At 36.3% G+C, this 52,458-nt stretch carries 51 protein-coding genes (1 of these 51 cut by a window edge); 26 read left to right on the forward strand and 25 right to left on the reverse strand.

The genetic code is table 11. The features are described 5' to 3' along the window. The 16 genes from DD829_RS09665 to DD829_RS09740 all read right to left on the reverse strand — a co-directional run. Nucleotides 1-485: the 5' portion of a hypothetical protein gene (locus DD829_RS09665; RefSeq protein WP_228408158.1), read on the reverse strand. 85 nt of this gene lie to the left of the window's left edge; the window shows 485 of its 570 coding nt (coding positions 1-485); it begins with the start codon at nucleotides 483-485; its stop codon lies beyond the left edge, outside the window. A 31-nt stretch (nucleotides 486-516) separates the two neighbouring features. After that, complete coding sequence (locus DD829_RS09670) at nucleotides 517-1,143, reverse strand: LolA family protein (protein ID WP_108410538.1); 627 nt, start codon at nucleotides 1,141-1,143, stop codon at nucleotides 517-519. Nucleotides 1,144-1,249: 106 nt separating this feature from the next. Continuing rightward, on the reverse strand, nucleotides 1,250-1,993 hold the full coding sequence (locus tag DD829_RS09675) for a polysaccharide deacetylase family protein (RefSeq protein WP_108410539.1): 744 nt from the start codon (nucleotides 1,991-1,993) through the stop codon (nucleotides 1,250-1,252). A gap of 534 nt (nucleotides 1,994-2,527) precedes the next feature. Further along, nucleotides 2,528-3,589, reverse strand: a complete 1,062-nt coding sequence (locus DD829_RS09680) for a beta-ketoacyl synthase N-terminal-like domain-containing protein (protein WP_108410475.1) — start codon at nucleotides 3,587-3,589, stop codon at nucleotides 2,528-2,530. Then, the gene (locus DD829_RS09685) at nucleotides 3,586-4,785 is read right to left on the reverse strand and encodes a beta-ketoacyl-[acyl-carrier-protein] synthase family protein (protein ID WP_087708354.1); all 1,200 of its coding nucleotides are present in this window, start codon (nucleotides 4,783-4,785) and stop codon (nucleotides 3,586-3,588) included. The genes DD829_RS09680 and DD829_RS09685 overlap by 4 nt, the downstream gene beginning before the upstream one ends. A gap of 81 nt (nucleotides 4,786-4,866) precedes the next feature. Continuing rightward, the gene (locus DD829_RS09690; protein ID WP_076396292.1) at nucleotides 4,867-5,124 is read right to left on the reverse strand and encodes a phosphopantetheine-binding protein; all 258 of its coding nucleotides are present in this window, start codon (nucleotides 5,122-5,124) and stop codon (nucleotides 4,867-4,869) included. Nucleotides 5,125-5,234: 110 nt separating this feature from the next. Further along, nucleotides 5,235-5,774, reverse strand: coding sequence for a 3-oxoacyl-ACP synthase (locus tag DD829_RS09695; protein WP_087708356.1), 540 nt, complete (start codon nucleotides 5,772-5,774; stop codon nucleotides 5,235-5,237). An 18-nt stretch (nucleotides 5,775-5,792) separates the two neighbouring features. After that, nucleotides 5,793-6,116 carry a type II toxin-antitoxin system RelE/ParE family toxin gene (locus tag DD829_RS09700; RefSeq protein WP_228408159.1) on the reverse strand — a complete coding sequence of 108 codons (324 nt, stop codon included), beginning with the start codon at nucleotides 6,114-6,116 and terminating at the stop codon, nucleotides 5,793-5,795. Continuing rightward, entirely contained in the window at nucleotides 6,077-6,328 is a 252-nt protein-coding gene (locus DD829_RS09705) for an addiction module family protein (protein WP_108410474.1), read from the reverse strand. Before DD829_RS09705 ends, DD829_RS09700 begins: the two co-directional genes overlap by 40 nt. Before the next feature lie 38 nt (nucleotides 6,329-6,366). Further along, the gene (locus tag DD829_RS09710; RefSeq protein WP_108410473.1) at nucleotides 6,367-7,539 is read right to left on the reverse strand and encodes a beta-ketoacyl synthase N-terminal-like domain-containing protein; all 1,173 of its coding nucleotides are present in this window, start codon (nucleotides 7,537-7,539) and stop codon (nucleotides 6,367-6,369) included. Then, on the reverse strand, nucleotides 7,539-7,961 hold the full coding sequence (locus DD829_RS09715; protein WP_108410476.1) for an acyl-CoA thioesterase: 423 nt from the start codon (nucleotides 7,959-7,961) through the stop codon (nucleotides 7,539-7,541). The genes DD829_RS09710 and DD829_RS09715 overlap by 1 nt, the downstream gene beginning before the upstream one ends. Before the next feature lie 155 nt (nucleotides 7,962-8,116). Next, nucleotides 8,117-8,497: a GxxExxY protein gene (locus DD829_RS09720; RefSeq protein WP_108411164.1), complete on the reverse strand. Its 381-nt coding sequence runs from the start codon at nucleotides 8,495-8,497 to the stop codon at nucleotides 8,117-8,119. A 313-nt stretch (nucleotides 8,498-8,810) separates the two neighbouring features. Continuing rightward, complete coding sequence (locus DD829_RS09725) at nucleotides 8,811-10,079, reverse strand: ABC transporter permease (protein ID WP_116547697.1); 1,269 nt, start codon at nucleotides 10,077-10,079, stop codon at nucleotides 8,811-8,813. Beyond that, nucleotides 10,066-10,821 (reverse strand): ABC transporter ATP-binding protein, encoded by a 756-nt coding sequence (locus tag DD829_RS09730; protein ID WP_108410586.1) that lies wholly within the window; start codon nucleotides 10,819-10,821, stop codon nucleotides 10,066-10,068. Before DD829_RS09730 ends, DD829_RS09725 begins: the two co-directional genes overlap by 14 nt. A 1-nt stretch (nucleotide 10,822) precedes the next feature. After that, nucleotides 10,823-11,818, reverse strand: coding sequence for a BtrH N-terminal domain-containing protein (locus DD829_RS09735; RefSeq protein ID WP_108410580.1), 996 nt, complete (start codon nucleotides 11,816-11,818; stop codon nucleotides 10,823-10,825). A gap of 109 nt (nucleotides 11,819-11,927) precedes the next feature. Beyond that, complete coding sequence (locus tag DD829_RS09740; protein ID WP_108410581.1) at nucleotides 11,928-12,329, reverse strand: hypothetical protein; 402 nt, start codon at nucleotides 12,327-12,329, stop codon at nucleotides 11,928-11,930. Between the two features lie 213 nt (nucleotides 12,330-12,542). On the opposite strand from DD829_RS09740, the gene DD829_RS09745 reads away from it, so the two are divergent. Then, nucleotides 12,543-13,355, forward strand: coding sequence for a peptidoglycan-binding protein (locus DD829_RS09745; protein WP_108410582.1), 813 nt, complete (start codon nucleotides 12,543-12,545; stop codon nucleotides 13,353-13,355). A gap of 56 nt (nucleotides 13,356-13,411) precedes the next feature. On the opposite strand, the gene DD829_RS09750 is transcribed toward DD829_RS09745, so the two are convergent. The 5 genes from DD829_RS09750 to DD829_RS09770 form a co-directional block, all read right to left on the reverse strand. Continuing rightward, the gene (locus DD829_RS09750; RefSeq protein ID WP_076396314.1) at nucleotides 13,412-13,855 is read right to left on the reverse strand and encodes an ABC transporter permease; all 444 of its coding nucleotides are present in this window, start codon (nucleotides 13,853-13,855) and stop codon (nucleotides 13,412-13,414) included. A 72-nt stretch (nucleotides 13,856-13,927) separates the two neighbouring features. Continuing rightward, on the reverse strand, nucleotides 13,928-14,359 hold the full coding sequence (locus DD829_RS09755; RefSeq protein WP_108410583.1) for a hypothetical protein: 432 nt from the start codon (nucleotides 14,357-14,359) through the stop codon (nucleotides 13,928-13,930). After that, the gene (locus DD829_RS09760) at nucleotides 14,359-15,498 is read right to left on the reverse strand and encodes a beta-ketoacyl-ACP synthase III (RefSeq protein ID WP_076396318.1); all 1,140 of its coding nucleotides are present in this window, start codon (nucleotides 15,496-15,498) and stop codon (nucleotides 14,359-14,361) included. Before DD829_RS09760 ends, DD829_RS09755 begins: the two co-directional genes overlap by 1 nt. Before the next feature lies 1 nt (nucleotide 15,499). Continuing rightward, entirely contained in the window at nucleotides 15,500-16,414 is a 915-nt protein-coding gene (locus DD829_RS09765) for a hypothetical protein (RefSeq protein WP_108410584.1), read from the reverse strand. 40 nt (nucleotides 16,415-16,454) lie between these two features. Further along, nucleotides 16,455-20,060 (reverse strand): MMPL family transporter, encoded by a 3,606-nt coding sequence (locus DD829_RS09770; protein WP_228408160.1) that lies wholly within the window; start codon nucleotides 20,058-20,060, stop codon nucleotides 16,455-16,457. A gap of 244 nt (nucleotides 20,061-20,304) precedes the next feature. Here DD829_RS09770 and DD829_RS09775 point away from each other — a divergent pair, with 244 nt between their 5' ends. The 12 genes from DD829_RS09775 to DD829_RS09830 all read left to right on the forward strand — a co-directional run bounded on the left by DD829_RS09775 (nucleotide 20,305) and on the right by DD829_RS09830 (nucleotide 35,269). Continuing rightward, nucleotides 20,305-21,312: a hypothetical protein gene (locus DD829_RS09775; RefSeq protein WP_108410317.1), complete on the forward strand. Its 1,008-nt coding sequence runs from the start codon at nucleotides 20,305-20,307 to the stop codon at nucleotides 21,310-21,312. Further along, a complete protein-coding gene (locus DD829_RS09780; RefSeq protein WP_076396324.1) occupies nucleotides 21,309-22,448 on the forward strand; it encodes an EpsG family protein in 1,140 nt (379 codons plus the stop codon). Before DD829_RS09775 ends, DD829_RS09780 begins: the two co-directional genes overlap by 4 nt. Before the next feature lie 314 nt (nucleotides 22,449-22,762). Then, nucleotides 22,763-26,233: a T9SS type A sorting domain-containing protein gene (locus DD829_RS09785; protein WP_108410316.1), complete on the forward strand. Its 3,471-nt coding sequence runs from the start codon at nucleotides 22,763-22,765 to the stop codon at nucleotides 26,231-26,233. A 137-nt stretch (nucleotides 26,234-26,370) separates the two neighbouring features. After that, complete coding sequence (locus DD829_RS09790) at nucleotides 26,371-27,519, forward strand: hypothetical protein (RefSeq protein ID WP_108410315.1); 1,149 nt, start codon at nucleotides 26,371-26,373, stop codon at nucleotides 27,517-27,519. A gap of 51 nt (nucleotides 27,520-27,570) precedes the next feature. Further along, nucleotides 27,571-30,147: a type I DNA topoisomerase gene (gene topA / locus DD829_RS09795; protein ID WP_108410314.1), complete on the forward strand. Its 2,577-nt coding sequence runs from the start codon at nucleotides 27,571-27,573 to the stop codon at nucleotides 30,145-30,147. Nucleotides 30,148-30,313: 166 nt separating this feature from the next. Next, nucleotides 30,314-30,907: a Crp/Fnr family transcriptional regulator gene (locus DD829_RS09800; RefSeq protein WP_108410313.1), complete on the forward strand. Its 594-nt coding sequence runs from the start codon at nucleotides 30,314-30,316 to the stop codon at nucleotides 30,905-30,907. A 66-nt stretch (nucleotides 30,908-30,973) separates the two neighbouring features. Continuing rightward, nucleotides 30,974-31,552 (forward strand): NAD(P)H-dependent oxidoreductase, encoded by a 579-nt coding sequence (locus tag DD829_RS09805; RefSeq protein ID WP_108410318.1) that lies wholly within the window; start codon nucleotides 30,974-30,976, stop codon nucleotides 31,550-31,552. 71 nt (nucleotides 31,553-31,623) lie between these two features. Next, nucleotides 31,624-32,322, forward strand: a complete 699-nt coding sequence (locus DD829_RS09810) for a type 1 glutamine amidotransferase domain-containing protein (RefSeq protein WP_108410312.1) — start codon at nucleotides 31,624-31,626, stop codon at nucleotides 32,320-32,322. Between the two features lie 9 nt (nucleotides 32,323-32,331). Continuing rightward, entirely contained in the window at nucleotides 32,332-33,276 is a 945-nt protein-coding gene (locus tag DD829_RS09815) for an aldo/keto reductase (protein ID WP_108410311.1), read from the forward strand. 121 nt (nucleotides 33,277-33,397) lie between these two features. Then, nucleotides 33,398-33,661 carry a hypothetical protein gene (locus DD829_RS09820; RefSeq protein WP_108410310.1) on the forward strand — a complete coding sequence of 88 codons (264 nt, stop codon included), beginning with the start codon at nucleotides 33,398-33,400 and terminating at the stop codon, nucleotides 33,659-33,661. Nucleotides 33,662-33,801: 140 nt separating this feature from the next. Beyond that, nucleotides 33,802-34,179, forward strand: coding sequence for a cyclophilin-like fold protein (locus DD829_RS09825; RefSeq protein ID WP_108410309.1), 378 nt, complete (start codon nucleotides 33,802-33,804; stop codon nucleotides 34,177-34,179). Further along, nucleotides 34,169-35,269 (forward strand): alpha/beta hydrolase, encoded by a 1,101-nt coding sequence (locus tag DD829_RS09830; RefSeq protein ID WP_108410308.1) that lies wholly within the window; start codon nucleotides 34,169-34,171, stop codon nucleotides 35,267-35,269. The genes DD829_RS09825 and DD829_RS09830 overlap by 11 nt, the downstream gene beginning before the upstream one ends. Before the next feature lie 94 nt (nucleotides 35,270-35,363). Here DD829_RS09830 and DD829_RS09835 read toward each other — a convergent pair whose 3' ends face one another. From DD829_RS09835 to DD829_RS09845, 3 genes are all read right to left on the reverse strand, one after another. Beyond that, nucleotides 35,364-36,179 carry a hypothetical protein gene (locus DD829_RS09835; RefSeq protein ID WP_123906841.1) on the reverse strand — a complete coding sequence of 272 codons (816 nt, stop codon included), beginning with the start codon at nucleotides 36,177-36,179 and terminating at the stop codon, nucleotides 35,364-35,366. Between the two features lie 209 nt (nucleotides 36,180-36,388). Continuing rightward, nucleotides 36,389-37,120 (reverse strand): hypothetical protein, encoded by a 732-nt coding sequence (locus tag DD829_RS09840; protein WP_108411371.1) that lies wholly within the window; start codon nucleotides 37,118-37,120, stop codon nucleotides 36,389-36,391. A gap of 22 nt (nucleotides 37,121-37,142) precedes the next feature. Continuing rightward, nucleotides 37,143-37,526, reverse strand: a complete 384-nt coding sequence (locus DD829_RS09845; RefSeq protein ID WP_108411370.1) for a hypothetical protein — start codon at nucleotides 37,524-37,526, stop codon at nucleotides 37,143-37,145. A gap of 168 nt (nucleotides 37,527-37,694) precedes the next feature. Here DD829_RS09845 and DD829_RS09850 point away from each other — a divergent pair, with 168 nt between their 5' ends. The 13 genes from DD829_RS09850 to DD829_RS09910 all read left to right on the forward strand — a co-directional run bounded on the left by DD829_RS09850 (nucleotide 37,695) and on the right by DD829_RS09910 (nucleotide 52,036). Continuing rightward, nucleotides 37,695-38,765 (forward strand): formimidoylglutamase, encoded by a 1,071-nt coding sequence (locus DD829_RS09850; RefSeq protein ID WP_108411494.1) that lies wholly within the window; start codon nucleotides 37,695-37,697, stop codon nucleotides 38,763-38,765. A gap of 3 nt (nucleotides 38,766-38,768) precedes the next feature. Then, nucleotides 38,769-39,770: a glycosyltransferase family 2 protein gene (locus tag DD829_RS09855; protein WP_108411493.1), complete on the forward strand. Its 1,002-nt coding sequence runs from the start codon at nucleotides 38,769-38,771 to the stop codon at nucleotides 39,768-39,770. A gap of 89 nt (nucleotides 39,771-39,859) precedes the next feature. After that, a complete protein-coding gene (locus tag DD829_RS09860; protein ID WP_076396635.1) occupies nucleotides 39,860-40,987 on the forward strand; it encodes a glycosyltransferase family 4 protein in 1,128 nt (375 codons plus the stop codon). Between the two features lie 33 nt (nucleotides 40,988-41,020). Then, nucleotides 41,021-41,890, forward strand: coding sequence for a polysaccharide biosynthesis/export family protein (locus DD829_RS09865; RefSeq protein WP_076396659.1), 870 nt, complete (start codon nucleotides 41,021-41,023; stop codon nucleotides 41,888-41,890). A 4-nt stretch (nucleotides 41,891-41,894) separates the two neighbouring features. Beyond that, nucleotides 41,895-44,378, forward strand: coding sequence for an exopolysaccharide transport family protein (locus tag DD829_RS09870; RefSeq protein ID WP_108410512.1), 2,484 nt, complete (start codon nucleotides 41,895-41,897; stop codon nucleotides 44,376-44,378). Between the two features lie 213 nt (nucleotides 44,379-44,591). After that, nucleotides 44,592-45,485, forward strand: coding sequence for a DUF6089 family protein (locus DD829_RS09875; protein ID WP_076396639.1), 894 nt, complete (start codon nucleotides 44,592-44,594; stop codon nucleotides 45,483-45,485). A 1-nt stretch (nucleotide 45,486) separates the two neighbouring features. Further along, nucleotides 45,487-46,236, forward strand: coding sequence for an isoprenyl transferase (locus DD829_RS09880; protein ID WP_108408827.1), 750 nt, complete (start codon nucleotides 45,487-45,489; stop codon nucleotides 46,234-46,236). 28 nt (nucleotides 46,237-46,264) lie between these two features. Continuing rightward, nucleotides 46,265-48,802, forward strand: coding sequence for an outer membrane protein assembly factor BamA (bamA, locus tag DD829_RS09885; RefSeq protein WP_108408826.1), 2,538 nt, complete (start codon nucleotides 46,265-46,267; stop codon nucleotides 48,800-48,802). 8 nt (nucleotides 48,803-48,810) lie between these two features. Further along, the gene (locus DD829_RS09890) at nucleotides 48,811-49,356 is read left to right on the forward strand and encodes an OmpH family outer membrane protein (protein ID WP_087708479.1); all 546 of its coding nucleotides are present in this window, start codon (nucleotides 48,811-48,813) and stop codon (nucleotides 49,354-49,356) included. A 61-nt stretch (nucleotides 49,357-49,417) separates the two neighbouring features. Beyond that, nucleotides 49,418-49,921, forward strand: coding sequence for an OmpH family outer membrane protein (locus DD829_RS09895; RefSeq protein ID WP_108408825.1), 504 nt, complete (start codon nucleotides 49,418-49,420; stop codon nucleotides 49,919-49,921). A 72-nt stretch (nucleotides 49,922-49,993) separates the two neighbouring features. Next, nucleotides 49,994-50,479, forward strand: a complete 486-nt coding sequence (locus DD829_RS09900; protein ID WP_087708421.1) for an acyl-CoA thioesterase — start codon at nucleotides 49,994-49,996, stop codon at nucleotides 50,477-50,479. Beyond that, nucleotides 50,479-51,339, forward strand: coding sequence for a dTDP-4-dehydrorhamnose reductase (rfbD, locus tag DD829_RS09905; protein ID WP_108408828.1), 861 nt, complete (start codon nucleotides 50,479-50,481; stop codon nucleotides 51,337-51,339). Before DD829_RS09900 ends, rfbD begins: the two co-directional genes overlap by 1 nt. A gap of 10 nt (nucleotides 51,340-51,349) precedes the next feature. Continuing rightward, nucleotides 51,350-52,036, forward strand: a complete 687-nt coding sequence (locus tag DD829_RS09910) for a hypothetical protein (RefSeq protein ID WP_108408824.1) — start codon at nucleotides 51,350-51,352, stop codon at nucleotides 52,034-52,036. A 22-nt stretch (nucleotides 52,037-52,058) separates the two neighbouring features. On the opposite strand, the gene DD829_RS23535 is transcribed toward DD829_RS09910, so the two are convergent. Beyond that, entirely contained in the window at nucleotides 52,059-52,223 is a 165-nt protein-coding gene (locus DD829_RS23535) for a hypothetical protein (RefSeq protein ID WP_165796538.1), read from the reverse strand. Nucleotides 52,224-52,458: the final 235 nt, after the last annotated feature.

Below are 52,458 nucleotides of genomic sequence, written 5' to 3' on the forward strand. Positions count from 1 at the left end.
TTTTTTGCATCAAATGTAAAATCGATCTTTTCCTTATTATTTTTGGTGTAAATGATTTGTTTTAACAGATTATTTTCTTTGTTAAAAAATAAATAATACCCTTTATTATCCATTTTAGAAAAGTAAATTCTGGAATTTTCGTTTTCAAAACTTTCTGTTACCGGATATTTCTGCTTCAGAAGCTGCTGAAAATCGTTTCTTAAAAAATTAATCACGATTTTTTTATCCAGATCAGGAAGAACATAATTCAGCTTGAAATCATCCTCAGAAATCTCAAAATCAATCAGTTTATTCCCAAAATCAGAAGTCAGAACCACACGATGGGTCGTTTCGCTGATTTTTTTGATAATTAAAATTCCGCTCACATGATTTTTATAAATATCCATCTGACATTTATACACATAATCTTCTTTGGATGAAAAATATAAATTTTCCACTGTTTTTTCAGAAGACGGAATCGGTTTTGCATCAGTAAGCTTATACATTTTGCACGAAACAAACAGTATGAAAATCAGGCTATAAGCTAAATTCCGAAGCTGCAACAGGCGCATTGATCTTGGTGTTTTTGAAAATAATATTCGTGGTGTCTCCCGAAGCTTCCGTCATATTAACCTGAGAAACAGTAGATTGATTTTTAGGAAAATGCAGCTCGATCTGCTTGATATATTTTAAAAGCTGAGCCGATTTCGGAGTAAATTTGGCGATATTCGAAGTCGTGTTCTTTAGGTAAGAAACAGAGAATTCAGGATCGTTGAACATCTGTCCGTTTGAGCTTCCGACAATAAGTTTGTTGATTTTTTCAAACGTTTTGCTTTTTGCATCCACCGAAGATTTTTTACCCTGATCGTTAATCAATATTTTGTTGTCTTTAAAAACAATGCTGTATTGATAGGGTTTTGTGTACTTCCAACTCAGCATATTTGGCGTTTTCAGAGACATTCTTCCATAGGTGACAATGTTTTTATCCAAAAAATCCATTTTTTTAGTCTGGGTAAAATCTGCCTGTAATGTTTTTATTTCCTTGGTTTCCGAAGAAACTTTGGTTACAAACGCTTTCGCTTCCGCTCCCGACATTGCCGTATTCTGCGCAAAGAAGAAGCCTGAAATTAGTAAAAATGCTCCAAGAGCTATATTTTTAATCATTGTTTAACGTTTTTAAATTTAACCACAAGGATGACAAGGGTTTCACAAACACTATTAAAGAATATTTATTAATAATTCTTGTCTTCCTGGTGAAATCCTTGTGGACTTAGTGGTTTTCAAATTTATCAATTGTAAAAGTTGAATAATTTTTCTGCTTCAAAAATACTAATAAATCCTCCAAAACATTGTACGTTTTTTGTGAAGTGTCGTGAAGAAGTACAATGCTTCCTTTTTTTAAATTTTTCGTTACTTTCTGGTAGATTTTTTTCTCATCTTCTGTAATCGTATCAAGAGAACGGACGTTCCATCCGATGCTTTTTTTGCCGGTTTTTCTGATGGCTTTGGCAATATTCGGATTGGTAACTCCGAAAGGCGGTCTGTACAAATTGGTTGTTAAATTTCCAGTTTTAAGCATCACTTCATCACATTTCTCAATTTCCTCAACCATTTTTGAAGTCGATAAAAATCCGGTATTGTTAGAATGTGAAAGAGTATGATTTCCAACGGTATGACCATCCGCAATGATTCGTTGAAAAGTTTCAGGATATTTTTCAATCTGTTTTCCGATGCAGAAAAAGGTTGCTTTTACCTCATTTTCTTTTAAAAGATCTAAAAATTTTGGGGTGAATTCAGTCGGACCGTCATCAAAAGTCAGTGCCACTTCTCTGATTTTCGTTCTTTTATGGGTAATGCTGTTGACAAAATATCCCAGTTCAATATCGAAAGAACCCCAGATTACAAGCGCAGAAAACAGCAAAAAACAGAACAGATACACCCAAAAACTTCCGTGAAACGCGTAAATGAAAACGTTGCAGAAAAGATAAAATAGGATAAATAGATAATGCTTCATCTTTATTGTTTTTAAATTTTGGGTTTAAAATATTCACAATCTGTATCCATGCTGTCATTCTGATTGGAGCTAAGCGGAATGAAGAATCTCAAATTAATATTCTTAATGTTTACGCTAAAATAAACCATTAAGTTTTAGTTTAGAAGTTAAGATTATTAAGAGATTTCTCCTTCGTCGAAATGACAATTATGCCGTTTTTCTTTGCTAAATAAAATGCCTCTTCGAACGGAACCTATTTTCAATCAAACCTAACAGGTTTTTAAAACCTGTTAGGTTTTAATCTTTAAGCCTTTCCCAGCAAAACCAGACTGTGATCGTTTCCTTCTAAATGATTGTAAAACAAGATGTTTTACTTCGTTTTTTTATATTCCAAACCTAACAGGTTTCAAAAACCTGTTAGGTTTTAATTTTTAAGCTTTCCCCAACAAAACGGGACTGTGACTGTTTTCTCTTAAATGGTTGTAAATTAAGATGTTTACTTTATTTTTTATGTTCCAAACCTAACAGGTTTTTTAAACCTGTTAGGTTTTAATTTTAAGCCTTTCCCAGCAAAACCAGACTGTGATCATTTCCTCCTAAATGATTGTAAAGCAGAACACTTTTAATTTCTCCTTTTTTCAGATCATTAATCATCATCACTTCCGGAATCTCCTGATTTTTAAGAATATGACAAGCCATAAACGTCGAAAAGCCACTTGCCGTATTAAATTCTCCACTTAAATGTTTATAATACAGAAAAGCCGAATTTTCAAACAAATTCATTGCAATTTTATAATAAAAATCTGATTTTGCATCTCCGCTGAATCCTAAAATTACAGCATCAATTTCGTTATTGGTCAAATTATTTTTAGTTAAAAAATCTTCAATAAACTGTTGAGTCTCTTCCAAATCTAATTTGTTTGCGATCTGAATGTCTTTTAACTGAGCGTAAGAACGCTCTGTTTTATCTTTTCCTAAAACGAAAAAACTGGCACCTTCTCCCCAAATTACGCCTTCCGTTTCAGAATTCAGAAAATCAACGGGTAGATTTTCTTCTTTTTTAATGGTTTTGTTTAATTTGTACAGTTCCATCACTCTTTCGGTCTGTTCGTCTGTGGAGCCGACCAAAACGTTTTCAGCTTCACCGTCATTGATCTGTAATTTTCCATCTAAAAACGAAAATTCCAGAGACGACGAAGTATTCACATAGGTGAAATTGTACGCATGACACTGCAATCCTAAAGCAATTTGTCCTGCGACCGTATTGTGAGTAGACTGAATAAAATAGGTCGGAGTCAGAAACTCTTCATGATTATCCAGCACATTTTTCAGAAACTTTTCAGAATCCAGAGAACAGCCCATTCCTGTTCCTGTGATAATCGCATCTGGATATTCAATTCCTGCTTCTTTTAAAGCGTATTGAGAAGCTACAGAACTCATTTTTACCGTTTTAGACATTCTTCGGATCATTGCCGGAGGAATGAATTCTTTGTAAACAGGTTCAATTGCTTTTAAAACCTGAACTGAATTTTCAGGTTTGAGATTCCGGAAAAAATCTTCATTTAAAGTGTCCTGAGCTGAAATACAGGCTGCACTGTTGATGTAAACGGCACTCATGATTTTGAGAAAATTAAAGTTGAACAATTTCCTCCAAAACCAAACGAATTGGAAAGAACGTGGTTGATGTTTTTCTCTTTAAGCTCCGTTACAGGCGTTAAATCAAATTCTGCCATTTTTGTTTTAAAATTCAGATTCGGGAAAATGATATTATTTTGAATCGCCAAAAGAGAATACACCGCTTCGATTCCCGCCGCCGCAGCAAGCGTATGACCGGTAAACGCTTTTGTAGAACTGAATTCCGGAACGTTGTTTTCCCCAAAAATCCGGATCATCGCAATTCCTTCCGATAAATCGTTATTTGGCGTTGCTGTTCCGTGAACGTTGATATAATCGATATTTTCTTTATCTAAGCCCGAAACTTTTAATGCTTTTTCCATCGCTAAATAAGCTCCCTGTCCGTTTTCCGAAGAAGCAGTTTGGTGATGCGCATCATTGGCATTTCCGTATCCTGAAAGATATCCTAAGACTTTTTTATTTTCTTTTTTTACGACTTCATCAGATTCCAAAACGATGAAAGCGGCAGCTTCACCCAGATTCAGACCTTTTCTGTCGTTGTCGAAAGGCGTATTGTAAGAATCCGTAAGAATCATCAATGTATTGAAACCGTTCAAAGTAAATTTTGAAAGAGAATCTGTTCCGCCGACAATTACACGGTCTAAAACGCCGTTTTTAATCAGTTTTGCCCCCATCATAATCGCGTTTGCCGCCGAGGAACAGGCTGTACTGATGGTGGAAACCATACCTTTTAATCCGAGATAATCAGCGATTAACAAAGACGAATTTCCCGCATCGTGTGAGTCAATGTATTTTTGCTTTTCAGGAAAGTCTTCATAGGAGTAGAAATATTTTTCGGTAACATCCATTCCGCCAACGCTGGTCGAAGAAATCAGTCCCGTTTTATATTCATTGATATCCGAAATTCCGGCACTTTCCACAGCTTCTTTTGCCGCCATCATTCCTAACAGAGCGGTTCTTGTTGCATGATGATCTTCTTTGAGCTGAAGTTTTGCGGCAAGTTCCTCATTAGACAATTTGATTTCGCCTGTTTTGATATTTCCTTTATGACGTGTTTCAAACAAAGTAATGTCCGAAATCCCGTGCTTTCCGGAAGTCAGCGAACTCAGATTTTCCTCCACATTGTTTCCAATGGCGGAAATGATGCCCATTCCTGTTATGGCAATTTTTTGACCCATCTTTTAGTAATGTACCAATGTATCAGTTTAACAGCATAACAATATTGGTACATTGCTAAATTGATACATTGTTAGATTGAATTATTTTGTTCTGTTTTCTTCGATGAATTTTGCCATGGTTTCGATGGACGTAAAAATCTCCTTTCCTTTTTTCGGATCGGCTAATTTTATTCCGTATTCTTTATCCAAAAGAACGATCAGCTCCAGAGCATCAATAGAATCCAAACCAAGACCTCCTCCAAATAAAGGATCTGTGTCTTTAATTTCTTCTACTGCAACGTCTTCTAAATTAAGAACTTCGATGATTTTGTGTTTTAATTCTTCTCTTAAGTTTTCCATAAAATTAATTTGAAAATATGTTAATGAGACAATTTGAAAATGTATTAAATGTTATGCCTTATTGATATGATTTTACATTTTCAAATCAGCGCATTTTCAAATTATCAAATTTATAATGTCAGCAAATATACAAAAGCTTTGTAACTTTCCTGATATAGTTCTACCCAGCCGCACAATACTTTATCTGCCTTTCCGGACTGTAAAAGCTGTGCTGAATAATTGTTTAAAAATTCTTCATCCAATTCATCCAAAACAAAAAAAGCATTTTCGGTCTGCATTTTGTGTCTGATGCTGATTTCACCCACGCAGATATTCGGTAAAGTATACACAAAAACCGCGGGACTCGGAAAGTAATTTTCCTGAGAATTGATGCTTTCCTGATATTTGAAATCCGTGTCTAAACTTGATGATCTGTTTGCAAAAACCAATGCAGTTCTGCTTTGGTCTTCATCCTTGAGAATAATTTCAGAGGCAAGAAAAGCGAGTTTGCTTAAATGATCCATTTTATGAAATTTCGGATAATTCAGCTCTAAACTTTTATAAGCTTCTTTCGCAAAGTCTGAGAAGTTTTCAGTGGGGGTTTCAAAAATAACCTCGTTGTTGAGAACTATTTTTGAATTTTCTATGGTGCAGATGTCTGTTTTCTTCATGAGTAAGTTTCAAAAAGATTAGGGCTTTTTTGTTGGATTTTGATGGGTGTTGAAAACAGCAAAAACAATAATATTATCCCCGATAATTTGATAAATGATAACATAAGGAAACTTCTGAATGTAAGCCTCACGCAAGTTTCCTTTTTTTAAGGGAAAGTGAAATGGATGATTTTGAATTCTTAAAAAATAGGATTCAACTTTTTTTATAAATTTTTCACCAAGCCCGGTTTGTTGATTTTCGTACCAAAGGGCTGCTTCTAACAAATCATTTTCAGCATTCGGAGATAAAGAAAAGTGATAAATCATAATTTTTTCATCAGTCTTTCCTTCACTTCCTCCCATGAAGAAGTTTTAAGTTCGCCACTTAAATACTTTTCGCGTTCTTCCTCAATTCGATCATAAATATAATCAGGAACTTGTGGATAATCTGAAGATTCTAATTCTGAATCTCCCTCTTCAGCATCAATAATTCCTTTGAAAATGCGTAAAATTCTTTCATCGGCAATATCGATGAATTCGTGAATTCTTTTTCTGATGTCTACGGTGGAGTCCATTTTTAAAACTTTAATTTTATAAAATTACAAAATTATTTTCAGCATTTTTCCAAAACAATCGCGGCATTACATCCGCCAAAACCGGAAGCTGTTTTCAGAATATATTTAATTTCTGCGGATTGGTTTTCTTTGATAATATTCAAAGATTGGGAGGTTCCTGTTTCTTTAAAGTTTTTAGATGGAATTAATGTTTTATTCAAGGCACTTTCCATGGAAATGATACTTTCCAGCAATCCCGATGCGCCCAAACAGTGTCCATAATACGCTTTTAAACTATGTAAAGGAATGTTTTGTAAATTCATTCTGTTGAAAGCGATGGCTTCCATTTCATCGTTATAGATCGTCGCCGTTCCGTGTGCAGAGATGAAGTCTATTTTTTCTGCTGAAAGCTGAGCTTCTGTCATTGCGTTGTTGATGCTTGCAAATAATCCGTCTCCTGTTCTCGAAGGTCCGGAAATATGGTTTGCATCATTGATGGCAGAATCTCCCAGAATTTTAAAACTAAAATTTTCGTTTTCATCCGGTGTTGAAGTAATGTATACTGCCGCTGCCGCTTCGCCGATATTGATTCCGTCACGGTTTTTATCGTAAGGCTTACAAATCTCGGTTCCGATTGCCTGAAAAGAATTAAAACCTGAAATCACAAATTCTGAAATTTCGTCTCCGGCAACAACAAAAGCATCTTTATATTTTCCAGCCAGAATCATATTTTTGGCAACGCCAATTGCCATCACTCCCGAAACACAGGCGTTAGAAACAACAATGGGCTTTGTTTGAAACCCGAAAAAATCAGCGATTTTTTGTGCTAAATTGGAAAGAAAAACGCTTTCAGGTAATGTTTTCTGATTTTTTAACAAGCTGATATTTCCTTTTGTGGTAGATAAAATAAAAGCCGTTTCCCCTGAGATTGAGTGTCTTTCAACCAATGGTTTTAAACTCAGCAAAAACATCTTTTCAAGTCTTGTGAAGCTCACGTTGTCATTGGCTAAACGCCGAATCTCCGATTTTTGAGCGGAGTCGAAGAATCTATTGAATTCGTTATCTAATTTCTCAGAATCAATCATCGAAGCATAAAAAGGCTCCTGATTTTCGATGATTTTGTGTAAACCTACGCCGGATTTTCCTTCAACAAGAGCATTCCAGTTTGAAGAAACGTCAAAACCTAAAGGCGTGACGCAGTTATAATCTGTAATATAAACTTCTTTCTTCATCAGAGTCCCATTTTATCTTTCCATGCCTGAAAAAACTCAGGATTATACAAGCATAAATTGTTATCAGAATCCAGAAAAACCTGAATGGTTTCACCTGAACAGACCAATTTATCTTCTTCGTTAAAAAGCTCGTATTTATAGATCAATTTCGCAGAATTTGAATTGACGAAAGTCGTTACAATTCTGAAGGTTTCGCCATATTTTAAAGGCAGAAAATGTTCGCAGGTGCTTTTTACGATTGGGGTAACATAGCCTGCTTTTTGAATATCAAGATACGTTAAACCATGCTGTCTTCCAAAAGCTTCTCTTCCGTCTTCAAAATAAACGATATAATGTCCGTGCCAGACAATTCCCAAAGGATCTGTTTCGTTGAATCTTACGCGGACTTGTTCCGTACAAGTTAAATTTTCTTTAGACTGCATTTTGTTTTCTTTTTTTACCACAAAGGGCACAAAGGTTTTCACAAGGTTCACAAAATAAATTTCTTTTTCTGTGTTAAAAACTTGTGTTTTTCGTGGTGAATAAACCCCTAAGTTCACAAAGTTATACACAATGTTCACAATAAATATTCTAAATTTTATATCGTTCCGTTGATTAATCTTTTAACCCCATTTTTAAATAAAACTGAGTTAAAATTAATCAATAAACCCAATTTACAATTGCTTAATTTTAAATACGTTAAAACTTGAGCAATATGAATTTCATTTAATGATTCTACGGATTTTATTTCAACAACAACTTTTCTCTCAACTAATAAATCAATCCTATAGCCAATGTCAAGTTTTATGTCATCATAAATTAATGGCATTGGTTTCTGTTTTTCTATCAGTAATCCGGATTTCTGTAACTCATAGTACAGACATTCTTCGTATGCGCTTTCTAAAAGTCCGACTCCAAGTTGGCGATGAACTTTTAATCCTGCATCAAAGATAACTTTTGAAACTTCATTTTCATTCATATCATTTTGTGTTTTATAATTATTTTTACCACAAAGGTCACAATAGTTTCCACAAGGGACATAAAATAAATGCTTGAGCCCTTTGTGAAAAACTTTGTGCTCTTAGTGGTTATCCTAAACAGCATTTTGTTTTCTTTCATAAAATAATGAAATCGCGACCATTGCTACATAAAATAAAAAAATCTCATTTTCATTCATATCATTTTGTGTTTTATAATTATTTTTATCACAAAGGTCACAATAGTTTCCACAAGGGACACAAAATAAATGCTTGAGCTCTTTGTGAAAAACTTTGTGCTCTTAGTGGTTAATCTTAAACAGCATTTTGTTTTCTTTCATAAAATAATGAAATAGCGACCATTGCTATATAAAATAAAAACAGGAAAATGATTTCTTTCGCAATTCCTCCAATTCCGCTGTTTCTTAAAATAATGTCGTAATAAGCATTTAATCCCCAATTCATAGGAGAAAATTTGGCGATGGTCTGCATAAATTCAGGCATTAAAAATACGGGAACCCAGATTCCGCCGATTGCAGCCAAAACCACCACGGAAGTCGCACCAAACGGAGCCGACTGTTCCTGAGTATTGGCAACCGTTCCTAAAAGTACACCAAATCCGATGGCTGCCAAACCTGCAAAAATAGTCACGACAATAAGCGGAAACATTTTTCCGGTAACATCAAATTGTGGAAGATCCATATAAGGGAAAAGATAAATTCCCACCGCAACCATCAGTAAAAACTGGATGACACAGATGATGAGATACGTAAATGTTTTTCCTAAAATATGAACGAAATAGGGAGTCGGGCTGATTCTCGCTCTTACACTTGTTCCCTGGCTTTTTTCTTTTACCAGATTAATAGACAGAGGAACCACAATGAAAAATATCGCAAACAGCGCCCAAGCCGGAACATTATGCTGAACGGAATTTGGCATGATGTCTGTTTTTCCTTTTTTCGGAGTGATTTCCTTAAAACTGATTAAATTTTTAGTTTTTCCGAGATCTTCCGTAGTTCCCAACTGATCCTGAAAGGCTTTGTAGATTTTTTTGTTCTCAATCTCAAAAACCATTTTGTTGACGGCAGTCATCACATTGTTTTTGAACCCGATATTGGTTGCCGGATCAAAGTACAGATGAATATCATCAGATTTAACGGGACTTTCCTTCACAGATGTCGAGTCATTTTCAAGTCCAAATGAACTGACGATGGCCTGAACTTTAGATTCTACATTGGAATTGATGTTCTTCGTTAAATTTTTCGGAATAACAATCGCCATCTGATAATCTCCTCCGAAAACTGCTTTTTCGGCAGATTCTTCGGTGAAATTGGTAAGAAGCTCGAAGGTTTTACCATTTTCGAACTCTTTTTTGATGTTTTGTGAAATTTCAGATTTGTCGTTATCAATAAAAATGATCGGAATTTTTGTGCCTTCCAGATTTTTAAAGGTAGAATCCTGAATTAAAGTAATGGTGATAATCAGCAGCAAAGGCATCACAAAAATGATGACAATTCCTCCGATATCTCTTTTCAGCAAAAGAATTTCCTTGATGAAACTCCGCCACAATTTATACAACAACATCTCGTAATTCTTTTCCGGTTAATGATATAAAAACGTCTTCTAAATTTTCTGCATTGGAAACCTTACTGATTAATTCTTCAGGTGTTCCGACAGCATGGATTTTCCCATGATCGATGATGGCAATTTTGGTACAGAATTCTTCCGCTTCCGAAAGGTGATGGGAAGTGTAGATGATGCACGTTCCTTTTTTATTTAAATCCAAAAGATAATCGATAATCGCTTTTTTAGACTGAACATCCACACCAACAGTAGGTTCATCCAGAAATAAAACTTTCGGGTTGTGAAGGGTTCCTGCAATCAGATTACAGCGGCGTTTCATTCCTCCGGAAAATTGTTCCACTTTTTTGTCTGCAAATTTCGACAAACCCATGATTTCCAGAGATTCAGTGATCGAATTCTTTAAATGTTTATGACTCAATCCGTAAAGACTTCCGAAAAACATTAAATTTTCTCTTGCTGTTAAAGTTGGATATAAAGCATATTCCTGCGGAACAATTCCAATGATTTGTCTCAGTCTGAAACCGTTCTTCTGTGGCGAAAGTCCGTCAATTGTAAAATGTCCGGAAGTCGGTTTTATCAATCCGGAAAGCATGGAAATCAACGTTGTCTTTCCGGCACCGTTAGGTCCGAGAATTCCGTAGATTTCGTTTTTGGCAATACTCAGCGAAATATCATTTACAGAAAAGTCTTCTGCATTTTTATATTTTTTGTAGAGATTTTTTATTTCTATGAAATGTTCCACGTTATATTGCTTTTCTAAGTTTTTTATAAAAAGCTTCTTCCAGATCGGCAATGTGAAGCATTGATTTTGATAATTGGTTATAAATATCGCTTTTGGAGTTCCTGTTTTTGTACACTCTTGCAATATCCACCGCAAAATCTCTCCAAAGATCACCGATCGCTGTGATTTCTTTAGAAAGTTCTCGTAATTCGTCATTTTTAAGAATAACAGAGGCTTCCTGCAAAAATGCACCATAAATAAATCTGAATCCGCCACCGCCAGTTCCGATTTCTTCCTGCATTCTGATCAGTTGTCCCAGATAATGATTGGTGGTTTTCGTACCTTTTTTGGCCGCCCATTTCGGGATGCTTTTTGCTACCCATCTCATGGCTTTTACACCAATGATTGGAACCGGAGCCAACATATTTTTACAGGTATCTTTGATTCCTTTTTTGATCGCCTCTTCCAGATTTACATGATCCGGAATGTAAGTAGGGTAGTACATATGACCTTTAGGCGGAAGTGCTCCTTTGGCGTATCTCACTTTTTCCAGCTCGGCTTCAGTAAGGGTTGTGGTGTAATCCATCACGGGGTCGCTGATCAGGAATTTTCCGTCTTCTTTTCCGTAAACCACGAGATTGTGAGCGTTAAAATGGAATTTATATTCTTCGGGAAAATAAGTAAGGTTAAAAACGCCTACCTGCAAACCTGTCGGAATATTATTGTTGAGGTTTCTTTCCAAAGCTTTTTGTGCTTCGGCAGGATTGGAAAATTTTTCTCTTTTGATTTTAATTCCCAGTCTTTTTGCGGCTTTGCTGAAAATGGCTCCCGGCATCGGACGATAGCTGAAACCCGGTGCAAAATTAACTTTCAGGAAAGGTAAATACACAAAAAATAATCCGGAACCGATTCCGAAGATCATAGGCTCGCTGAGCTTCAGTCCTTTATTCAATAATAAATTGGAGGCAACACCGTTTTCGCAATGTGCAGTCTGGTGATGTTCAAAATTAAGTTCCATTCGTCTCTTCTCTTTTTATCGCGGGAAATAATGTATGTTTCATACTGTAGAGATTCTTCCTTTATCAGAATGACAAGCTGAGTAGCTCTCTCTACTTAAAACGAATTATTTAACCCTTGAAGTTTTTTAGTTCATCCACCGAAATACCGAAAGCATCGGCGTATTTTTTCAGTACAGAATCGCTTAGTGTTTTAAATATTTTTGGTTTTCCGTGTCTTTTCACGCGCCACTGCCAAATTCCTACATACGCTGCGAGAACCTGCAGATCCATTTTATTCAGCTCCATGAAATAGACAATCGGGCTTGCTGTATTGTTGGCAACATTTTGTCTTGCTTCTTCAATTCTTTCATTAATTAAAGCCAAAGATTCGTCCAAAGCTGCTTTTTTTGCTTCCCAGCCGGTGCTGTTTGCGGTCGTGTAGTTGTTGTTTTCATCTGTAACATACAAAACCTCAGTCATATTGGCTGACTTTAAGTTGCTTTCGTCTTGTGGAAGGTCTTGTTTTTTCATCTGAAATTAATATTGAAAGATGGTTTGAATGAGTTCGCTAAGATAATAAAAATGTGCAACATCGTATCATGGTGTTTTCGGATGTTTTTAAGAAGAATATCAGGTTTTTTCTTTTGAAAAATAGTACCCAAAATGGTTATTTCCGAGTGTTGTTTTTGAATTTACATTTGTTATGATCTTTAAATAAAATTAATAACTATAAATTCTTTTATCATGATTAAAAATTATTTCCAAAGAGAAATCGAGATTTCAGGAACGCAGTCAAGAGGAGCTGCGAATTCCTCCAAAGAAGTATCGAAAATACAAAGCTGGCTTAACCTTTATGCTTTTTTAAATCCTTCAAAGGGAACTTCAACAGGGATTGATGGTGACTTCGGACCGGCTACAGAAAAAGCGGTGAAGAATTACCAAAAAGCAAACGGACTTCCTGAAGATGGTATTGTGACCCAAGAGCTTTTCCGGAGAATGGCAGATCCTATGATTAAAGCTTTTAACCAACGTGTTACGGGAACGGGATTAAGGGAATTGATGGTGAATGCCGCAAAACAGCACCTGATTGCCGGAGCAAGAGAGCTTACCATAAAAGGGGAAGGAAACAGGGGACCATGGGTGAGAGCTTATATGGATGGCAGTGAAGGAAGAGATCAGCTTTGGTGTATAGGATTTGTGCAGACCGTTCTAGATCAGGCGATAAGTCAGATAGGAGGCAATTTTACCAATATTGTAAAAAGAAGCTTCAGTTGCGATACGGTGGCTGGAGAAGCACAGCGCAGAGGCAATTTTATTGGTTATACTTTGGTGAGGAGTCATGAATACCATGTTCAGCCGGGCGATATTTTTCTTTTGCAGAGCAGTGCAAACAGCCGAGACTGGACTCATACAGGGATTGTTATTGAAAGCAGCGGAGATGTTTTTGAAACCATTGAAGGAAATACCAATGCAGACGGAAGCGAAAATGGATACGGTGTTTTACGCAGAACCAGAAATTTTATGAAATCTAAACTGGATATCATCAGAATTGATTAATCAAAAGAGGGATTAAAACAAAGAAGCTGATCTTTTGGAACAGCTTCTTTGTTTATTTATGATTTCACTTCCTGAATGAATAAATTAATTTCACTTCTTATGAGCAGTTCTTCGTTATGAAAAGTCTCACAAAAAATATGACAGATGTTTTCAAACTGCGAAATCAATGATGCTTTTGAGATAATTTTGTCGCCGACTTTGGGCAAGGTAAATATCTCAATTTTCTTGATGTTGGTAATGAAGCCTATAACTTTTGTCTCTGCTTCCGGATTTTCAAAAAAGCTTTGTCCTAAAATTGAAGAGCAGGTTTGTGCTGCATTTTCAATGAGTCCAGCTTCAACGAATTCATTATTGTGAACAAAAATGTTGTCTTCTTTTATTTCAAAGGAAGTAATCACTTTTTCTTTAGTCAATTCCAAAATATAGTCCGTCATTAACATCGGTTCGCGATGCGGGAGAAAGTTGTGGATATTGATGATGTTTTCTTCCTTGATTTCCATTACATTTTCTATTGTTTCTGAATTTATTTTCTATCGCAAAAAGCGCAAATTTTAATTCAAATATTTAATAATTTACATGACAACAGTTTTCATCTGAGATTTTGCAATAACCTCACCGTTCAGTTTCGTTACGATATCTACCAAAGTTACACCCATCATTTCATTGATGATAGAAACTCTTGAAGTTAATGTATCGCCTAATTTTGGTAATGCTGTAGCCTCAAATGTTTTAATGGCACCAATATAACCTGTCGGAGCTTCTTTTCCCAGCAGATAAAATTGATAGCCTGTGTGCAAAGCAACACTCTGCGCCTGATGCTCGATCATTCCCGAAGCCTGAAAAATTCCGTTCTGAACAAAAATATTGTCTTCTTTAATTTCAAAACCTGAAATCAGGTGGCTTTCGGAATATTCTGAAATGCTGTTCACCATGACGAAAGGAAATCGCTGCGGAATTAAGCTTTCCACAAAATTCTGATCGGATGTCGGTAGTCTGTTTTCCATTAGCAAACCGTTAACAAAGCACAGGAATAAGCAAATCTTCCGCTTTCAGGAACACAAAGAAGTACTTTTTCTCCTTTTTTCAGCTTTCCGGAATTCATTATTTCTTCCAAAGCTACAAAAATAGAACCTGCACCGATGTTTCCGATATCTGAAAGGTTGTAGAACCATTTTTCCCAAGGGAAATCCAATCCTACGTTGGCAAATTCTTCTTTAAGACCTTCTTTAAAGTATCCTGAAGAAATATGTGCCAAAACATGATCAACGGTTTCCGGATCAAGCTGATGTTTGTCGAAAGATGATCTTAAACTTTCGGCACCTTTTACCAGAATATATTTATCTAAAATTTTTGTGTCCTGTTTTAATGCAAAAATAGACTGTTTCAGCCATTCGTCGGACGGATAATCTGCCCATGATTTCAGGCTTCCGTCTTCCTGCTTTTCGCATCCTGCGTACATACAGGCTTCGATCTCGTGTGCGTAAGAATAGAAATCAATCCATTCTACTTTAAGATTCGTAGCATTTTCTCTTGGTTTGTTTTCAAGTAAAAAAGCGCCTGCTCCGTCGGAAAGCATCCATCTTAAAAATTCTCTTTTGAAAGCAATGATGGGTCTTTCTTCCAGCAAAACCAGATTTTCTGCTTCGTGGTTGAATTTATCCGCCGTCATCCATGCAGACATTCTCTCGGAACCGGCGCAGACTGCCTGATCCTGAACTCCTGCTTTTACAGAAAGAAACCCGTAATTCAGGGCATTCATTCCCGAGTTACAAAGTCCTGTTGCGGTATTTATTTCAATAGATTTCCCAATGTTCAGTTCACCGTGCACCATGGATGCGTGAGAAGGCTGGATCTGATCCGGAGAAGTAGTTCCCACAGACAATAGTTTCATGTCTTCTTTTTTGAAGTTTTCATCAAAAAGTCCTTCAATGGCTTTTGCCGTAATCTGGGCATTGGTATGTGTAGGATTTCCTTCTTTATCTAACGCGTAGTATCTTGTCGTAATTTTGTTATTTCTTAAAATAAGAGCTTTCGCTTTAGATTTTGCACCGTTTATATAACCAAGATACGTTTCCATTTCATCATTAGAAACCGGCTCATTGGGTAGGTATTTTGATGCTTTTGTTATAAATACGTCGTACATTCTATTTTAAATTAATTCCTTGTAAATATTCTCTTTGTTTCTTTCTCTTAAACCAGAAAACAGGTGTTGTTAATAAGTGTAAAACCAATACGATAGGTGAAATGATCCATATCGCAGCCATCAAATATACCTTAAAGAATTTAATAAGCAATGGTCGTTTTTCTTTTTTCTTCATGATGAGGTTTGACCAGATGGTGAAAATTTTGTTTCCCACTTTCTCTACCCTTACCAGAAAAGCGCGGATTTCCACCGCTCCGTTTCTCACCAGATCAGGCTGTAAAGTATCAAGATCATTATTGCTGAAATGTTTTTCAATAATTTCCCCGTATTTTACAGAGCCTTTTATTTCTTCCTCCGAAACTCCGGCGGCAGGAAGAATTCCCGATTTTTCTTTTTTTCCGGTAGTCAGCCAGCGAAGAATCGTAAGAACACTGGTGTAATTGTCGTGTCGGTCTACCAAAGCGATATTTCCTACCAATTTGGCGTTTAAGTTCTTTAAATATACTTTCAGTTTTTCCTGAGAATACATCCACATATTTCTCGTTGCCGAAACGGTAACAACCGGAGTGCCTTTTAAGATATTTTCTGCAAAACCACTTTTCAGGAATGAAATGATCGGGATGGACGGTGTTAAATACCAAACCTGATAACCAAAGATAATCAAATCAAACTTTTTGTTAACCACTTCTTCCGGCGGCGGCAGAATTTCACTCGGGATCTGAAGATAAGATTCCGGAAAGGTGTTGAAGAATACATCATTCGGCCACGGAAAAGGGAAGTCTTTTTTCAGCGTAATGTTGTAATACGTTACACGGTACTCTTCCTTTTTGGCTTCAAAAGGACGGGCAATATTTTTTACAATATCGGTAAGCTGTCCGGTTTGTGAATAATATATAACGAGTATATCTTTTTGCATGGGTTCTCCTTATTCGTTTACAAAAATATGCTTTTCATATTTATTTTTCAGAACGAAATACTTTTAAAGCTTCTGAACTGAATTTCAGTGTATAATTATTATTTTCCGGTAACGTATTTTCCACATTCATAAAAATGATGGTTTCAGGAAGATTTTCCATTTGGTCTGCTTTGAAGTTTTTATCCGAAACCAGAAGAACGTCTATCTTTTTATCAATTTCCGTACTGTTTTTTATGTATTTAATTTTCCTTCTTTTTACCAAATAAATCTGTTCTGCGATTTGCCTTTTTTCTTCATCTTTCATTAAGCTGAAGATTCTTCGGCTCGCCTGCTGAAGCGTGAGTAAAACATCTTTCTGCCCGAAATCATCTGCAATATGCAGAATATTGGCATCTTTCGGAAGGTGCTTATTCAGCTCAAAATAAACCGATTTGTTTTTGTTAAAATCTTCTTTTACTTCATTTACCACTTCATTATCTTTATATAAATAACTCAGGAAGAGTTTTTTCTTAAAATAATTTTCATCCTCCAGCTCACTTCGGAACTTCGCAAACTGTTCCCTGAAAAAAGCATTGATCTTTTTTGTTCTTTCGGAATAATTTTTCCCGAAGTGTTCATCATTTTTATCAATTCTGTCGCCCACTTTTACGGTAATTGAACCGTCATAAATAATAAAGTCTCCTTTCGGCTGTACTTCAGAATTTCCGTGAATATAAACCGGAACCACATCCAGTCCGAATTCTTCTGCGATATAAAAAGCTCCTTTGTGAAATCTTTTGATATCGTTGGTATAAGACCTTTCTGCTTCAGGAAAAACAACCAGAGAATAACCCTGATCTACTTTTTCTCTCAGCTTTTCCATTCCGTTTTCAATACCCTGAGAAACGGGATAAAATCCTAATGCTCTCACAATCTTTCCGAAAACAGGAGAGTTGTACACCCAGTCATTCACCAGATAAATGATTTTATGTGTTGTCATGGCTAGAGCCAATGTATCCAGAAACGAAGTGTGATTGGCTATAATGACTGCGGGTCTGCTGAAATCTTCATTCGGGTTTTTAATGAGCTTTTTCTTTACAAATGGATTCGTATAAAGGACAGAAGTTAAAAATTTGGCTAAAATTAATTTAATAAAGTTCAGCGTTTTGCCTTTTGATCGCTTCACAAAGATGCTTCCGATGGCGGAAAACAGCAATCCTCCTAATCCGTAATACAGGAAAGACAATACTGCATTGAAAAATAACCTGAAGGTAACCGGAGAAAGTCCTTTTTTAGCCCTGTTCGTAATCAGCAAACGGAACCAGAACGGATATAAGGTTGAGGTGATGATGATCACGGAGAACATCCCGATTAAAGCCACCAAAGCTAATGAATGCAAAGCAGGATGTTTGGCGAAAATTAATGAACCGATGGATAAAATGGTCGTGAAAACCGCCAGAATAATGGATGTTCTGTAGGTAGGAAGCTCGTTTTTTCCGGTAGTGTGCTCTTTCTGCATTGCCTGGGTAAGGAAAATACTGAAATCGTCGCCGACCCCGAAAACCAGAGTGCAGACAACGGTGCTGAAAATGTTCAGTTCCAGACCTAAAAAGTAGAGAATTCCCGCTGTAACCACTCCCGTTAAAACAATCGGGAACATCGTGAGAACCGTTAATTCAAAATTACGGAAGAATACAATGATCGTTAAAATAATCGCTAAAAGGGAATAATTGATTAAGGTATTAAAATCATTTTTCAGCAAACCCAGAAAGTTTTCGTTCATCTGTTGACGGTCGATTGCCAAAGCATCATGCTTTTTTTCAACGTCTTTAATGAAAGCGTCCCTTTTCTTTTCGTCTACTTTTACGACATTGGAAACTGTGTAAAAATTGTTTTCCTGGCTCAGAAATTCAGAAATCTGGAGTGCTTTTACTTTTTCGTAATCTTTTAAAGTTAACGTAGAGTAGCTTTTATTTAAATTCTCATTGAACTGATCGAAAGCAGAACTGTTAAATCCGAATTGATTTCCATTTTTAATTAATTCATAAACTGTCTGATTCTTTTTATTTTCGTCCCAGAATTTTTTCCAGTTCTCAATCCTTTTTTGCTGGTCTTTTTCAGAAAGAACCACATTCCCGAGAGAATTGTAGCTTAAAATTTTTCCTTCTTTTTTTTCTTTTTCTAAAAAACGGCTCAGCTCAGAATTTCTGGTTAAAGCCTGTTCTTCGGAATCGCCGTAAGAAATCGTATAGATGGATTTTGACGTAATATCGGATAACTTCTGAAGTTTTGCTTCGCTTATTTTTAAATCTTTCGGAATATAATTCAGATCACCGATGTCTTCGTTAAAACCTACTTTCCTGAAACCGAAAAGACACGCAATAATAATAACCGAACAGATAATAATTAAAGGTTTGTTTTTCTCATACGGATACGAACCGATTTTGTCGATGAAATTTGCATTGACTGCTTTTTCTTTTTTCTTCGGATGATACAGTTGCGGAATGATAATTAAAGCCGTAACGGAAGATAAAATAACCGTTATTGCGGCGAAAAGTCCCAGATCTTTCAACGCTTCCGAACGTACAAAAACAAGGCATAAAAAAGAAACCGCCGTTGTTGCGCTGCTTAAAATAATAGGCTGCGTAATTTCTTTGTAAAGCTCTTCAATATTGTTGTTGTGTTTGTAATGCGTCAGAATATGAAGGGCGTAATCAATGGTGATTCCTATCAATATGGCTCCCACGCTCAGAGAAATTGCTGAAATTTTGTCTTTAACGAAGTATAAAATCAAAAGAGCGAGTAAAACTGAGAAAACCGTGGGAAGAAATACAATAATCGGCGTAAAAACATTCCTGAAATAATAGATAAGAATCAAAAGAAGAACGGTCATGGAAATAATAACCGTATTCTGAATGTCTTTTTTGATCTGTTGTGCATTCGCAACCGCAATGACAGGCGAACCAAAATAGCTGATTTCTGTTTTTCCTTTAAATTTTGCGTTGAGGTTTTCTTTGATGGTATTTAGCTGATTAACAAATGCTTCGTTGTTTTTGGTGTCGTTACTTTTGTTTTTTGGATCAATAAAAAGCAGCAGGTTTTTCCCGTCTTTGGTTACGATATAATTGTCTTCCAGCTTAAAATCTTTGCTGATGTTTAAAGCGTTGAGTTTTTTGATTCCCAGAAAGGTAATTCCGAGCGGATCTTTTTTGATGAATTCTTTGGTAACAAGACTTGTGGGCGAAACCAGAGAAACGTAGTTGTTTTCAACCTGTTTGGCAATGCTGTCTTTCTGAAGTTTTCTCTCAATTTCTTTGTAATCGTTTTCATTGAGAAATAAAGGGAGATTCTGATTGACGAAATCGAAGGTTTCCGAAATTTCATTATCGTTTACTTTCCCCTGAACCGAACTGATGAATTTTTTCAGAGGTTCAATTTCATGTAAAAAAGAATCCGCAGTCTCCGAAAGCTGAAAATTTTCTTCTTTGGATCTGTTTTCGATAATCACGATGATCTTGTCTGAAAAATTAAGCTGTTTCAGAACTTTTGCGGTAAGATCGGATTTTTCGTTTTTTGGAATGATCTGATTAATGTCTTCCTCAAAATTGATTCTTGAAGCGAAAAACAGACACAAAACGGCGATTCCGACCGCAAAAAATACGGACAAAAGTTTGTTTTTAGAGATCAGATAGTATAAAAATATGAAAAAACGATGCATTACATTATAAAAATCGGGTTTGCAAATTTAAATTTTTCAGAGGGAGTTCAAAATGTTTTATCAATAAGTTTTATCTGAAAATCAATAAAATATTTACACAAAATGAAAAAAAAATATACTTTTGCAAAAGTTCCCAATTGATGAAGCCTGTTTTAAAACAAAAATTGACTAAGTCTAAAACTTAGGTTTTGATATGTTTAAACTATTTGATGAAAAAATAAACGGATTTTTATTTATTATAATCTTTCCTTTCCTCCTCTTCTTCATGTCTTATTACGGATTTGAGACTTCTTACGTTGTAGGAATTAAATCCTGGGAAAAAGCGCCGGATTTTATGTTTTCGTCGGTCTATGCATATCGAGTAATCCCGAATTATCTGAGTGTTCATGTAACGGAGATAATGATTTTTGTGGTGAATAACTATCTTCCTTTTGCAAAAAGTTTTCTTTTGAAGCAGGGTTCATTGTTTTACCACAGTACTTTTTTAATCAATGCTTTCTTCTTTCTTCTTTCTTCGCTTGTTCTGCATAAAATTTTAGAACTGAAACCGGTGGAAATTCTTTCCAACGAAAAAGTAAGGAGAATGGTTCATCTTATTGCGGTGTTTTTTATCGTCATTCTTCAGTATGTTCCAACCAATTGCGACTGTATTGCTTTGTTTTTCTATGTTTTAGGGATGTTTTTAACACTAAAATATTTACAGTATAAAAAACCTACGGATTTATTGGGATTAAGCATCGTTATATTTATTTCGACTTTTGTGCGGGAAACTGCCTGTCTTAATATCGCTTTCTTTGCAGCGGTTTTTATTGATCCTGAAAATCTGAAGAACAGAAAGTTCGCTTTCGTAAAAGAAACTTCTTTGCTGGTGATTGCGTTTATTCTTCCTTATATTGCTTTGAGACTGGTAATTCCGCAGAAAGCTTCTTTTGTGGAGGGAATTTATTTAATTAAAAATTTTACAAGTCCTTATAATCTTGCAGGACTTTTGTTTGGAATTTTAGGCGTTTATTTCAGTTATGGTTTTTCTGATGAGACCGGAAAGATGATGATGAAAAAATATTTGTTTTTTGCGCTGCCGTATCTTTTAATGATTACTTTAGTGGGGCTTTTCTGGGAAGCCAGATTGTTTATGCCTTTGCTGATTACGGGAATCGTGACGGCTTCTTATCAGTTTAAAAATAGTTTACCGGAAAGATGAGTTTACTGCATCCATATTACATCATTGCAATTGTCTATATGCTGATTTTCAGTTATCAGGAAGTTTTTCATGGTAAAGTTGAAAAAAAATGGCTTTGGTTCTTGGGGATCTATCTCATGATTATTGCAGGACTTCGCGATCAGGTCGGTCCGGATTACGGAAGTTACCGTGGGATTTACGTGTATTCCGATACCAAAGATTACATTTCACTCATTATGAAAGGTTTGGGGATGAAGGGACCTCAACCGATCGAAGTAGAGTGGCTGTATGTACTCATCAATAAAATTTTACTGAATATTTTTAACGCGCCTTTTTATATTCTCACCTTGGTTATAGCTATTCTCGCAATTTATTTCAAAGTAGAATATACAGAGGATAATACATTTTATCCTTTCACTTTTATGCTTTTTATGTTCATTCCCGGGTTTTTTATCGGGGAAAGCGGACAGATCAGGCAGAATCTGGCTTCGTTTATCGCTTATTTCGGAATGAGATATATTAAAGAGAGGAAGCTGATTGCTTATCTTCTCTGTATTTATCTTGCAGCGGGAGTACACACGGTTTGTTATATCCTAATACCGATGTACTGGTTGGTAAGAATACCGCTGAACAGATTTGTAATGCTGTTTATGATTATTACCTCTGTTTTCCTTTCTCCGTTTGAAGTGTATCGTGTCTTTGGGGATTTTATGACGAGTATTGCTTCAGACAGTACCGTTTCCATAGGTTTTAACGGTTATGTAGATGAAACGGTGGAAAGGCTTAACGGAGCGATCGGTATTCCTGAAGTGATGATGGCGATTCTTACCTTTTTCCTTTTTGTTTTCGATGAAAAGATGAAAGAAAAATTTCCTTATTACGAATACCATCGTGCTTACGTTGTAATCGGGGTTTGTTTTTATTTCATTTTTAGGGATAATCCTATTTTCTCTTCGCGTCTTGCAGGAGTATTCATTGGGTTTGCCTACATCATTATTCCTAATGCAATGTATGTGGTTTCGGGAGGCACAAAAAAGATGATCTATTCTTTTATCATCGCCCTTACTGTTTTCAACTTTGTTGTATTCTCTAGCTTTAAAAATATCGTAAACGGAAGGTTTACATGGGATTTGTATAAGAATCATATTTTACCGTAGAAAAGCTTAAAAATGCTATCAATATACTGGGACAATGCTGAAAAGCGTTGTCTTTTTTATTTCAATTATCTGTCAAATTATCAGAATGTTAAAAATTAATTCAACTTACAATTTATTATGAAAAAATTAGAGAAAAAAATGTATTTTCGCAGAACCTGAGTTTAAAAATGAGATATTAGCATCTATAATTCCGAATTGTAGATTATTCTTGTGTGAATTTCTTTTATTGCGGGGTTATTTATAAAATAAATTGATTTTTTTTAACAAGGGTTTAAATGTTGTATTGTGTTTGCAACAGCATAAAGTCAAAGGATATGAAAAAATCATTTACAAATCTCGCGGCACTTTTAAGTTGCCTGTTTGCGCATGAAATCGATGCCAGACAAAGCTTTAAGATAAATAAATCTGATGATTGGACAATATCAGAAAAAGCATATTCCACATATTCAGATTCATTAGTGAAATCTTTGCATAAAGATGATCTTCTTATTAACAATAACGGAAAGCTATTTGTTCCGGACTGGAAGAAAGCGCCCAACAGTTATATTTTTGATCCCAGCCAAAACAGCAACGGTATTTATATCCCGGTAAAAAAAGCCTATGCAATGTGGGGAGAGGATAAATTACTGGGTGGAAAACCAATTCCTTCCGGTAAGATAACAGCCGATGTTCTTTGGGAAGATGTTCATGGGTTAATAAAATCAGATCCTGCCTACAGGCTCGAAATAATAGATTCCGGTGAAAATGCTAAAATTAAAGTTCCGGTAAATAAATCTAAAAAAGGAAATGCGGTAATTGCTTTCAGGGTAGACGGAGAAATCTACTGGTCGTGGCACGTTTGGGTTACAGATGATCCTTCCAACGGATCTGCCTACAAAAGTTATCCCAATGTGAAAAGACAAAAAGCAGACGGAACCATCGAAACCATTCCCGATGAAGAATGGGGCTGGATGGATAGAAATCTCGGAGCAGTAAGCCGTTCTATAACGGCAAACGACTGGAACAGAAACGGAGGACTGCTGTATCAGTGGGGAAGAAAAGATCCTATTCCGCCATTGGTTTACAGGGGGAATGATTTCTATGAAGTTTCAGGTTCAATAGGAAGGATAAGACACCGCGGCGCAAAAAACTTCACCGGAGCAGCAAATTTTGATAATTTAAGAAAATTTGTCCTGCTGTCTAATGCTACAGTCTCCAATAATCTGAAGCTTTCGGTAAAAAATCCTTTAAGTTTAATCTATGTAAATAAAGACGATAACACAGGGATTGCGTACTATAACAACAATGCAAATCTGATGGTGAACTGGTTTGGTAAAATGCCGGGGTTGAATGACAGTCAGCTCCCGGAGCTCAATCTCTGGTCGGATAACTCTCAGGGAAAAGTTACTTCAGGATATAATGCAGAAGCTGCAGCACAGCCTTACCGAAACAAATCTTCCTATGATCCTTGTCCGAACGGATGGCGCGTTCCATCAGCATTAGTTGCCAATCTTGCTTCTCCTACTTATGTTGATGATATTCGGGTAGATTTTTCTCCATTTGGCGTAAGAACGAATATGTCTAAAAATGTTTTTGAAAGTAATAATTACCATAAAATAAAGCCTACGGATTCGGGAACGCCAAGTTTTATGACCAATTTTAAGCTGTATCCTAATTTCGGTTTTGATCTTTCGAATGCAGGAGGTTTAAATATGGGAATTTTTCCCGGTACAGGAGCCATTGTTCTGAATGCGCATCAGGGACAATTTACGGATCAGCACCAGACAACGCTGTGGACGGCAACTATGGCGAGACATTTTGATACAACGCCTTCTGTAGGAGCCAGAACATTGTTTTTAATTCCGGACAAAATGCAGCCGGATATTCCGGATTCCGGTTATCCTGACGTGAAGGGGAGATACTGGTATTTTCCGCTCGCGGGAAATTCTACAACAGATGCGGCAGGTTGCAGATGTATAAAAGATCCTTTGTATGTTATTAACGAATATGATTTCCCTACAGAATATATTGTCTCTGAAACCGAATATCGGGAAGGAATCAACAATCCGAATACGTATCAGGTTGTGAAAAATACTTCAGCTTTTACCGTGGAGATTCCTGTAAGCAAGGCATTTTCTGTACAAAGTCAGCTTCTGAACAATAAAGAGATTTTAAACTCGGTTAATTTTAATAACCTTAAAGCCAATATTCTTTGGACCACCAATACAGGTTTGGTGAATAATATAACGGTTGTTAATCCTTCGCCAACTTCTCTGGGAGCAATTTCTTCCTCCAGAATTACAGTCACCATTAATCCTAACCAAAGCGGAAATGCGGTCGTTACTTTACATAACGGAAGCATCACAAATCCTGTATACTGGTCATGGCATATTTGGGTAACCGATACAGCTATTGGTTCTTATAATTATACAACCGAACTGCCTGTAACTTCAGTGACGAACTACGTAAATTATGTTCCGAAAGCAGATAATGTTTTTCAGACAGAATTTATGGATAGAAATCTTGGTGCAACCGATGTTTTTCCTGTTGTCGCTAATCCGTTAACGCCAACTGCGGCTGAACTGGCAAAAATTAAAGCTTCTACTGGACTGCATTATCAGTGGGGAAGAAAAGATCCGTTGCCGATCTTCCAGTATGCAGACGACAGAACGTCTCATCCTGTTTATCTTGGAAATACCGCAAACGGAGTTTTAACCTATACAACACTTTCAGCGGCTTCCTACAACGATCTCGCCGGAAATTATATTGTACCTTACAACACCTACACCAATTCGGCAAATGCCAATGTTTCGGCTGCTGATAAAATTTCAGATAAAGTTTCAAAAGTATTGTCGTATTCTGTTAAAAATCCATTGGTTTACATGATTCCGAGTGCGTTTGCGCCGTATAATTCATCAAATCCTTTGTATACCAACGGAACCGACTGGCTTGCCAATGAGCCGAATCTTGCACCTGAACGATGGGGAAGAGGAGGCAAAAAATCTCCGTTTGATCCTTGTCCGGAAGGATGGAGAATTCCTGATCTTACCGGAGTCATGATATCAACAGGGCAGGATTTCGGGTTTACGCCTTGGTATAAAAAAGATAAGAATGCAGCCACTTCATACAGCATCATTACAGATTATCTGGGACAGAGAGTACGAAGAAGTGCTTCCGCGAGTTATACCATCGGATATATGTTTAATGATTCGTCTTACAAAACCGGGAACTATCCGAATTCCGGATCGCGTGGTTTCAGAAGTGTAACGGCAAACCAGACCGCAGCAGGAACTTATAATTTCATCAATTATCAGTATCCCGGAGTGTGGACTGCTGCTCTGAATTCAAATTATATCGGAAGACCGGTTAATATTTTATTTGATGCCGCTTCTACCGCCAACCGAATGATTGCTTTTCATGATAACAACGATCCGTATTTCGGGATGAACTGCCGTTGTGTAAAAATTAAATATGATGCCGAAGGAAATGAAGAAGGGGTAATTCCTAAGCTTCAGATTACATCTTTACCGGCTTCAAAACCTTCTGCACTTTTAAGTAAGAATGATGTTCAGGCAATGAAAGAAGATAAAATTTCATTCTTTCCGAATCCTGTAAAAGAGGAACTGTACATCAAAACACCGGATAACCGAGAAGGATATTATTATCAGATCTACAATATGTCCGGACAACTGGTAAAATCCGGAAAATTCGAAGGCGGGAAAACCAATCTCTCGTCATTGATTACCGGAACCTATTTACTGAGAATCAACGATTCAAAAGAGATAGTAAAAATCATTAAGGAATAATTGATATAAAATAGCAACCCGAAGAGAAATAAAACCGTAATTAAGTTAAAATCATTATTTTTGAGTCTTAAATAATGAAAACAAACTGAAAGCTGTTTTGTTTCTCTTTTTTTGTTCCAAATTTTTCAAAACACATTATGAGGCTAGAAAAAGTCGTATCGAATTTCAATATTAAAATTGGTATCTATTTTTTAATTGCCGTTACGGCAGTTTATACGCTTGTATTCACCTACTATTACAATCTTAAGGACGACGGATATATTCTTGGAGACTGGCTCATCAATTATCAGGATGGAGGTTTTAAAAGAAGAGGATTGTCCGGAAGCTTTTTCTTTCTTTTGCAGGATCTTACTGGATTGCGGTTAAATTATCTGGTCTATTTCGTACAATTTTTAATTATTTCCGGATTTTTCTGGCTGTATACCAAACTCATCCGGTATAAAGCTACCGATTTGCTTTATTTTTCACTTTTACTGTCTTCTATTGGTTTTGTGGGACTTTTAAATACGGTAACCTATGTCGGAAAAAAAGAATTTATCGTTTTTCTTTTATTTACATGGTTTGCCTATTTGCTAGACAACGGTAAACTATCAAAGAACAAAGAATATTTTTTCTGTATTGCACTTTTCGTAACGACCTTTCTGCACGAAGTTGTTTTGTTTTACGTCCCGTACTTTGCGATCGCTTTATATCTGAAAACAGGAAAATTTGAATTTAAAAGATATCTCAAATATTTTCTTTCTGTTGGAATTCCCACGCTTTTAATCTTGGCTTTTGGTAAAAATATAAACGAAGGAAGATCTCTTCAGATTCTTTGTGAAAGAGGAGTTCATCCTACCTACGGAATTTTTTACTGGAACATTAATGAAAGAGATTACATCAGACAACACAGCTGTGAATATGTTCTCTATTTTTTAAGTTTAGCTTTAAGTGTTCTGCATATTGGTTATTATTTAAAATTTCTAAATGACCGAAAGATTTTATCTATATTGTTGATTGGAGCCTTTTTGTTTTCATTTCCTCTGTTTTATCTTGCTATTGATTGGGGAAGATGGATGTATATTCATATGATGTTGATCATTGTCCTTTTCGCTTTGCTGTTAAGGAAAGAACGCAGCATTTATGCATTCGAACCCATTGTTATTAACCGTAAATTTTACATCACCCTTTTCATCATTATTTTCTCATTAATATATAGAGTAGAGATTTCCGGAAAAGGCTTTACCTTCGAAGGAATTATCTACAGAGTCTTCGTTGCACCGCTTGAATTATTAAATAAAATGTAATTCAAAAAAACTATCTAATAAAAAAACTTTACTTTTGCAAAAATTTCTGGAATGTCGAAAAATTTAGTAATCGTTGAGTCACCGGCAAAAGCAAAAACTATTCAAAAGTATTTAGGTAAGGATTTCGAGGTAAAATCAAGCTTCGGACACATCCGGGATTTGCCTAAAAAAGGAATGGGGATTGATCTGTCGACCTTCAGTCCGGATTACGAAGTTTCTGCCGACAAAAAGAAATTGGTAAGCGAACTGAAAGCTGCCGTAAAAAAAGCCGAAATGGTTTGGCTGGCTTCCGATGAAGACCGTGAAGGAGAAGCTATCGCATGGCATTTGGCAGAAGAACTGAAACTGAAGCCCGAAAACAGAAAAAGAATTGTTTTCCATGAGATTACCAAAAATGCCATTCTGAAATCTATTGAGAATCCGAGAGATATTGATCAGAATCTCGTAAACGCTCAACAGGCAAGAAGAGTTCTCGACAGGATCGTAGGTTTTGAAATGTCTCCGGTTCTCTGGAAAAAAGTAAAACCGGGATTATCTGCGGGAAGAGTACAGTCCGTTGCCGTAAGATTAATTGTAGAAAGAGAAAAAGAAATCCGTGAGTTTGTGCCAAAAGCAAGTTTTAAATTAGACGGAATTTTCTTAAATAAAACAAAGCAGGAAATTTCTGCGAAGCTTAAAAAGGATTTTGACAAAGAAGAAGAGGCTGAAAAATTCCTTGAACAGGCAAAAACCACCGAGTTTAAAGTTTTAAATGTTGAAACAAAACCCGGAACACGTTCAGCTTCGGCACCTTTTACCACTTCTACTTTACAGCAGGAAGCTTCTTCGAGATTAGGATATAATGTAACCAACACCATGCGTCTTGCACAGAGACTATACGAAGAAGGATACATTACCTATATGAGAACCGACTCGGTAAACCTTTCTCAGGAAGCGATTGAAGGCGCAAAAAAACAAATTGTCTCAGAATACGGAGCGGAATATTCTGCACCGAGAAACTATACCACAAAATCCGCTTCTGCACAGGAAGCTCACGAAGCGATCCGTCCTACAGATTTTGCTGTTAAAACAATTGGAGATGCCCAGTTGAACAGATTATACCAGTTAATCTACAGAAGAACACTCGCTTCTCAGATGGCGAATGCTAAAATTGAGAAAACGGTGATTGAAATCGGGAACACAAAACTTCCGCAGCATTTTGAAGCACAGGGTGAAGTCATTATTTTCGACGGTTTCCTGAAAGCATACGGAATTGTAAAAGCAGAGGAGGATGACGAAGAAAACAATGAAAAATTGCTTCCTAAAGTAATCGTAGGAGAAACTTTAGACTATAAAAAAATAACCGCAACCGAAAAGTTCACAAGACCGAGCGCAAGATATACCGAAGCAGGTCTGGTAAAAAAACTGGAAGAATTGGGAATTGGTCGTCCATCGACGTATGCACCGACCATTCAGACCATCCAGAACCGTGAATATGTGGATAAAAGAGAAATTGAACCGCAAACAAGAGAGGTGGTGAAAATTTCTTTGGCAAATGATACCATTAAAAAAGAAGTCCTCGACGAGAAATTCGGAGGAGATAAAAATAAATTCGTTCCAACCGATACAGGTGAGGTGGTAAGTAATTTCTTGACGGATAACTTTAAAGAAATCTTAGATTACGGCTTTACGGCAAGAGTAGAAGAAAGTTTCGACGAAATTGCAAACGGTGACCAGAAATGGAAAGAGATGATGACGGATTTCTACTCAAAATTCCATCCGAGAATTGAAGATGTGGAAGAAAATGCAGACCGTGCAACCGGAGACCGACTTCTGGGAGTAGATCCGAAAACAGGGAAAAATGTTCACGCAAGAATCGGAAGATTCGGGGCAATGATCCAGATTGGGGAAACTGACGATGAAGAAAAACCGGTTTTCGCTTCGTTAATGGCGGGACAGAATATTGCAACCATTACTTTTGAAGAAGCGTTGGAACTGTTCAAACTTCCATTTGATTTAAATGAAGTGGACGGACAGCCGGTTTCTGTGGGAGTCGGAAGATTCGGTCCTTATGTGAAGTGGGGCGAAACGTTCATCAGCATTCCGAAAGGAGAAGATCCGCTTTCTGTAGATCAGAAACGTGCAGAAGAGATCATCAACGAAAAGAAAATCGCAGATGCACCGATTGCAACATACAAAGGGGAACCGGTAACGAAAGGAAGCGGAAGATTCGGACCATTCATCAAGTACAAAGATATTTTTGTGAACGTTCCGAAGCGATACGATTTTGAAAACCTTTCTCAAAGCGACATCAATGAATTAATTGATGCCAAACTCGAAAAAGAAGCGAACCGATACATCCAGCAATGGGAAAAAGAAAAGATCTCCATTGAAAACGGAAGATGGGGACCTTTCATTAAATTTGGAAAAGCGATGTTCAAGATTCCGAGAAAAGCAGATGATACCAAATATGAAGGAGAAGAGCTAAAAGAAATTTCTCTTGATGAGGTTAAAAAATGGATTACCGATCAGGATCCGAAAGCTTTTGCAGAGAAAAAGAAACCTGCAGCAAAGAAAGCTACAACCGCTAAGAAAACAACTACTACCAAAAAGGCAACTACAACAAAGAAGCCTGCCGCGAAAAAGTAGAGGAATTTAAAAATATAAAAGCACAGATTTGGTCTGTGCTTTTTGCTTTTCTATGAATTCATTTTTAAATTAAAACAATAATTCTTTCTCTTTTAATCGGATACAGGTTTATTTATCAAATGATTTCATAAATTTGATAAAATAAGTACATAAAAAAACACAAAGTATGTATCAGCAGATTATAAATTATTTTGAACGCGTTGCCGCTTTAAATGAAACTGAAAAAGATCTTCTTAAAGAGCTGTTTGTCCATAAAAGCTATAAAAGAAAAGAATTGCTGCTGCGTGAAGGAGAAATATGCAGCAAGTTCTGTTTTATTTTGAAAGGCTGTATGCGGATGTATATGGTAGATGAAAAAGGGACCACTCATATTCTTCAGTTCGCTGCTGAGAACTGGATTATTGTGGATGCGCTGAGCTTCAGAGAGCGCACTGCTTCAAACCTCAGTATTGATACACTGGAAGCTTCCGAAGTTCTGTACATTACTCCGGAAAACTTAAAGTTGTTATATGAAAAAGCTCCGATATTCAATTATATTATTCGTGAGCTGTTGGAGAAGCATTTAACAACCATCCAAAGAAGGCTTCTGCAATACATGAGTTCTACCGGCGAGGAAAGATATCTGGCTTTCCAGAAAACATACGCTCAGTTTGCCAACAGACTTCCTCAAACCCAGATTGCGGCTTATTTGGGCATTACTCCGGAGCATTTAAGTAAAATACGCAAAGACATTACCAAACCCAGACATTTTATTTCTTAAGATACATTAAGGGTAAGAGGCACTGTGCCGTTCTACATTTGCATTATCAAATTAAAATAAATGAAAATGCAAAATGTACTGATTGTCTCCGGACACCCCGATTCAGAAAATTCTTATGCCAATACAGCCGTTTTAGAAAATATTTTAAAACTTTTTCCCGATGCCGGAATAAGCCGTTTAGATCAGCTTTACCCCGATTTTCAGATTAACGTAAAATCTGAACAGGAAAAACTTGTAAATGCGGATGTAATTATCTGGCAGTTTCCCCTGCACTGGTATTCTTTTCCGGCTCTGATGAAAAAGTATATTGATGATGTGTATGCTTTCGGTTTTGCGCACGGCGCAGGCGGAGATCAGCTGAAAGGTAAAAAGCTGATTCTGTCATTCACTACAGGCGCATCAGAAGATCTGTATGATTATGGAAAAGCAATGAATTATCCGATTGGGGATTTTCTGCCTTCGCTTATCCAGACCGCCAAACTTTGCCAGATGGAAATTCAGGAGCCTGTTTATTCTACGGGAATGCAGTATATCCCCGGTGTTTACCCGATCGAAACTTTAGAAATGGTAAAAGCGAAAGCAAAAGACCACGCCAACAGATTAGCTACCGTAGTGAGTGAAGGGTTACTGATTAAGAAAGACTAAAAAACAGATTTCATTCATAGAAATTAGATTGATATAACAAACTGAAAAATAAATTCAAACAAAACAAAAAGATGAATACAGTATTAAAACCTGTTCTTTGCGTTGTTACAAGCAACGATGTAAAAGGATCTACAGGTATTCCGACAGGATTTTGGTTAAGCGAATTAACGCACGTTTTAGACCAGCTTGAAAAAACGGGTTTACAGTATGAGCTGGCTTCTGTAAAAGGCGGAGAACCTCCCATTGATAAAGACAGCCTCGATATGTCTGATTCTGTAAATGAGCATTATTTTAACGATGAAAAATTTCAGCAGAAATTAAAGAATACCATTAAGATCGATGATGCAGATGCTTCCAGATATTCCGCAATATTTTTTGCAGGCGGTCATGGTACCATGTGGGATTTTGCAGACAGCGAAGGCATACAGAGAGTTACGAAAGAAATTTATGAAAACGGAGGCTTTGTTTCTGCGGTTTGCCACGGTCCTGCTGCATTAGTGAACGTTACGCTAAGTGACGATACTTATCTGGTAGACGGTAAAAAATTAGCTGCTTTTACCAATGACGAAGAAGCGGAAGTTCAGGCTACGGATATTGTTCCTTTTCTTCTGGAAACCGCTTTGGCAGATCATGGAGCATTGCATCATGCGGCATCCAACTGGGCAAAAAACGTAATCGCGGACGGTCGTCTTATTACAGGACAGAATCCGGCTTCCGCAGCAGGTGTGGGGGAAGAACTTGCAAAACAGCTTACCAATAACAGCAAATAAAATTCAACAATGAAAAATTTACCAAAAATAGCATTGGGAACATGGTCTTGGGGAGCAGGTTTTGCCGGAAGCGATCAGGTTTTCGGAAACCACTTAACCACCGGTGAGTTAAAACCGGTTTTTGATGCCGCCGTGAAATACGGACTGAACTTGTGGGACACTGCACTGGTTTACGGGATGGGATCTTCCGAAAAAGTGGTGGGCGAATTTATAAAGGATTATCCGCGTGAAGATCTGTTTATATCTACCAAGTTTACCCCTCAGTTTGCAAAAGAATCGGCGAATCCTGTGGAAGAAATGCTTCATCAAAGTTTTGAAAACTTAGGGACAGAGTATGTCGATTTTTATTGGATTCACAATCCCGTAGGAGCGCCCAAATGGGTTTCCGGTCTTATTCCTTTGCTGAAAAGCGGAAAGGTGAAGAATGTGGGAGTTTCCAATCATAATCTGGAGCAAATACAACAGGCGAATGATATTCTGGCAAAAGAAGGCTTTAAAATTTCTGCTGTTCAGAATCATTACAGTTTATTGTACCGTTCTTCGGAAGATGCCGGAATTTTAGATTACTGCAACCGCAACGATATCACGTTTTTCGCGTACATGGTTCTTGAACAGGGAGCTTTGTCTGGAAAATACAATACGCAGAATCCTTTGCCTGAAGGAAGCGGAAGAGGCAATACATACAATAAGATACTTCCTCAGTTGGAAGAGTTGACGAATGCAATGCGAACCATCGGAGAGCGTAAAAATGCCTCGGTTGCACAAATTGCTGTGGCTTGGGCGATCGCGAAAAGAACTTTGCCTATTATCGGAGTTACTAAAATCGATCAGGTAGAGGAAATGGTAAAGGCATCCGTTATAGAATTGTCTCAGGATGAAATGGATACCCTTGAAACACTCGCCGCAAAAGCAGGTGTAGATACCAAAGGTTCGTGGGAAGAATCTATGGTGTAGTTTTTTGCTTACCCTGTAAAATATAAACGTATTTCTTAAGATAGATTAAGGGTAAGAAGCCGATACGCAGCCTAAATTTGCAGTATTAAAACAGTTGATAACAATTTAAAATGATAAAAAAATGAAAACAGTAATCGCAAACGTAATTAACGATTTAGCTAAAATTCCAAATCTGGACGAATTAATGCCTAAAGAATTGGCAAGAGCAACAGAACTGGTAGAACAGGGAACATTAAAACATCTGTTTATAAAGGATGATCATATGGGAGCCGTATTGGTTTTAGCAAATGTAAATGCAGAAGAAGCCAAAAAAGTAATGGAGTCTTTCCCGATGTTTCCTCACTTTCAGGAAATTATCTATACCGAAACAGAACAATCTTTTTAAGCCTTACGCAATAGAAAGCCAGTAGTATTGCTGACTTTCTATTTTTACTAAAACGAGGTTTTTGTTCTGAACGTTTCTGCAGGCAAACTATTCATTTAAAATAGGATAAGCACAAAGATCAAAAATCAAATACAGAAAAAATGAATCTCAAGATCACAATAAACAGCAAAGTATTTAAGGTTAATCTACAGGATAACGCCACCGCTAAAGCCTTTAAGGAATTGTTGCCTCTTACGCTTGATTTGAAGGAGCTTAACAGCAATGAAAAGTATGCGGAATTGCTTGAATCCTTGCCTGTTAAAGCGTCAAGTCCCGGGACGATTCAGAATGGAGATCTCATGCTTTATGGAAGTAATGTTGTAGTGTTGTTTTATAAAACGTTCTCCACTTCTTACGCCTATACCAAAATTGGAAAAGTAGATCATGCAGATGATTTGGCGGATGCTTTAGGCTCAGACAATGTACTCGTAAAATTTGAATCAGACTCACCATATGAAACCGTTTATAATGAAAAATAGAGTCAAAATATTTATCATGACCTTATTCGCTTTAGGAATCTCCTTCAGCCAGGCTCAGCAGTCAAAAACTAAAAAATTAAACACAATGGAACAGGCAGACCAATATACTTTCCGGTTGCACGAAAATGTATTACGCAAAAAAGTAAGCTTTAAAAACCGTTACGGAATTACCCTTGTGGGAGATCTCTATACTCCAAAAAATGCGGGCAACAAAACCCTTCCTGCATTGGTGGTGAGCGGACCTTTCGGAGCCGTGAAAGAACAGTCGTCAGGATTATATGCAAACGAACTGGCCTCTCGGGGTTTTATCACCTTAGCTTTTGATAATTCTTTCACAGGAGAAAGCGGAGGTGAAGTCCGTAATGTCGCTTCGCCTGATATTTTTACGGAAGATTTTTCGGCGGGAGTAGATTATTTAGGATTATTGCCGAATGTAGACCGTGAAAAAATTGGGGTTATGGCAATCTGCGGATTAAGCGGAATGGCGTTAACTGCTGCGACAAGCGACAGCCGGATAAAAGCTGTAGCAACTGCTTCCATGTACGATATGTCCCGAAGCATTTCAAAGGGATATGCCGATTCTTATACTGATGAACAGCGTCACAAAATTATCGATTATCTGAGTGAGCAACGCTGGACAGACGCAAAAAACGGTAAATATGATGTGGCTTTGCATGAAATTCCGTTTGATGATAAAGGAAACTTAATCATTATAAAAAGCGGATTGCCGGATCAGCTTCCTCCCGATTCCAATCCTGTTTTAGCGGCATTTTACGATTATTATAAAACGCCGAGAGGATTTCATCCGAGATCCATTAATTCTACAACAGCATGGACGGCTACAACACCGGTTGCCTTCTTCAATTTTCCTATGGCAGCCAATATAAAAATGATTTCACCGCGTCCGATTTTGTTGATTGCAGGAGAAAAAGCACATTCCCGCTATTATTCGGAAGATCTCTACAAATCAGCTTCCGAACCAAAGGAATTATATATTGTTCCCAATGCTAATCATGTTGATTTGTATGATAAGATGGATAAAATTCCATTTGATAAAATTGAGGCTTTTTTCAAGATGAATTTAAAATAGAACTAAAGAAAGTCTACCGAAAAATAATAAGAAGCACAGATTTGGGTCTGTGCTTTTTTATTGTTTTTTAAAGTGTCTCACTTGGAAGCATGCTTTACGGTTTTGTGAAGTCAGGAGTCATTTTTAAAATTTCTATTTCCAAGCTTTTCAGTTTCTCAAAATCAATCTCTAAATTTTTCCATGCTTTACAGTAATTATTTAATGCAGCGATTATTACTTGAATTGAACTAAATAAATGATTAATTTGTGAGGATTGTTTATTGTCTTTATATGGCATATGAACTAAATCAAAACTCAATTCTCCAAAATGTTCCAGCTTTGAAAAGGTGTTATACAAAATGTAAGCTACACCGATGAGTTGGTAGGGTTTATCGTTAATAGAATTTTCTAGTACAGAATCAACTAAGGAACCTACATTAGTTATTATTTTTTTAAATTTTTCGTTACCATTTTTTTCGTAATATTTAGGGTTGGCTCTTATTATCTCTAAAATTTTTTCCTGCTTTTCTTGTTCACTCCATTTTCGAATTTTACTTTCAATTTTTATTGAAGATTTTATATATTTAATGTGCTCAAAGTTAATGCTGTTAATTAATTTTATTTGTTCTTCATCATTAGAGGAATTTACAATTATGTATTCTGAAATAATTATATCATTTAAAATAGCTCTAATAATTATAAATAAAGGAACCTGAAAACTTCGGACATTATCAAAGTTTCTAATGAAAATGTTTGCTCCATTAAGTGAGTCAATTGTCTTCAGGATAATTGTGTAAAAGTATTTTTCATCTTCTTTAATGAACCTATGGCTGTTGAGGATTTTTTTAATAACCTCTTCTTTATAAAAATCGATGAGCATTAAAATTCTCGAAGAAAGTTTTTCAAAATATTTTTCTGAGTTAGACTTCATCTTAATTAAGATTTTTTATCGGTGAACTGACTAAATTAGTAAATTTTATATTTAAAGAAATTTAAACAAGATTATGTGTACTAACAATCTTGTGATAACTCAAACTCTTAACGTCACTTAATAAGTGATTCCTTATTCTAAAATTAATATCGAATTACAATCTGATTTCATTATTCACTACAATTAATTTTATTTGTCATTAAAATTCTCTAAGGAAACTTCTCTATATTATTTTTTACAAATTCATAAAGGCGTTCTTCAAGGAGCGGCTTCAGGTGGATAAACTTCTCTTCTGCTGCGATAAATTCTTTATTGTTGCGCAGCTCATTGGTGGCTTTTGTGTAATTATTATGATCTTTAGACGTTTCGTATTTCTCGTAAAAATAATGGGCAATGGATCTGGCTTTTTCCAGATAATCTGCAAGTTGAGGTAGATTCAGCTTTGTCCTCATTTGTTCCGTTACCATGTCGAGATGATTAAATAATGCACTCTCAAAATTTTCCCAGTTTTCAAAATAGAGCCATTCCATTACAGTTGCAAAGCTGTATAATTCATGAGGAATGTCTTTTATTTCATCGTGATCGTTCAGGGAACTTCTTTTCCAATCATATTTTTTTACAATTGCTGAAAAGATTTTATCCAAAACTTCCTCTTTATCATTGTCTTTTTTTAGAATAAGTTCTGTTGCGGTAAAATATTTATTTTCAATTATTTTAATGGTCTGCTTAATATCAAAATTATTTTCCTGAAGATGATGAAGAGCAATTTCAGATGGTATTCCGGTCTTATTCACAATGATCGAAATTCGTTCTTCTGTAAAATACTTTTCAGCTTCATCTGTATCTCCTTCGGTTTTTTCCAGTAAGGTAAAACCCTCTCTATCTCCGATCGGGATGCGCTGCTGCAATATTTCAAGTTTGTCTTTATACATTTCATTCATGCGGAACGGATTTCAAAATCAATCAGCCAACCAGTGTACTGTCTGTAATTTCCCAGTTGTTTATCTCTAAGATCACCTGCGTGGAACCAAATCTAAGCCTTCCAATCGCTATTTCCCAGGATACAGGATCGCTGAAACTCTCTGGGAGATCAATTTTATGAATGTTAACAGGCATTTTGTAATTCACCAGTCCTTTGATATCCTCTGCATGGAAATCTTCGAGATCAGCTCTTGCAAAATCCTTGTATTTTTCTAAATGAACATTAATTAATTCTAACAGAAAATCAATGTGCCTTTCTTTTAATCCGGTGAGTTTAATTTTATTCTCATTTCCGCCGTGTGTTCTTAATTCTTTATTGATGGGTGCTAAAAGTTTTTTCAATTCGTCCCTTTTCGTACTGCTCATGTATTTTGGTTTTAACGGTTAATTTAGAATCTGAAATTTAAGATTAAAATTTTTATCAGTTTGAAAGAATAGACCATTTTGTTTTTTTTGATGTGGTTTAGCATTTAAAATGAGATAAATAAGAGTTCTAATATTTTTGTAAGTTTGTGAAAACAATGCAGACTACAAATGAATTTTGAAGATTTTATCATATCCCCAAGAAATTTCAGGACAGAAAACTGGCAGATCGGGGCAGGAATCACGAAGGAAATAAAGGAAGACAGTATTGTGCTTCTTTTCGTTTCGGATTACAGAGGCGCGAACGGTGATGCGGAAGTTCAGGATTTTTCAGGAATCAGGAATGAGTTTTACAAACTGTCGCAACTGGATTTTGAAATTCCGATTGTGGATCTTGGAGATCTTGTTTCAGGAAAATCTGTTCAGGATTCTCACTATATTCTGCAGGAAGTATTGTCGGCTTGTCATTATAAAAGAGCTATTCCGGTAATTGTGGGCGGTTCCAATGATTTTGCGTTTTCGCTTTTTTCGGCGCTTAACTTCCATACCAAAAGCATCAATTATACCCAGATCAGCAATATTATTTCGCTCAAACAGGGCGAAATGATTAATGAACATACCTTTTTAAGCAAGATTTTCGGAGCGAAAACTTTTTCCATAAAAAATTATCATCATTTAGGCTATCAGAAACATCTGAATGAAGCAGATTCGGTAAGATTAATCAAAGAAGTTGAGTTTGATATCATCCGTCTTGCCGAAATGATGAATTCCACCGAAAAAACAGAACCCTTCTTCAGAAAAGCGGATCTGGTGACGGTAAACTGTGATGCCATTGAAAGTTTTAGCGAACCTTTTTCCATAAATCCGCAGGTAAACGGAATGAACCGAAGAGAAATCTGCGCGTATATGAAGGAAATCGGCTTAAGTGAAAATTTAAAATCGGTAGGAATTTTTAATTATAATATTTACTCCGAAAACCAGCTTAATCATCAGCTTTTAGCACAAATGATCTGGTATCTGATCGAAGGAATCAATATTCAGCGGTCACACCCGAAAGAAAGACATTATGAAGTGTTCTATGTTTTGGTAGACGACCGACAATATGCCTTCAAACGCGATACCTTTAGTAATCTTTGGTATTTCGGGGAGGATGAAAATATAGAAAACTGCGTTCCCTGCTCCCGAAAAGATTTTGATGATGCCAAAAAAGGCTGGCTGAATGCACGACTGACGAAAATATAATGTATGAAAATTGTTCCCTCAAAAATTTCTGTTATTGTTCCCGTCTACAACGTTGAAAATTATCTGGCAAAATGTCTGGATTCTTTAGTTAATCAAACCCATCAGAATATCGAAATTCTGGTCATCAACGACGGCAGCAAAGACGATTCGGAAAAGATTATTCAGGAGTATGCTCAGAAATATCCCGAAAAAATCAGGCCATTTATCAAAGAAAACGGCGGACTGAGTGATGCCCGGAATTTCGGGATCGACCGTGCAACGGGAGATTATCTTGGATTTGTAGACAGTGACGATTATGTTGCGCCTTCCATGTTTGAAGAAATGGTACATCTTGCTGAAAAACACCAGTCGAAAATGGTGATCTGCAATATTCAAAAGGTTGATCAAAACGGAAATATTACGCAAAAGCTCACCCAGATTCCCAATATGCCCGAAAAAATTGATCTCGAAAAGAACCTTTCTGTTTTTTCCGATCTCAGCTATTTTGCGTGCAATAAATTGTTTAAAAAAGAACTTTTCCGGGAAAAGAGATTTAAAAAAGGAGTTCATTTCGAAGATATTCAGCTTGTTCCGCAGCTTTTGCTGGGGTGTGATACGATTTCACAGACCCAGAATTTCCATTATCAGTATCTGGAACGTACCGATTCTATTACCAAAACCCACACGGAAAAAGGGCTTGATATTCTGAAAGCCGTAATGGATGTGGAAAAGGTGTTTGCGGAATCCAAATATGCGGACAGAAAAGAAGAACTTAAAAATTTTCAGATTTTTGAAGGGGTTTATTCTTTTCTCGCTTACCTCGCTTTTGTAAAAGACGGGGAGATTTTTAACAGTATGTCGGAAGAATTGGAGTTATTTATCAAAGATAGAGGGCTGAAATTGAAAGATATATTGAATTATAGTCGTTTTGATAAAAATTATCTGCTATCTTTGCCACTGAAAAAAAAGATATTTTATCTGTTGTTTTTTGCAGGGCAGAAAAAGCTGATAAGAAAATTAGTGTAAACACAAATGGAAGTACTGTGTTGCGTTGCTCATAAGCCGGACAAAAGGTTTTTAGTCGCCAAACCTTTTAAGTACTTGAATAGAAAAAAATGAAGAATTTTGAATTGTTCTTAAACCAGTCGGGGATTCCTATTTTTTACGTAAAAGTAGGCTTTGGTTTTTTGTTCTCTTTTTTAATCACTTATTTTTCCGTTCCCACGATCATTAAAATTTCCCGAAGGAAAAATTTAATGGACGAACCGGGGATAAGAAGTTCCCACCTCCGGAAAATTCCTAATCTTGGAGGGATTGCCATTTTTTATTCCATCGGAATCTGTGCTTCTATTTTCGCTTACGAACTTTTCGATCTCTATAAATTTTTATTTGCTTCTCTCGTTATTCTCCTGTACATCGGAGTGATGGATGATATTGTGGTAATGAGAGCCTATAAAAAACTGGTCGCACAGATTGTGGTTTCGGCGTTTATAGTAATCGGATCAGACATAAGGATCAGAAGTCTTTTCGGGATTTTCGGGATCTACGAGATGAGCTATTTTATAAGCGTTATGTTTAGTATTGTTACTTTCATCATCCTGATCAACGCATTTAATCTCATCGATGGAATTGATGGTCTTGCGGGAGGATATTCTGTAATATGCAGTGCCCTTTTCGGAATCAGTTATTACAGATTGGGAGAATATAATTATCCTCTGGTTGTTTTATCTGCCATTATCATCGGCGCCGTTCTGGCATTTCTGTATTATAATTTATCGAATTACAGAACCAATAAAATATTTATGGGCGATACGGGTTCTATGCTTTTAGGATTTCTTCTTGCCTTTACTTCTATTTGTTTTATCGATATTTTTATCGACAAAAAACTTCCCGGAGTTCCGAGATATCATCTTCAGTCTGCTCCTGTAGTGGCGGTAGCCATATTAATTTTACCCATTGTAGACACCCTGAATGTTATCATCGTAAGGTTAATTAACAAGAAATCGCCTTTTGATGCGGATAAAAATCATATACATCATAAGCTTTTAAAGCTTAACCTTACCCATAGAAGATCAAGCTTCTATATTGTTGTATATTATCTCTTTATTATTACAATAGCTTATTATTTCAGACATATAAATGTAAATCTTTTATTATTGATTATACTTTTCCTTGGTTTTTTGGGAGCTTATATTCCGGATTTTATTTATCTTTTGAAGAATAATAAAAAGACTATCAATTAAATCTTTACTTTTGCAAACAACTTGAAAAATATGATGAAGAATTGTAAGCATTTATTACTTCTGGCTCTGCCTCTTTTAATCACTACATCTTGTATTACCACAAAAGATGTACGGTATATGCAGCCCAGTGAAAGCCTTGTCATTAATGAAGAAGGTTTGATCCCTTATAATATTCCGGTTTACAGAATTACAAAAAACGATATTTTGAATCTTAATATTGTGACCACTCCTAAAGGAGATGCGGCACAGTTTTATTCTTCCATGAACACTTCTGGCTCTGCTACAGCCCCCTCTACGAACAGTATTGCCACTGGTGGAGGTATGATGTCTTCCGGTGGTGGAAATACTGGAGGAAATGTGGTTTTTTATTTTAACGGTTTAAAAGTAGATGCCAACGGAGATATTAATGTTTTCGGAATAGGATTTATAAAAGCCGAAGGAAGAACGATTGCGGAAATCAGCAGTGAAATTCAGGATAAGGTTAATGAAAATTTTCAGGAGGGTAAATCTGAAGTACGTTTAAACACCAACGGAATTACATTTTATGTTTTAGGAGATGTGGAAACAACGGGAGTTACCGGTGAAAAAGTAGTTCATAAAAATACACTTACCATTACGGAGGCTTTAGCAATCAGTGGTGGATTAAACAGAACGGTAGACCGTAAAAATATCGTAATTCACAGAAAATTACCAGAGGGAATTAAAAAAGCGATCATCGATCTTACCCGTGAAGACGTTATGAATTCTCCTTACTATTACGTACAGAACGGAGACGAAATATATCTGAATACAAGAGCAAAAAGTCTCAACGGATTGGGCAAAGACCCTATCCAGACTTTAACAACCGGAGTTTCGGTGATTACAACAGCATTGTCGATCTATCTACTTCTAAAAAACCTTTAATATTATGATTCCAGGAAAAGAAACAAAGGTAGAAAAAGCAGAGTCGCAGAAAGAGAAACACGGAAGTTTTGCTTTGTTCGATATTGAACACTTTTTACGCAGAGTGCTGAGAAACTGGTACTGGTTTGTATTAATGTTTTTTGTAGGCTACGGAATTTCGTGGATGTACAGTAAATATTATGCTCAGAATATTTATGCATCCAATTTATCTTTAAGTATTTCCAATAATACTTCAAGCTACTTTACTCCAAGCCAGTCTATTAACTTCATTTGGGGACAAGGTGGAAATCAGGACGGAGTTTACCTTAAAAAAATGCTTTTATCCAGAACCCACAATGAATTTCTGATTAAAGAGCTTGATCTGTTTGTAAATTATTCTACAAAAGGAGTCATTAAATCAACCTATCTGGATAAGGACGATTCTCCTGTATTTTTACAGATCGACAGAAAACATGGGCAACAGGTAAATTATCCAATCACATTGGTTCCTAAAGGCGGAGATTCTTATGAAGTGGTATTGCCGGAAGAAGGGCAATCCCCCAACCTGTATAGCTTTGAATCTGAAAGTTATACAACCATTAATCCGTTTGAAAGACCTGCCAATAAAATTATTCGTGTCGGAGATTGGTATACTTCTCCTAACCTGAGATTCAGGCTGTTAAAAAACCCTGTAAAACCGAAAATTAAATTAACCAATATTATTGTTAATTTAAATACTGTTAACCAGACCGTTAATGATATTGTTTCTACCATAAATGTGGAATTTGATAAGGAGATTAATACGATTATGATAATCAGCAAGACCGGTTATAATCTTAACAGTACAGTGAACTTCCTTAATATGTCCGTAAAACAGCTTCAGAAGAAAAGACAGGCGGATAAAGTTGTGGTAGATCAGAATACCAGTGTGTATTTAAAGGAAAACCTGGATAATATCAGAAAAAAATTAGACTCGAGTGCCAATGTTCTTAATTATATGAAAACAACTGAAAAGTTGTACGACATAAAAGACCGGGATGAAAAATCTTTAACAGAAATTAAAGATCTTGAAGCAAAGAAAGCTGATATTGAAAGCAAAATAAGCTCTCTGAATCAGATTAAAAACAGCTTGGAAAGTCAGAATTTTGAAAAAATGATCAGTACCAATGCTGCAGGTTTTCAGGATGGACTTTTCAGTGCTTCTGTAGCAGAGCTAAAGGCTTTATATCTTAAAAGAAGGGAAATGGCTTTAATCTACAAGCCAAATTCTGAACCGATGAGAGAAATCAACAGACTGATTGATGAAGCAAAAGTCAGTTCAAATGGAGCTTTAAGAAATTATTATACAGCGTATTACACAGAAATTAATAAAATTAACCAAAAAGTTGGGGATGCAAATTCCGAACTGGCAACATATCCTGAAAAACAGAGAAAATATTTAGATGCAGAGAGAGGCTACAACATGATTGAAGCTACCTACAACAGCTTGCTGACAAGGCAGAATGATACGCAGCTGAGAATGGCGGCAAACCAATCGGACATCAGTGTGATAGACCCTGCAAAAAATGTAGGACAGCCACCGATCGGACCTAATGTAAAGGCAACAAAAGCGGGGATTATCGGAGGTCTTCTGGCTTTACCGTTACTGTTTATTCTCCTTGGAGAAATACTGGACAGCAAAATCAGAAACATTAAAGAATTACTTAATGCAACTAAAATTCCGCTTCTTGGGGTTATCGGAAACAATAATCATGAGAATATGCTTACCGTTCTGGATCAGCCAAAATCTTCCGTTTCGGAAGCATTCAGAGGGGTTAGAGCCAATGTAAGATTCTTATCCGGAGAAGTTGGTGGCAGCAAAGTAATTTTGGTGACTTCCTCTGTTGGAGGTGAAGGAAAAACCTATGTTTCTATCAATCTGGCTTCTGTTCTCGGGTTAAGTGATAAGAAAACAATCCTTTTGGGGATGGATTTAAGAAAACCTAAGATTTTCGGAGACTTTAAAATTGACAATAAATTTGGAATCTCAAATTACCTTACAGGAGAAGTGGAAATGAGCCAGATTATCAACAAAACAAGAATTCCAAATCTTGATGTGGCGACTTCGGGACCTATTCCTCCGAATCCGTCCGAGTTATTAATGAGTGATAAAAATATCAAGTTCATTGAAGACCTTAAAAAGATATATGATTTTATCATCATCGATTCTCCTCCGGTAGGTCTTGTTGCAGATTCTTACGAGCTTATGAAACACTCAGATGCCAATATTTATGTAGTTCGACACGAGTATACGGAGAAATATATGCTGAAAATGATCACGGAAAAGTATCATGGCGGAGAAATTGGACACTTAGGTCTTGTGTATAACGACTATAATACGAAGCAGGGATACGGCTATGGATACGGTTATGGCTATGGTTACGGCTATTTTGACGAAGACAAAAATTACAAAGAACCATTGCTGATAAGAATTAGAAATAAAGTACAGTCAATATTCAATAAAAAATAATACATTTAAGCCCTCATTTAATGGGGGTTTATTATATCATGATAATTTTGATTCTATTAAAAAAAGAATAATTTTGCTAGTTTGTCGTTTACTTTATAACAAATTATGTTTTTTTGTTTATTTTTAACTAAACATTAAGATTATCATTAATATAAAAAAGTTTTATATTTGCAAAAATTAAATTTTAAAATAACCATAAATCCATATTCTTTTATGAATAGAAAATTATTGTTTAGCTTCCTTGCCGCTCTAGGAACTGTGGTAAGTGTTAAAGCACAAAGAAACGAACTTGGAGTTCGTCTAGGTATGAGTAACCTAGTTGGGGATATAGGGAGAACGAATTATATTTTACAAAAGCCATTGGATTTAAGTAAAGCGTCAGATTGGGGTGTCCCTTTTTATGGTGGAATTTTATACAGATTTAATTTTAATCCTCACCAGACTGTAAGATTGGATCTAGGATATAATCAGATCCAGTTTAATGACAAGGTGGCGAAAGAAGAATATAGAAAGAACAGAAACTCATTCGGGAAAAATAATGTATATGAAGCAAGTTTGATCTTTGAATACAACTTCTTCCCGGTAAACAACGAGCAGAAAAGTATGGTGAGTCCGTATATTTTCGGTGGGGTAGGAGCTTTAATGTTCGATGCTCCTAAAGCTACGGTGATTAATGATTTCAGAAGAGATGCGGATGGTGTAGCTCAGGCTCCTATTAATGAACTGGATTTTACAACAACTCCGGTGTATTCTACAGGAACCAAAACTACAATGCAAATTCCTTTTGGAGTAGGTTTAAAATATAAATTTAATTATAACTGGGCGATTTTTGCAGAAGCTACATTCAGATATACGCTTACGGATCAGCTGGATTACAGCAGAATTCAGAGCAAGGATGTAGTTGCTACATATAACGGAGATATTCTGAGCCCCGTTACAGGCGGATCTCTTTTGCAGACAGATGCTTATTATGTAGTGTCTAAAGAAAGAGAAGCTGCAATTATAGGAGAAAGGAACGTTGGAGACTTTAAGTCTAAAGACTGGATGAATACCGTGAGTCTTGGACTTACTTATTCGTTCGGAAGACCTCCATGTTATTGTGATTAATATGTCGTTGATAAAAGATAAAATAGATCCTGAGAATTTACCACAGCATGTGGCTATCATCATGGATGGTAACGGAAGATGGGCAAAATCTCGTGGCGAAGAAAGAACCTTTGGTCACAAGAATGCCATTGATGCGGTAAGAAATGCCATAAATGCGTGTAATGAGATACACATACCGTATTTAACTCTTTATACCTTTTCTTCGGAAAACTGGAACCGTCCGGCAGAGGAAGTAAATACTTTAATGAATTTACTTGTAGAGACCTTATTGCTTGAAGCGGAAGAAATTTTCAGCAAAGGATTAAGAATGCACGTTATTGGAAATCTCGAAAAACTTCCCTCACTTGTAAAAGATCAGCTTTTACGCGTGGTGGAACTTACAAAAGAAAACACAAAAGGCAATTTGGTACTGGCAATCAGCTATGGTTCGCAGCATGAAATACTAAATGCCGTTAAAAGCATCAGCGAAGACGTAAAGGAAGGAAAGGTAGATATTGAAGATATTGATGAAAAATTATTCGAAAGTCACCTTTACACAAAAGATTTTCCACCCGTAGATCTTTTAATAAGAACCAGCGGTGAGATCAGAATCAGTAATTTTCTCCTTTGGCAGATCGCCTATGCAGAGCTGCAGTTTTTAAACGTTCTGTGGCCGGATTTTTCAAAAGATATTTTCTTTCAGTGTATTGTAGATTATCAAAACAAAGAAAGAAGATTCGGTAAAACCGGAGAACAGATAAAAATTCAGTAAAATTTAAGAAAAGAAAGACTACGATAAAATGAAGTTTAGACTATTACCCATCATTATGTTTGTTGCTTCTGCACATTTTTATGGACAGGTAACTCCACAGGACAGCACACAGGTGAGCAAATCTGTACACGCAGAAAACCAAGCAGGGACATACACCTTAAAAGACATCGTTGTAGATGGGGTTAAAAAATATACGCCGGCTCAGATCCTGAGATTTACAGGTTTGGTAAAGGGAGAATCTGTGGATATCCCGGGGCAGAAAATTAGCAATGCTGTAAAAAAACTTTGGGATACTCAATCTTTTTCTGAAGTGGAGGTTTACGTACAAAGTATTGAAGGCGAAACGGTTATTCTGAAGTTTTATCTGCAGGATCTGAAAGATCTTGGAGAAGTAAAATTTACAGGTAAAGGAATCGGGAAGTCCAAAAATGAAAAAATGGCCAAAGACAACAATCTGAAGCCGGGAACAAAAATTACGCAGAACTTAGTTTCAAGTCTTAAAACAAACGTTCCGAAAGATTTCATTAAAAAAGGATATGCCGATGCTAAAATTTCCATTCAGGAAAAAGTAAATGCAGGAGATCCTAATTTAGTAGACTGGACGATTAATGTAGATAAAGGCAAAAGAATCAAAATCGATCATATCGAATTCGAAGGAAATCAGTATGTATCAGACAGAAAACTTAGAAAAAAAGCCTTTAAAGAAACAAAACAAAAAAGATTCGGTATTGGCGGAATCCTGAAATCTTCAAAATTCATTGAAGATAAATATCAGGAAGACAAGCAAAACCTGATCAGCTATTATAACTCTTTAGGATACAGAGATGCTGCCATTGTTTCAGATTCTGTTTGGAGAAACAAAAGAAACAATTACGAGATCAATGTAAAACTTAAAGAAGGTAAACAGTATTACATCGGAGATATTACATTTACCGGAAATACCGTTTATTCTACAGACTATTTACAAAGACTTTTGGGATACAAAAAAGGAGAAATCTACGATGCCGTAGGTTTCAACAAAAAAGTGGGTGAAGATGGAGGAAAAGAAGACGATTCTGATATCAAGTCCATTTATATGAACAATGGTTACCTTTTCTCAAACGTTACGCCGGTTGAAAAATCTATAGACGGAGATAAAATCAATCTTGAAATCCGTATCAACGAAGGTGAAAAAGCTACATGGAATAAAGTAACATGGGAAGGAAACACAACCACTCATGACCACGTTATTCTTAGAGCTTTAAGAACAAAGCCGGGAAATTTATTCGCTAAAAGTGATATCAAAAGAACATATTTCGATTTAGCCGGAATGCAGTTTTTTGATCCTCAACAGGTTGGGCAGGATATCCAGCCAAATCAGCAGGATAATACGGTAGATATCAACTGGAAACTGGTGGAGAAAGGTTCATCTCAGGTTCAGTTACAGGCAGGTTACGGAGGTAACAGTTTCATCGGAACTTTAGGATTAACATTCAATAACTTCTCGTTAAAGAATTTCCTTAAATTCAAAGACTTTAAACCGGTTCCTCAAGGTGATGGGCAAACATTATCGCTTCAGGCACAGGCAGGACAATATTTCCAGAATTACGGAGTTTCATTTACAGAACCATGGTTGTTCGGAACAAGACCGACTGCACTTTCTGTAAGTTTAAATAACTCAAGAGTAAAATATTCTGATGTTTACGGGAATGCACAGAAACTTAACATCTTCTCCGCTTCTGTAGGTTTAAACAGATTGTTAAAATGGCCGGATGATTATTTCTCATTGTATACAGGTCTTCAGTACCAGAAGTATGACTTTAAGAACTATCCGTTCCAGTTTGGTGATGCTACAGAATATTATGGTTCTGCCAACAACTTAAGTATCAACTTAGGATTAAGCAGAAACTCTGCAGGTATCGACCCGATTTTCCCGACAGTAGGCTCAAACATAGACCTTTCGGTGAAATTTACATTGCCATATTCTGCATTCAACAATAAAGATTATTCTACTTTAAGTCCTACAGAGAAATATAAGTGGATGGAATTCTATAAAGTGAAGTTCAAAGCAGATGTATACAATGAAATTATTGGAAAATTGGTATTAAGATCTTCTGCGGAAATGGGCTTTATGGACGGATATAACTCTAAATTGGGAGCACCGCCGTTTGAAAGATTCTATGTGGGAGGTACCGGTTTATTCGGAGGTAGATATGACGGTAGAGAATTAATTCCGTTAAGAGGTTATGAAAATGCTTCTACATACGGAGGAACTTCTGAAGATATTACTCCAACAGGAGGAGGTACTATTTACAACAGATTTACGTTAGAATTAAGATACCCGATTTCATTGAACCAGACTGCAAAGATTTATGCATTAACGTTCGCGGAAGGAGGTAATGTGTGGAATTCTTGGGGAAATTATAATCCTTTCCAGTTGAAAAGATCAGTGGGTATTGGGGTGAGAGTTTATATGGGAGCATTTGGTTTAATTGGATTTGATTTCGCTTACGGATTCGACAAAACAGTTTCGGGAACTGAGCCTTCAGGATGGAAGACGCACTTCTTGATGAACCAATCATTATAATCCACGATATGAAAAATTTTAGAATTGTTTTATCATTTGTTTTATTCCTGCTTTTCGGTCTAAGCAATGCACAGAAAGTGGGCGTTGTAGACACGGAATATATTCTGAATAAAATGCCTCAATATAAAGAAGCTGAAGCAAGACTGAATGCACAGATTGATACATGGCAGTCCGAACTTCAGAACCTGCAGTCAGAATACGAAAGAAAAAGATCTGCTTTTGAAAGTGAAAAAGTTCTTTTAATCGGAGATCAGCTTAAATTGAGAGAAAAAGAAGTAATGGATCTGGAAAAAAACATCAAAACAACAACGAGTTTACGTTTTGGTGCCACCGGAGAAATAAAGAAACTGAGAACAAATCTGGTTCAGCCTTTTCAGGATCAGATCTGGGAAGCTATCAAAACCATGTCTGAAAAGAACGGTTTGGCGATAGTTTTAGATAAAACAAGCAATAATGTTATTTTTCTTCAGAAAAGATCCGATTATTCGGATAAAGTTTTGGCAATCTTGTTAAAAGATGCCGAACCGAAAGAAAAAGGCAAGACAAAAAAATAAAAGTTTAACTTTTATTACATTTACAAATCTAAAAACAAATTAAATTATTTATTTACCAATTATGAAAAAATTAAGTGTATTATTTGCAGCGGTAATGATGGTTGTATCGGTAGGTATGGCAAAAGCTCAAAAAATTGCAACTTTAGATGTTATAGGAATTCTTAACGCAATGCCTGAAAAGAAAAAAGCAGATACGGATCTTAAAACTTTCTTAGATACTAAACAGGCAGAAATCAAGAAAAAAGCAGACGCAGGACAGGCTAAATTAAAGCAGTATTCTGAAGAAGCTCCAAAGAAAACAGCTGAAGAAAACAAAGCAAGAGAAGCAGAATTGGCAAAAATGCAGGAAGAAATCCAGCAGATGAACGATAAAGCTCAGAAAGATTTCGTGGCTAAGCAGGATGTTGCTTACGAACCAATCGAGAAAAAACTGAACGAGGCGGTTTCTAAAGTAGCAAAAGCAAACGGTTATGATTACATTATGGATGCAAATTCTTCTGCATTCGTATTCAAAGGAGGACCAGATGCTACAGCTGCAGTGAAAAAAGAATTGAATATTCAGTAATTTTTTAGAAATTAATAAATATTTATAAAAATGAACCATCTCACTTCGAGGTGGTTTTTTTATTTTTGCGGAATGGAAAAAGAAGTATCAACCACGGTAAAGGTCAGATTCAGCGACTGTGATCCCATTGGTCATTTAAACAACGTGAAATATCTGGACTACATGTTCAACGCCAGAGAAGATCACGTAGAAACATTTTATGGTTTCACGTATGAAGAATATACTAAAATGACGGGATGCACCTGGATTGCAATTCAGAATGAAATAGCCTATTTAAAAGAAGTAAGATACAATACCTCGGTTGTTATCAGCAGTAAGACCATTGAAGTGGCAGACAGAACGGCAAAAGTAGAAATCCTCATGAAAAGTTTAGACGAGAAAACAATTCATGCCGTATTGTGGGTTACGGTAATCTACTTTAATGTTAAAACAAGAAAATCCGAAGTACATCCCGAAGAAATTAAAGAAACATTCAATAAGTTTTATGTAGATTTGGAACAGAAAGATTTCCAGTCGAGAGTTAAATATTTAAGATCACAAAACGCGAGAAACTCATGATGAAAAAAATTTTAGTAGTAGGAGGAAACGGGCAGTTAGGAAACTGCATCAGAAAAATTGCTCCGGATTTTGAGCTCGATTATGAATTCATTTTTACAGATTCACAGACTTTAGACATCACCAACGAAGATCAGATCAATACTGTTTTTACGGAAAACAAACCGGATTACTGTATCAACGCTTCAGCTTATACAGCGGTAGATCTTGCCGAAACTGAAAAAGAAAAGGCTTTTGCTGTAAATGCAGAAGGAGTGGCTTCCCTTGCACAGGCGTGTAAAGACTCTAAAACGACTTTTATCCATGTTTCTACAGATTATGTCTTTGATGGAGAAACCAATTTAAGCTATTCCGAAGACGATTTTACAAGTCCCATCGGAGTATACGGCGAGTCCAAATTGAAAGGGGAAGAACTTGCACTGGAAATTAATCAGAAAACAATCATCTTAAGAACTTCATGGCTGTATTCCGAGTTCAATAAAAATTTTGTGAAAACAATGCTCAATCTTTTTTCTCAGAAAGACGAATTGGGAATTGTGGCAGATCAGTTCGGGCAGCCTACCAATGCAAACGATCTGGCTGAAGCCATCATGGACATCATTGAAGCAAAAGAAAAAAAATACGGAGTTTTCCACTTTTCAAACTATCCCGAAACAACCTGGTTTGAATTTGCTGAAAAAATAGCTGAATTTTCTAAATCTTCAGTTAAATTAAATCCTCTAACTACCGAGCAATATCCTACACCGGCAAAAAGACCGAAAAGAAGCACGATGTCTCTCGATAAAATTGAAGAAGTTTATAAAATAGAACCCAAATATTGGGAAAATAGTCTCGAAGAATGCGTTACCATTCTTACACAATAATATATATAGAATGAAAAATCTCATCATTGTTGCTTTCGCTTTTCTTACTCAGCTTTGCAGCGCACAAAATGTGTACCTTACGAAAGTTCAAAAAACGAAAGAGAATACCGATAAATTCCTGTACAAAATTAATGAAGAAATAAAAGATGCTGAATATTTGGGTGAAGTCGAAGTCCAGGGATTCTGGAAATACGACGATGAAGTTTTTTCATTAGTGTATAAGAAGGCAAAAGAAATCGGGGCCAATGCATTTTCATGGAAACCTTTTGAAAATATCGATGGAACTCCCCAGAATTTCAATCCTTCCAATTACAGATTAAATCTTTATTTTCTTCCAAAAGATCAATTCAAAGATCAGACAGGATATATGTACATTTTCGCTTCTTCAGAAAAAGATCAGAAAATAGCGATCAATAAGACCGATTATGTACTTTCACCAAGATCATACCTGAAACTGAAAACGGTTCCCGGTGAAGTCTATACAATTTCAACTAAAAAGTTATTAGGCTCAACCATCAAAATCCAGCCTAAAGACAATAGTTCTAATCAGTATTTCCAGATTTCGGCTACAAAAATAAAATCAGACGAAAGTGGAGTAGGCGGACTTAATCTAAAAAGCGGTGATATCATCGGTCTCGAAAAATCCTACGGAGAATTTTTAAGCACCATATATAATAAAGAAAAGCAGAGTAATTAAACTCTGCTTTTTCATTTGTAAATCATCTCCTTGCTTTCTCAATAAACTTTTCTTCTCCAGCTTCTTTTCTTTGCTTACGAACTCTCTCCTCTCCAACACTTCCACTCAAGCCCATCCATTTTTCCCTCAAATCCACGAAACTCCGGTTCAAAATCCAATCTTTCCCCTCCTTATCCAATGTTTTCATAGAGCAAAAAATTTTAATCGAGTAATGTGGAAAACTATGGATAACCATTTAAACTCAAATAAACCAGTGTTTTAGGATTCAAAGTTACCCACAATAAGCATTCTAGTGTAAATATTATGTTAAATATATTTGGAAGAGCGGGTTTAAAGTCTCTATCTTTGCGGCACTGAAAAACGAAATAGAATCAGTAAGCGGAGACGAGCTTTTAGATAAGCGATATACTTTAATAAAACGC

Source organism: Chryseobacterium sp. HMWF035 (genome assembly GCF_003094695.1).
In the GTDB taxonomy this organism is placed as follows: domain Bacteria; phylum Bacteroidota; class Bacteroidia; order Flavobacteriales; family Weeksellaceae; genus Chryseobacterium; species Chryseobacterium gambrini.

Coding starts and splice junctions, on each gene's coding strand:
- rfbD (WP_108408828.1), top strand. CDS start 50,479: ATGAAAAAAATTTTAGTAGTAGGAGGAAACGGGCAGTTAGGAAACTGC.
- DD829_RS09870 (WP_108410512.1), top strand. CDS start 41,895: ATGATTCCAGGAAAAGAAACAAAGGTAGAAAAAGCAGAGTCGCAGAAA.
- bamA (WP_108408826.1), top strand. CDS start 46,265: ATGAAGTTTAGACTATTACCCATCATTATGTTTGTTGCTTCTGCACAT.
- DD829_RS09805 (WP_108410318.1), top strand. CDS start 30,974: ATGCAAAATGTACTGATTGTCTCCGGACACCCCGATTCAGAAAATTCT.
- DD829_RS09690 (WP_076396292.1), bottom strand. CDS start 5,124: ATGGAAAACTTAAGAGAAGAATTAAAACACAAAATCATCGAAGTTCTT.
- DD829_RS09895 (WP_108408825.1), top strand. CDS start 49,418: ATGAAAAAATTAAGTGTATTATTTGCAGCGGTAATGATGGTTGTATCG.
- DD829_RS09840 (WP_108411371.1), bottom strand. CDS start 37,120: ATGAATGAAATGTATAAAGACAAACTTGAAATATTGCAGCAGCGCATC.
- DD829_RS09810 (WP_108410312.1), top strand. CDS start 31,624: ATGAATACAGTATTAAAACCTGTTCTTTGCGTTGTTACAAGCAACGAT.
- DD829_RS09875 (WP_076396639.1), top strand. CDS start 44,592: ATGAATAGAAAATTATTGTTTAGCTTCCTTGCCGCTCTAGGAACTGTG.
- DD829_RS09740 (WP_108410581.1), bottom strand. CDS start 12,329: ATGAAAAAACAAGACCTTCCACAAGACGAAAGCAACTTAAAGTCAGCC.
- DD829_RS09695 (WP_087708356.1), bottom strand. CDS start 5,774: ATGAAGAAAACAGACATCTGCACCATAGAAAATTCAAAAATAGTTCTC.
- DD829_RS09675 (WP_108410539.1), bottom strand. CDS start 1,993: ATGAAGCATTATCTATTTATCCTATTTTATCTTTTCTGCAACGTTTTC.
- DD829_RS09765 (WP_108410584.1), bottom strand. CDS start 16,414: ATGCAAAAAGATATACTCGTTATATATTATTCACAAACCGGACAGCTT.
- DD829_RS09775 (WP_108410317.1), top strand. CDS start 20,305: ATGTTTAAACTATTTGATGAAAAAATAAACGGATTTTTATTTATTATA.
- DD829_RS09760 (WP_076396318.1), bottom strand. CDS start 15,498: ATGTACGACGTATTTATAACAAAAGCATCAAAATACCTACCCAATGAG.
- DD829_RS09910 (WP_108408824.1), top strand. CDS start 51,350: ATGAAAAATCTCATCATTGTTGCTTTCGCTTTTCTTACTCAGCTTTGC.
- DD829_RS09830 (WP_108410308.1), top strand. CDS start 34,169: ATGAAAAATAGAGTCAAAATATTTATCATGACCTTATTCGCTTTAGGA.
- DD829_RS09705 (WP_108410474.1), bottom strand. CDS start 6,328: ATGGACTCCACCGTAGACATCAGAAAAAGAATTCACGAATTCATCGAT.
- DD829_RS09860 (WP_076396635.1), top strand. CDS start 39,860: ATGAAGAATTTTGAATTGTTCTTAAACCAGTCGGGGATTCCTATTTTT.
- DD829_RS09725 (WP_116547697.1), bottom strand. CDS start 10,079: ATGTTGTTGTATAAATTGTGGCGGAGTTTCATCAAGGAAATTCTTTTG.
- DD829_RS09850 (WP_108411494.1), top strand. CDS start 37,695: ATGAATTTTGAAGATTTTATCATATCCCCAAGAAATTTCAGGACAGAA.
- DD829_RS09820 (WP_108410310.1), top strand. CDS start 33,398: ATGAAAACAGTAATCGCAAACGTAATTAACGATTTAGCTAAAATTCCA.
- DD829_RS09745 (WP_108410582.1), top strand. CDS start 12,543: ATGATTAAAAATTATTTCCAAAGAGAAATCGAGATTTCAGGAACGCAG.
- topA (WP_108410314.1), top strand. CDS start 27,571: ATGTCGAAAAATTTAGTAATCGTTGAGTCACCGGCAAAAGCAAAAACT.
- DD829_RS09825 (WP_108410309.1), top strand. CDS start 33,802: ATGAATCTCAAGATCACAATAAACAGCAAAGTATTTAAGGTTAATCTA.
- DD829_RS09845 (WP_108411370.1), bottom strand. CDS start 37,526: ATGAGCAGTACGAAAAGGGACGAATTGAAAAAACTTTTAGCACCCATC.
- DD829_RS09865 (WP_076396659.1), top strand. CDS start 41,021: ATGAAGAATTGTAAGCATTTATTACTTCTGGCTCTGCCTCTTTTAATC.
- DD829_RS09785 (WP_108410316.1), top strand. CDS start 22,763: ATGAAAAAATCATTTACAAATCTCGCGGCACTTTTAAGTTGCCTGTTT.
- DD829_RS09670 (WP_108410538.1), bottom strand. CDS start 1,143: ATGATTAAAAATATAGCTCTTGGAGCATTTTTACTAATTTCAGGCTTC.
- DD829_RS09800 (WP_108410313.1), top strand. CDS start 30,314: ATGTATCAGCAGATTATAAATTATTTTGAACGCGTTGCCGCTTTAAAT.
- DD829_RS09700 (WP_228408159.1), bottom strand. CDS start 6,116: ATGGGAGGAAGTGAAGGAAAGACTGATGAAAAAATTATGATTTATCAC.
- DD829_RS09715 (WP_108410476.1), bottom strand. CDS start 7,961: ATGCAGTCTAAAGAAAATTTAACTTGTACGGAACAAGTCCGCGTAAGA.
- DD829_RS09710 (WP_108410473.1), bottom strand. CDS start 7,539: ATGAAGAAAGAAGTTTATATTACAGATTATAACTGCGTCACGCCTTTA.
- DD829_RS23535 (WP_165796538.1), bottom strand. CDS start 52,223: ATGAAAACATTGGATAAGGAGGGGAAAGATTGGATTTTGAACCGGAGT.
- DD829_RS09815 (WP_108410311.1), top strand. CDS start 32,332: ATGAAAAATTTACCAAAAATAGCATTGGGAACATGGTCTTGGGGAGCA.
- DD829_RS09685 (WP_087708354.1), bottom strand. CDS start 4,785: ATGGGTCAAAAAATTGCCATAACAGGAATGGGCATCATTTCCGCCATT.
- DD829_RS09790 (WP_108410315.1), top strand. CDS start 26,371: ATGAGGCTAGAAAAAGTCGTATCGAATTTCAATATTAAAATTGGTATC.
- DD829_RS09735 (WP_108410580.1), bottom strand. CDS start 11,818: ATGGAACTTAATTTTGAACATCACCAGACTGCACATTGCGAAAACGGT.
- DD829_RS09720 (WP_108411164.1), bottom strand. CDS start 8,497: ATGAATGAAAATGAAGTTTCAAAAGTTATCTTTGATGCAGGATTAAAA.
- DD829_RS09680 (WP_108410475.1), bottom strand. CDS start 3,589: ATGAGTGCCGTTTACATCAACAGTGCAGCCTGTATTTCAGCTCAGGAC.
- DD829_RS09900 (WP_087708421.1), top strand. CDS start 49,994: ATGGAAAAAGAAGTATCAACCACGGTAAAGGTCAGATTCAGCGACTGT.
- DD829_RS09835 (WP_123906841.1), bottom strand. CDS start 36,179: ATGAAGTCTAACTCAGAAAAATATTTTGAAAAACTTTCTTCGAGAATT.
- DD829_RS09855 (WP_108411493.1), top strand. CDS start 38,769: ATGAAAATTGTTCCCTCAAAAATTTCTGTTATTGTTCCCGTCTACAAC.
- DD829_RS09890 (WP_087708479.1), top strand. CDS start 48,811: ATGAAAAATTTTAGAATTGTTTTATCATTTGTTTTATTCCTGCTTTTC.
- DD829_RS09750 (WP_076396314.1), bottom strand. CDS start 13,855: ATGGAAATCAAGGAAGAAAACATCATCAATATCCACAACTTTCTCCCG.
- DD829_RS09880 (WP_108408827.1), top strand. CDS start 45,487: ATGTCGTTGATAAAAGATAAAATAGATCCTGAGAATTTACCACAGCAT.
- DD829_RS09755 (WP_108410583.1), bottom strand. CDS start 14,359: ATGGAAAACAGACTACCGACATCCGATCAGAATTTTGTGGAAAGCTTA.
- DD829_RS09780 (WP_076396324.1), top strand. CDS start 21,309: ATGAGTTTACTGCATCCATATTACATCATTGCAATTGTCTATATGCTG.